General features: G+C 71.6%; 51 protein-coding genes and 7 tRNA genes (1 of these 58 only partly in view). 16 read left to right on the top strand and 42 right to left on the bottom strand.

What is annotated here, in order from left to right:
• The 6 genes from ACZ6WH_RS07245 to ACZ6WH_RS07220 form a co-directional block, all read right to left on the bottom strand.
• A protein-coding gene (locus ACZ6WH_RS07245; protein WP_469726656.1) for a shikimate dehydrogenase crosses the window boundary here: on the bottom strand, nt 1–745 show its 5' portion. It extends 89 nt beyond the left edge of the window; only the first 745 of its 834 coding nucleotides appear in the window; the start codon lies at nt 743–745; the stop codon falls past the left edge of the window.
• 56 nt (nt 746–801) lie between these two features.
• A complete protein-coding gene (gene mltG, locus ACZ6WH_RS07240) occupies nt 802–2,514 on the bottom strand; it encodes an endolytic transglycosylase MltG (RefSeq protein WP_469726655.1) in 1,713 nt (570 codons plus the stop codon).
• Nucleotides 2,515–2,639: 125 nt separating this feature from the next.
• A complete protein-coding gene (ruvX, locus tag ACZ6WH_RS07235; protein ID WP_432851809.1) occupies nt 2,640–3,104 on the bottom strand; it encodes a Holliday junction resolvase RuvX in 465 nt (154 codons plus the stop codon).
• A gap of 14 nt (nt 3,105–3,118) precedes the next feature.
• A complete protein-coding gene (gene alaS, locus ACZ6WH_RS07230; RefSeq protein WP_469726653.1) occupies nt 3,119–5,803 on the bottom strand; it encodes an alanine--tRNA ligase in 2,685 nt (894 codons plus the stop codon).
• A complete protein-coding gene (locus ACZ6WH_RS07225; protein WP_432851813.1) occupies nt 5,803–6,141 on the bottom strand; it encodes a DUF6167 family protein in 339 nt (112 codons plus the stop codon). Before ACZ6WH_RS07225 ends, alaS begins: the two co-directional genes overlap by 1 nt.
• An 8-nt stretch (nt 6,142–6,149) precedes the next feature.
• Nucleotides 6,150–6,584 carry a DUF948 domain-containing protein gene (locus ACZ6WH_RS07220; protein WP_432851815.1) on the bottom strand — a complete coding sequence of 145 codons (435 nt, stop codon included), beginning with the start codon at nt 6,582–6,584 and terminating at the stop codon, nt 6,150–6,152.
• 209 nt (nt 6,585–6,793) lie between these two features.
• Here ACZ6WH_RS07220 and ACZ6WH_RS07215 point away from each other — a divergent pair, with 209 nt between their 5' ends.
• Nucleotides 6,794–8,977 carry an ATP-binding protein gene (locus ACZ6WH_RS07215; RefSeq protein WP_469726651.1) on the top strand — a complete coding sequence of 728 codons (2,184 nt, stop codon included), beginning with the start codon at nt 6,794–6,796 and terminating at the stop codon, nt 8,975–8,977.
• 80 nt (nt 8,978–9,057) lie between these two features.
• On the opposite strand, the gene rpsD is transcribed toward ACZ6WH_RS07215, so the two are convergent.
• A complete protein-coding gene (rpsD, locus tag ACZ6WH_RS07210; RefSeq protein ID WP_052868130.1) occupies nt 9,058–9,669 on the bottom strand; it encodes a 30S ribosomal protein S4 in 612 nt (203 codons plus the stop codon).
• 188 nt (nt 9,670–9,857) lie between these two features.
• Between rpsD and ACZ6WH_RS07205 the strand changes: the two genes are divergently transcribed.
• Nucleotides 9,858–10,610: a DUF2470 domain-containing protein gene (locus ACZ6WH_RS07205; protein ID WP_432851819.1), complete on the top strand. Its 753-nt coding sequence runs from the start codon at nt 9,858–9,860 to the stop codon at nt 10,608–10,610.
• Nucleotides 10,611–10,742: 132 nt separating this feature from the next.
• Here the strand turns inward: ACZ6WH_RS07205 and ACZ6WH_RS07200 are convergent, their stop codons facing one another.
• The 5 genes from ACZ6WH_RS07200 to ACZ6WH_RS07180 form a co-directional block, all read right to left on the bottom strand.
• A complete protein-coding gene (locus ACZ6WH_RS07200; protein WP_432851821.1) occupies nt 10,743–12,965 on the bottom strand; it encodes an NADP-dependent isocitrate dehydrogenase in 2,223 nt (740 codons plus the stop codon).
• Nucleotides 12,966–13,079: 114 nt separating this feature from the next.
• Nucleotides 13,080–14,447, bottom strand: coding sequence for a replication-associated recombination protein A (locus tag ACZ6WH_RS07195; protein ID WP_432851822.1), 1,368 nt, complete (start codon nt 14,445–14,447; stop codon nt 13,080–13,082).
• A gap of 41 nt (nt 14,448–14,488) precedes the next feature.
• Nucleotides 14,489–15,136, bottom strand: coding sequence for a vitamin K epoxide reductase family protein (locus tag ACZ6WH_RS07190; RefSeq protein ID WP_432851824.1), 648 nt, complete (start codon nt 15,134–15,136; stop codon nt 14,489–14,491).
• Between the two features lie 181 nt (nt 15,137–15,317).
• Entirely contained in the window at nt 15,318–16,583 is a 1,266-nt protein-coding gene (gene hisS / locus ACZ6WH_RS07185; protein ID WP_469726648.1) for a histidine--tRNA ligase, read from the bottom strand.
• A gap of 11 nt (nt 16,584–16,594) precedes the next feature.
• Nucleotides 16,595–17,311, bottom strand: a complete 717-nt coding sequence (locus ACZ6WH_RS07180) for an MBL fold metallo-hydrolase (RefSeq protein WP_432851828.1) — start codon at nt 17,309–17,311, stop codon at nt 16,595–16,597.
• A 181-nt stretch (nt 17,312–17,492) separates the two neighbouring features.
• Here ACZ6WH_RS07180 and ACZ6WH_RS07175 point away from each other — a divergent pair, with 181 nt between their 5' ends.
• Nucleotides 17,493–18,314: a peptidylprolyl isomerase gene (locus ACZ6WH_RS07175; RefSeq protein WP_469726646.1), complete on the top strand. Its 822-nt coding sequence runs from the start codon at nt 17,493–17,495 to the stop codon at nt 18,312–18,314.
• Nucleotides 18,315–18,545: 231 nt separating this feature from the next.
• Nucleotides 18,546–19,775 (top strand): DUF349 domain-containing protein, encoded by a 1,230-nt coding sequence (locus tag ACZ6WH_RS07170; RefSeq protein ID WP_361562201.1) that lies wholly within the window; start codon nt 18,546–18,548, stop codon nt 19,773–19,775.
• Nucleotides 19,776–19,848: 73 nt separating this feature from the next.
• On the opposite strand, the gene ACZ6WH_RS07165 is transcribed toward ACZ6WH_RS07170, so the two are convergent.
• From ACZ6WH_RS07165 to pgsA, 15 genes are all read right to left on the bottom strand, one after another.
• Nucleotides 19,849–22,380, bottom strand: a complete 2,532-nt coding sequence (locus ACZ6WH_RS07165; protein ID WP_361562200.1) for a RelA/SpoT family protein — start codon at nt 22,378–22,380, stop codon at nt 19,849–19,851.
• A 257-nt stretch (nt 22,381–22,637) separates the two neighbouring features.
• The gene (locus ACZ6WH_RS07160) at nt 22,638–23,186 is read right to left on the bottom strand and encodes an adenine phosphoribosyltransferase (protein ID WP_432851833.1); all 549 of its coding nucleotides are present in this window, start codon (nt 23,184–23,186) and stop codon (nt 22,638–22,640) included.
• Nucleotides 23,183–24,331, bottom strand: coding sequence for a protein translocase subunit SecF (secF, locus tag ACZ6WH_RS07155; protein WP_469726643.1), 1,149 nt, complete (start codon nt 24,329–24,331; stop codon nt 23,183–23,185). Before secF ends, ACZ6WH_RS07160 begins: the two co-directional genes overlap by 4 nt.
• A 1-nt stretch (nt 24,332) precedes the next feature.
• Nucleotides 24,333–26,090, bottom strand: a complete 1,758-nt coding sequence (secD, locus tag ACZ6WH_RS07150; RefSeq protein WP_432851837.1) for a protein translocase subunit SecD — start codon at nt 26,088–26,090, stop codon at nt 24,333–24,335.
• Between the two features lie 151 nt (nt 26,091–26,241).
• On the bottom strand, nt 26,242–26,799 hold the full coding sequence (gene yajC, locus ACZ6WH_RS07145) for a preprotein translocase subunit YajC (protein WP_469726641.1): 558 nt from the start codon (nt 26,797–26,799) through the stop codon (nt 26,242–26,244).
• Nucleotides 26,800–26,962: 163 nt separating this feature from the next.
• Nucleotides 26,963–28,063, bottom strand: a complete 1,101-nt coding sequence (gene ruvB / locus ACZ6WH_RS07140) for a Holliday junction branch migration DNA helicase RuvB (RefSeq protein WP_432851840.1) — start codon at nt 28,061–28,063, stop codon at nt 26,963–26,965.
• Between the two features lie 67 nt (nt 28,064–28,130).
• A complete protein-coding gene (gene ruvA / locus ACZ6WH_RS07135) occupies nt 28,131–28,751 on the bottom strand; it encodes a Holliday junction branch migration protein RuvA (protein WP_432851842.1) in 621 nt (206 codons plus the stop codon).
• Nucleotides 28,748–29,413: a crossover junction endodeoxyribonuclease RuvC gene (gene ruvC, locus ACZ6WH_RS07130; RefSeq protein WP_469726639.1), complete on the bottom strand. Its 666-nt coding sequence runs from the start codon at nt 29,411–29,413 to the stop codon at nt 28,748–28,750. Before ruvC ends, ruvA begins: the two co-directional genes overlap by 4 nt.
• A 194-nt stretch (nt 29,414–29,607) precedes the next feature.
• A complete protein-coding gene (locus ACZ6WH_RS07125) occupies nt 29,608–30,366 on the bottom strand; it encodes a YebC/PmpR family DNA-binding transcriptional regulator (protein WP_432851844.1) in 759 nt (252 codons plus the stop codon).
• 64 nt (nt 30,367–30,430) lie between these two features.
• The gene (pdxT, locus tag ACZ6WH_RS07120) at nt 30,431–31,027 is read right to left on the bottom strand and encodes a pyridoxal 5'-phosphate synthase glutaminase subunit PdxT (RefSeq protein WP_432851846.1); all 597 of its coding nucleotides are present in this window, start codon (nt 31,025–31,027) and stop codon (nt 30,431–30,433) included.
• A gap of 49 nt (nt 31,028–31,076) precedes the next feature.
• Nucleotides 31,077–31,988 carry a pyridoxal 5'-phosphate synthase lyase subunit PdxS gene (pdxS, locus tag ACZ6WH_RS07115; RefSeq protein WP_030251686.1) on the bottom strand — a complete coding sequence of 304 codons (912 nt, stop codon included), beginning with the start codon at nt 31,986–31,988 and terminating at the stop codon, nt 31,077–31,079.
• A gap of 155 nt (nt 31,989–32,143) precedes the next feature.
• Nucleotides 32,144–32,686: a hypothetical protein gene (locus tag ACZ6WH_RS07110; protein WP_362213393.1), complete on the bottom strand. Its 543-nt coding sequence runs from the start codon at nt 32,684–32,686 to the stop codon at nt 32,144–32,146.
• A gap of 257 nt (nt 32,687–32,943) precedes the next feature.
• Nucleotides 32,944–34,104, bottom strand: coding sequence for a glycosyltransferase family 4 protein (locus tag ACZ6WH_RS07105; protein WP_469726638.1), 1,161 nt, complete (start codon nt 34,102–34,104; stop codon nt 32,944–32,946).
• Nucleotides 34,101–35,066: a phosphatidylinositol mannoside acyltransferase gene (locus ACZ6WH_RS07100; RefSeq protein WP_469726636.1), complete on the bottom strand. Its 966-nt coding sequence runs from the start codon at nt 35,064–35,066 to the stop codon at nt 34,101–34,103. The genes ACZ6WH_RS07105 and ACZ6WH_RS07100 overlap by 4 nt, the downstream gene beginning before the upstream one ends.
• The gene (pgsA, locus tag ACZ6WH_RS07095) at nt 35,063–35,713 is read right to left on the bottom strand and encodes a phosphatidylinositol phosphate synthase (protein WP_361565203.1); all 651 of its coding nucleotides are present in this window, start codon (nt 35,711–35,713) and stop codon (nt 35,063–35,065) included. Before pgsA ends, ACZ6WH_RS07100 begins: the two co-directional genes overlap by 4 nt.
• 364 nt (nt 35,714–36,077) lie before the next feature.
• Here pgsA and ACZ6WH_RS07090 point away from each other — a divergent pair, with 364 nt between their 5' ends.
• Both ACZ6WH_RS07090 and ACZ6WH_RS07085 read left to right on the top strand, forming a co-directional pair.
• Nucleotides 36,078–38,285 carry an elongation factor G-like protein EF-G2 gene (locus ACZ6WH_RS07090; protein WP_469726634.1) on the top strand — a complete coding sequence of 736 codons (2,208 nt, stop codon included), beginning with the start codon at nt 36,078–36,080 and terminating at the stop codon, nt 38,283–38,285.
• 205 nt (nt 38,286–38,490) lie between these two features.
• Nucleotides 38,491–40,143: a hypothetical protein gene (locus tag ACZ6WH_RS07085; protein WP_469727204.1), complete on the top strand. Its 1,653-nt coding sequence runs from the start codon at nt 38,491–38,493 to the stop codon at nt 40,141–40,143.
• Nucleotides 40,144–40,220: 77 nt separating this feature from the next.
• On the opposite strand, the gene ACZ6WH_RS07080 is transcribed toward ACZ6WH_RS07085, so the two are convergent.
• Nucleotides 40,221–40,781, bottom strand: coding sequence for an HIT family protein (locus ACZ6WH_RS07080; RefSeq protein ID WP_432851857.1), 561 nt, complete (start codon nt 40,779–40,781; stop codon nt 40,221–40,223).
• 169 nt (nt 40,782–40,950) lie between these two features.
• On the bottom strand, nt 40,951–42,930 hold the full coding sequence (thrS, locus tag ACZ6WH_RS07075) for a threonine--tRNA ligase (protein ID WP_469726632.1): 1,980 nt from the start codon (nt 42,928–42,930) through the stop codon (nt 40,951–40,953).
• A 159-nt stretch (nt 42,931–43,089) separates the two neighbouring features.
• Here thrS and ACZ6WH_RS07070 point away from each other — a divergent pair, with 159 nt between their 5' ends.
• Nucleotides 43,090–43,644 carry a DinB family protein gene (locus ACZ6WH_RS07070; RefSeq protein ID WP_469726630.1) on the top strand — a complete coding sequence of 185 codons (555 nt, stop codon included), beginning with the start codon at nt 43,090–43,092 and terminating at the stop codon, nt 43,642–43,644.
• Between the two features lie 59 nt (nt 43,645–43,703).
• Here ACZ6WH_RS07070 and ACZ6WH_RS07065 read toward each other — a convergent pair whose 3' ends face one another.
• Complete coding sequence (locus tag ACZ6WH_RS07065) at nt 43,704–44,879, bottom strand: hypothetical protein (protein WP_469726628.1); 1,176 nt, start codon at nt 44,877–44,879, stop codon at nt 43,704–43,706.
• Nucleotides 44,879–45,472, bottom strand: a complete 594-nt coding sequence (locus tag ACZ6WH_RS07060) for a DUF4365 domain-containing protein (protein WP_361565186.1) — start codon at nt 45,470–45,472, stop codon at nt 44,879–44,881. The genes ACZ6WH_RS07065 and ACZ6WH_RS07060 overlap by 1 nt, the downstream gene beginning before the upstream one ends.
• A gap of 233 nt (nt 45,473–45,705) precedes the next feature.
• Between ACZ6WH_RS07060 and ACZ6WH_RS07055 the strand changes: the two genes are divergently transcribed.
• A complete protein-coding gene (locus ACZ6WH_RS07055) occupies nt 45,706–46,431 on the top strand; it encodes an exonuclease domain-containing protein (RefSeq protein ID WP_469726627.1) in 726 nt (241 codons plus the stop codon).
• 172 nt (nt 46,432–46,603) lie between these two features.
• Here the strand turns inward: ACZ6WH_RS07055 and ACZ6WH_RS07050 are convergent.
• From ACZ6WH_RS07050 to ACZ6WH_RS07035, 4 genes are all read right to left on the bottom strand, one after another.
• Nucleotides 46,604–46,675, bottom strand: a tRNA-Val gene (locus tag ACZ6WH_RS07050).
• Between the two features lie 60 nt (nt 46,676–46,735).
• Entirely contained in the window at nt 46,736–47,206 is a 471-nt protein-coding gene (locus tag ACZ6WH_RS07045; RefSeq protein ID WP_432851866.1) for an SRPBCC family protein, read from the bottom strand.
• Between the two features lie 76 nt (nt 47,207–47,282).
• Nucleotides 47,283–47,354: transfer RNA gene (locus tag ACZ6WH_RS07040), tRNA-Val, on the bottom strand.
• Between the two features lie 70 nt (nt 47,355–47,424).
• A complete protein-coding gene (locus ACZ6WH_RS07035) occupies nt 47,425–47,856 on the bottom strand; it encodes a TIGR02611 family protein (protein WP_432851868.1) in 432 nt (143 codons plus the stop codon).
• Nucleotides 47,857–48,042: 186 nt separating this feature from the next.
• On the opposite strand from ACZ6WH_RS07035, the gene ACZ6WH_RS07030 reads away from it, so the two are divergent.
• The gene (locus ACZ6WH_RS07030; protein ID WP_003959770.1) at nt 48,043–48,456 is read left to right on the top strand and encodes an SsgA family sporulation/cell division regulator; all 414 of its coding nucleotides are present in this window, start codon (nt 48,043–48,045) and stop codon (nt 48,454–48,456) included.
• Between the two features lie 336 nt (nt 48,457–48,792).
• On the top strand, nt 48,793–49,359 hold the full coding sequence (locus tag ACZ6WH_RS07025) for a CGNR zinc finger domain-containing protein (protein ID WP_469726625.1): 567 nt from the start codon (nt 48,793–48,795) through the stop codon (nt 49,357–49,359).
• 51 nt (nt 49,360–49,410) lie between these two features.
• Here ACZ6WH_RS07025 and ACZ6WH_RS07020 read toward each other — a convergent pair whose 3' ends face one another.
• Together ACZ6WH_RS07020 and ACZ6WH_RS07015 are read right to left on the bottom strand one after the other, a co-directional pair.
• The gene (locus ACZ6WH_RS07020) at nt 49,411–49,581 is read right to left on the bottom strand and encodes a hypothetical protein (protein WP_361565174.1); all 171 of its coding nucleotides are present in this window, start codon (nt 49,579–49,581) and stop codon (nt 49,411–49,413) included.
• 69 nt (nt 49,582–49,650) lie between these two features.
• The gene (locus tag ACZ6WH_RS07015; RefSeq protein ID WP_432851873.1) at nt 49,651–50,100 is read right to left on the bottom strand and encodes a hypothetical protein; all 450 of its coding nucleotides are present in this window, start codon (nt 50,098–50,100) and stop codon (nt 49,651–49,653) included.
• Nucleotides 50,101–50,276: 176 nt separating this feature from the next.
• Between ACZ6WH_RS07015 and ACZ6WH_RS07010 the strand changes: the two genes are divergently transcribed.
• A complete protein-coding gene (locus tag ACZ6WH_RS07010) occupies nt 50,277–50,804 on the top strand; it encodes a DsbA family protein (RefSeq protein WP_469726623.1) in 528 nt (175 codons plus the stop codon).
• A 24-nt stretch (nt 50,805–50,828) separates the two neighbouring features.
• Here ACZ6WH_RS07010 and ACZ6WH_RS07005 read toward each other — a convergent pair whose 3' ends face one another.
• From ACZ6WH_RS07005 to ACZ6WH_RS06995, 3 genes are read right to left on the bottom strand one after another with little or no spacing between them, the layout of a single operon-like run.
• The gene (locus tag ACZ6WH_RS07005) at nt 50,829–51,659 is read right to left on the bottom strand and encodes a GNAT family N-acetyltransferase (RefSeq protein WP_469726621.1); all 831 of its coding nucleotides are present in this window, start codon (nt 51,657–51,659) and stop codon (nt 50,829–50,831) included.
• A gap of 56 nt (nt 51,660–51,715) precedes the next feature.
• Nucleotides 51,716–52,540: an aminotransferase class IV gene (locus tag ACZ6WH_RS07000; protein ID WP_469726619.1), complete on the bottom strand. Its 825-nt coding sequence runs from the start codon at nt 52,538–52,540 to the stop codon at nt 51,716–51,718.
• Nucleotides 52,537–53,592, bottom strand: a complete 1,056-nt coding sequence (locus ACZ6WH_RS06995; RefSeq protein ID WP_469726617.1) for a chorismate-binding protein — start codon at nt 53,590–53,592, stop codon at nt 52,537–52,539. Before ACZ6WH_RS06995 ends, ACZ6WH_RS07000 begins: the two co-directional genes overlap by 4 nt.
• A gap of 189 nt (nt 53,593–53,781) precedes the next feature.
• Here ACZ6WH_RS06995 and ACZ6WH_RS06990 point away from each other — a divergent pair.
• The 5 genes from ACZ6WH_RS06990 to ACZ6WH_RS06970 all read left to right on the top strand — a co-directional run bounded on the left by ACZ6WH_RS06990 (nt 53,782) and on the right by ACZ6WH_RS06970 (nt 54,244).
• A tRNA-Gly gene (locus ACZ6WH_RS06990) sits at nt 53,782–53,854 on the top strand.
• Nucleotides 53,855–53,889: 35 nt separating this feature from the next.
• Nucleotides 53,890–53,963: transfer RNA gene (locus ACZ6WH_RS06985), tRNA-Cys, on the top strand.
• Between the two features lies 1 nt (nt 53,964).
• Nucleotides 53,965–54,036, top strand: a tRNA-Val gene (locus tag ACZ6WH_RS06980).
• Nucleotides 54,037–54,057: 21 nt separating this feature from the next.
• A tRNA-Val gene (locus ACZ6WH_RS06975) sits at nt 54,058–54,129 on the top strand.
• Nucleotides 54,130–54,172: 43 nt separating this feature from the next.
• Nucleotides 54,173–54,244, top strand: a tRNA-Val gene (locus tag ACZ6WH_RS06970).
• Between the two features lie 102 nt (nt 54,245–54,346).
• Here ACZ6WH_RS06970 and ACZ6WH_RS06965 read toward each other — a convergent pair.
• Both ACZ6WH_RS06965 and ACZ6WH_RS06960 read right to left on the bottom strand, forming a co-directional pair.
• Nucleotides 54,347–54,640: a TFIIB-type zinc ribbon-containing protein gene (locus tag ACZ6WH_RS06965; RefSeq protein WP_399705727.1), complete on the bottom strand. Its 294-nt coding sequence runs from the start codon at nt 54,638–54,640 to the stop codon at nt 54,347–54,349.
• Nucleotides 54,641–54,754: 114 nt separating this feature from the next.
• A complete protein-coding gene (locus ACZ6WH_RS06960; protein WP_469727202.1) occupies nt 54,755–55,720 on the bottom strand; it encodes a phosphotransferase family protein in 966 nt (321 codons plus the stop codon).
• Nucleotides 55,721–56,005 lie beyond the last annotated feature (285 nt).

Raw genomic sequence — 56,005 nt, 5'->3', positions numbered from 1 at the left:
CGGCCTGGTGGACCAGGAGGTCCAGGCCGCCGACGACCGGGCCGCCGCGCTCGGACCAGGCCGCGGCCAGCGCGGTGGGCCACGGCTCGTACAGCACGTCGAAGAGGGTGCCGGGCCGCGCGGGCACGGCGGCGGCCAGCGCGTCGGTGGTCCCGGCCGGGGTCGTGGCGATCACCAGGGGCGCCTCGAAGGCGGCCGCCGCGTCGTCCCAGGGGGCGGTGCGGACGGCGACACCGAGCCGCTCGCCCCAGCCGCGCATCTCGTCGGCGCGCGCCTGGCTGCGGACGTACACGGTCACCTCGCCGGTGCAGATGCGGGCGAGCGCGGCGAGCGCCGAGGAGGCGGTGGCGCCGGCGCCGAGGATCGCGGCGCCGTCGACGCTCGTCACGCCGCGCTCGCGCAGCGCCTCCTGGATGCCGGGGATGTCGGTGTTGTCGCCGGTGCGCCGGCCGTCCTCGGTGAAGATCACGGTGTTGACGGCCTCGACGGAGGCGGCGGTCTCGCTGACCCCGTCGAGCAGCGGGATGACCGCGCGCTTCAGCGGCATGGTCAGCGACAGGCCCGCCCACTCGGCGTCGTCCAGCCCCGCCAGGAAGCCCGGCAGCGCCGCCTCGTCGATCTCGAAGCGGCCGTACTCCCGGCCGGTCAGCCCCAGTTCGTCGTACGCGGCGCGGTGCAGCACCGGGGACAGCGAATGGGCGATGGGCGATCCGAGGACCGCCGCCTTGTGGTGGGTTCCTGACACGGGTACTGCCCTCAGCCGTTCTCTCACGGGCCCTGCGCCGGCGGGGCGCCAGGGGCCTAACGGGTCTTGTTGAATTCCGCGACGAGCTTCTCGTGCTCGGCGTAGGTCTTGGCGAACTTCGACTTCCCGTTGATGGCGACGAAGTAGTACCAGCCGTCGTCGGTCGGGTTGACCGCCGCCTTCAGCGCGTCATCGCCCGGATTGCCGATCGGCCCCGGCGGCAGCCCCTTGTAGTAATACGTGTTGTAGGGGTTGTCGTAGTTCTTGATGGCGCTGATCGGAATGTCGAGTTCGCTCTGGTTCTTGATGTAGTTGTACGTCGAGTCGAATTCGAGCCGGCCCCAGGTCTCGGGATTGCTCCGGTCCAGGCGGTTGTAGACGACCTCGGCCATCTTGCGGAAGTCGTCGTGGCTGGTGCCCTCGGCCTGGGTGAGGCTGGCCACCGTGACGAGCTGCATCGGCGATTTCAGCCCGAATTTCTTCGCGTTCGCCACCAGGTCGTAGCGGGCGTAATTCTGCTTGGCCCGCGCGACCATCTGCTTGAGGACGTCCGCCGGTTTCGCCTTGGGGCTCACCGCGTACGTCGAGGGGTAGAGGAAGCCCTCCAGCGGGTCCTTTATGTCGGGGTCGTCGTCCGCCCAGGAGGGCAGGCCGAGGTTCTTCGCCTCGCTCGCGGCGACGCCCTTGGTCGTGCCGGCCTTCAGGTCGAGCTTCTTGTCGATCCGCTCGTAGACCGAGACCGCCCGCATGCCCTCCGGGATCGTCATGCCGTTGCGGCTCTCCGGGCTGAGCATCAGCTCCACCGCCGACGCCGCCGACATGCCCTTGCGCAGCGTGTACGCGCCGGGCTGGAGGCCGCTCTCGGCCTTGGGGTTCTCGGTGACCGCCGCGGTGAACGCGTCGGCGCTCTTGACCACGCCCTCCTTCTTGAGGAGCAGCCCCATCTGCAGCACGGGCGAGCCGTCCGGGATCTCCACCTGGACGCTGCCGCTGCCCTCGCCGTCGAAGTCCGGCGGCGGGGCGAAGCGGTCGTAGGCGAGGTAACCGCCGCCGCCGATCACCGCGAGGGCGACGACCGCGGCGACCGCGCGGCCGCGGCGCTTCGGGCGCTGGTCCCGGTCGCGGCGGTCCCGTGCCGACCGGCGCTTCTCGCGCGGCGCCGGGTCCTCCTCGGGGCCGTCGTCCGCGTGGCCGCCGGAGAAGAAGGCGTGGTCCGGCTCCGGTTCGGGCCGGGCCGGCTCGTCCTGCCAGGGCGTGTCCTGCCCCGCCGCCTGCCAGTCGTCGCCCGGCGGGCCGCCGGGGACGACGGGCATGGCTGCCGTCTGGTCGTGCCCGGCCGGCTGGACCTGATGCGGCGCCGGGTAGCCGTCGGGCGTGCCGTAGTGGTCCGGCGCCGCGCCGCCGTACGGGTCGGGCTGCTGACCGTAGGGATCGCCCTGGCCGTACGGATCGGGCTGCCGGCCGTAGTGGGTGGGCTGGCCATAGGGGTCGGACTGGTGGCCGTACGGGTCGTACGGCACGCCGCCGGTCTGCCCGGCCTGGCCGTACGGGTCGTACTGCTGCTGGCCGTACTGGTGCTGCTGGTGGCCGGGAGCGCCGTACCAGCCCTGCTGCCCCTGTCCCGCGTAGGCGTCCTGACCCGCATAGGGGTCCTGGCTCCCGTAGGAAGCCTGGCCGCCGTAGGCGCCCTGGTCACCGTAGGACTCTCCGTAGAGAGGGTCCTCGGGATGCCAGGGTTCGGAGCCGTAGCCCCGGCCGTACTCAGTCATCGATCCCCTAGAGCCGCGAGGCGGTGCGCTCCGTGGTCGCAGCGCGGCTTGTGTACTGACCGCCTCTTCTTGCGCCCGCCACTGTTCGAACGCGGCCGGTCGCGCGGAACGTTACCGTACCGCGATCAGGCGTCCGCCTCGACGCTCTCACCAGGGACCTGACCGGACGTGCGTTCGGTTTCCAGGGCGCTCTGCAGGATGACCACGGCCGCCGCCTGATCGATGGCGGAACGTCCCTTCTTGGCCTTCACGCCGGAGGCGCGCATCCCCTGCGCCGCCGTGACGGTCGACATCCGCTCGTCCACCAGCCGTACCGGCACCGGCGCGATGTTCTTCGCCATCTCCCGCGCGAACGCCCGCACCTTGGCCGCGGCCGGCCCCTCTCCCCCGTTCAGGGAGCGGGGCAGGCCGACGACGACCTCCAGCGGTTCGTACTCCTCGATGATCGCCTTCAGCCGCCGGTGGGCGGCCGGGACGTCACGTCCCGGCACGGTCTCCACCGGGGTCGCGAGGACCCCGTCGGGGTCGCACGAGGCGACCCCGATGCGGGCGTCCCCGACGTCGACGGCGATCCGCCTGCCGCGTCGCATACCGCTCACGTGCCTCAGCCGGCCTGGGCGACGAGCCGCTCGACGGCCTCGATGGCCTCGGGCACGGCGGCGGCGTTCTGGCCACCGCCCTGGGCGACGTCCGGCTTGCCGCCGCCACCGCCGCCGAGCGTCTTGGCGGCCGCACGGACCAGCTCGCCGGCCTTGATGCCGCGCTCGCGGGCGGCCTCGTTGGTGGCGATCACGGTCACCGGGCGGCCATTGGCCACCGAGAAGAGGGCGACGACGGCCGGGCGGTCGGACGCCCCCGACATCTGATCCAGCCGGCCGCGCACGTCCAGGACGAGCTTGCGCAGGTCGTCGGCGGAGGTGCCGTCGGGCACCTGGCCGGAGGCCAGCGCGACGCCGCCCACGTTCTTGGCGCCGGCGGCGAGCCCGGCGGCGGCCTGCAGGACCTTCTCCGCGCGGAACTGCTCGATCTGCTTCTCGGCCTCCTTGAGCTTGGCGAGCACGCCGGAGACCTTCTCCGGCAGCTCCTCGGGCCGGCCCTTGACCAGCTCGGTGAGCTGCGAGACGACCGTGTGCTCACGGGCCAGGAAGTTGTACGCGTCCACGCCCACCAGGGCCTCCACGCGGCGCACGCCGGAGCCGATGGAGGACTCGCCGAGCAGCTTCACCAGGCCCAGCTGGGCGGTGTTGTGGACGTGCGTACCGCCGCACAGCTCCTTGGAGAAGTCGCCGATGGTGACCACGCGGACCCGGTCGCCGTACTTCTCGCCGAACTCGGCGATGGCGCCCTGCTTCTTCGCGTCGTCCATGCTCATCACCTCGGCGGTGACGTCCAGTTCGCGCGAGAGCACCTCGTTGATCTTCTGCTCGACGTCGGTGAGGACCGTGCCGGGCACGGCGGCCGGCGAGCCGAAGTCGAACCGGAAGCGGCCCGGGGAGTTCTCCGAACCGGCCTGGGCGGCGGTGGGCCCGAGGGCGTCCCGCAGCGCCTGGTGGGTGAGGTGGGTGGCGCTGTGGGCGCGGGCGATGGCCCGGCGGCGCTTGATGTCGATGGTGGCGTACGCGGGCGAGCCCACGGTGATCTCGCCGACCTGGACCGATCCCTTGTGGACGGTGACACCCGGGACCGGCTGCTGGACGTCGCGGACCTCGATCACGGCGCCGGTGTCGGTCTTGATGCGGCCGGTGTCGGCGAGCTGGCCGCCGCCCTCGGCGTAGAACGGGGTGCGGTCCAGCACGACCTCGACCTCGTCGCCCTCGTGGGCCGCGGGAGCCGAGGCACCGTTGACGACCAGGCCGACGACCGTGGACTCGCCGTCGGTGTCGGTGTAGCCGGTGAAGACGGTGGAGCCGGACTTGTCGGCGACCTCGCGGTAGGCCGACATGTCGGCGTGGCCGTGCTTCTTGGCCTGGGCGTCGGCCTTGGCGCGCTCCCGCTGCTCCTTCATCAGGCGGCGGAAGCCGTCCTCGTCCACCGACAGGCCCTGCTCCGCGGCCATTTCGAGGGTGAGGTCGATCGGGAAGCCCCAGGTGTCGTGGAGCAGGAACGCCTTGTCGCCGGCGAGGACCTTGCCGCCGGCGGCCTTGGTCTCGGTCACGGCGGTGTCGAGGATGTTCGTGCCGGCCTTCAGCGTCTTGAGGAAGGCGGCCTCCTCGGCGAGGGCGACGGTCTCGATGCGCTTGCGGTCCTGGAGGAGCTCCGGGTACTGCCGGCCCATCGTCTTGATGACCACGTCGACGAGGTCGGCGACGACCGGGTCGGTGGCGCCGAGGATGCGCATGTTGCGGATGGCGCGGCGCATGATGCGGCGCAGCACGTAGCCGCGGCCCTCGTTGCCGGGCGTGACGCCGTCACCGATGAGCATGACGGAGGTGCGCATGTGGTCGGCGACGACGCGCAGCGAGACGTCGGTGTCCTGGCCGGCACCGTAGGCGACGCCGGTGAGGTCCGTGGCCTTGTCGATGACGACGCGCAGGGTGTCGGTCTCGTACATGTTCTGCACGCCCTGCAGGATCATCGCGAGGCGTTCGAGGCCGAGGCCGGTGTCGATGTTCTTGCTGGGCAGCTCGCCGAGGATCTCGAAGTCCTCCTTCGAGGTCCCGGCGCCGCGCTCGTACTGCATGAAGACCAGGTTCCAGATCTCCACGTACCGCTCGTCGTTGACGGCCGGGCCGCCCTCGACCCCGAACTCCGGGCCGCGGTCGTAGTTGATCTCGGAGCACGGGCCGCAGGGGCCGGGAACGCCCATGGACCAGTAGTTCTCCGACTTGCCCAGGCGCTGGATGCGCTCCTTGGGCACGCCGACGACCTCGTGCCAGATGCGCTCGGCCTCGTCGTCGTCCAGGTACACGGTCACCCAGAGCTTCTCGGGCTCCAGGCCGTAGCCGCCCTCCGCCACGGGAGTCGTCAGCAACTCCCAGGCGTACTTGATGGCGCCTTCCTTGAAGTAGTCGCCGAAGGAGAAGTTGCCGCACATCTGGAAGAACGTGCCGTGCCGGGTGGTCTTGCCGACCTCTTCGATGTCCGGCGTGCGCACGCACTTCTGGACGCTGGTGGCGCGCGGCGCCGGCGGCTTGACCTCACCGAGGAAGTACGGCTTGAAGGGGACCATGCCCGCGGGGACCAGCAGCAGCGTCGGGTCGTCCGCGATGAGCGACGCCGAGGGCACGACGGTGTGCCCGCGCTCCTCGAAGAAGCTCAGCCAGCGGCGGCGGATTTCAGCCGACTCCATCAGTGGTCCTCGTTTCGGTTCGGTCCGGTTGTCCGGGTGATACGTGTCGGGGGGTGGTGCGGGGCGAGGGCGTCGGTCCGGCGGGCGGGCGGCAGTTCGCGCGCCGCTCCGGTCTCCGTCAGACCGAGCGCTTCGTGCAACTGCTCTTCACGGTCCGCCATTCCGTCGCGTACGTCCAATGCAAATCGGCGCAGCCGGTGTCCGGTCGCCACCGCCTTGTCCGCTGCCTGCGCCGCGAGACTGTCGGGCTGGAGCTTGCGCAGCTTGCTGTGGACCTTGTTGGTGGCCCACACCCCGGCGGCTGCGCCGGTGGTGAACCAGAATGCGCGGCGGAACATCGCGGTGATCAGTCCTTGGTACGGCGGTTGCGGCGCCCGCTGCGGCGGGCGGCTGGCAGGGTGCGGCCGACGACGACGGGGGGCTCGGGCGCGGGCGCGCCTTTCCGGCCGATCGCACGGCGGACGCCGTAGCCGAACGCCGCGACCTTGACCAGCGGCCCGCCGAAGGCGGAGGAGACGGTCGAGGAGAGCGCGGAGGCGTTGGCCGTGACCTCTTGCACGTCGGAGGTGATCGCGTCGACGCGGGCGAGCTGGGTGTGCGCGGAGCGGACGGTCTCGGACGCGTCGGCGAGCAGCGGCACGGCCTTCTCGGACACCTCGGAGACCATCTTCGTCGTCGCCCTCAGCGTCTGCGCGAGCCTCACCAGCACGAGGGCGAGGAACGACACGAGGATCGCCCAGAAGACGGCCACGAGGATCCCGGCCACCTCTCCACCGGACACGCTCACACCACTTTCCGACTGGTTCTCTGCTTGTCTCGTCCTGCTCGATCGGCAGGTGTCGACCCTATCGCGCCGGGGCTCCCCGTCCGCACCGTGTTCCCGTGTGCCACGGCCGGTTCCGGGGGCAGCGGCGCCGCGGCGGACCGCGCGCCGGGGCCGACGCGGCGCGATTGTACGGTCCGCACACCGCCGAGTACGCTCCGTGTGCCATGCGACGCTCCCGGGGACCGGATCCCGCCTTCCGAGACCACCGCGTCCGTCTGCCGGGCCCGGGCAATCTGCCCGCGGAACTGAACCGGTTCGTCGGACGGGTGGACGAACTGGCCGCACTGACCGGAATGGTGACCGACGCGCGGCTGGTGGCGCTCACGGGGATGGGCGGGGTCGGCAAGACACGGCTCGCCACGCAGGCGGGCCGGGCGCTCGGGGACCGCTTCCGCGACGGGGTGTGGCTGATCGAACTGTCCGACGTGCGGGAGCCGCACCTCCTGGACCACGCCGTCGCCGAGGCGCTGGAGCTGGCCGACCACAGCGGCCGTCCGACCCGGGACGCGCTCTGCGACGACCTCGCCGGCCGCGAGCTGCTGCTGGTCCTGGACGGCTACGAGCACCTGGTGGACGCGTGCGCGCCGCTGGTGGCGCGGCTGCTGCGCCGGGCCCCGGACCTCCGGGTGCTGGCCGCGGGGCGGCGCCCGCTGGGCCTGCCGGGCGAGCGGAACCTTCCGCTGCTGCCGCTGCCCGACGCGGACGCCGGGGAGCTGTTCGCCGACCGGGCGGGCTGCGTCGTCGCCGGGTTCACCGTCGACGGGTCGAACAGTGCAGCGGTGGCCGAGCTGTGCCACCGGCTCGACGGCATCCCGCTGGCCCTGGAGCTGGCCGCCGGCCGGCTGCGGGTGCTCTCCGTCCAGCAGGTGGTGCACCGCCTGGACGACCGCTTCCGGCTGCTGACCGGGACCGACCCCGTGGCCCTCCCCCGCCACCAGACCCTGCGCACGGCCATCGGCTGGAGCCACGAGCTGTGCTCGCCCGAGGAGCGGCTGCTGTGGGCGCGGCTGTCGGTGTTCGGCGGGCAGTTCGACCTGGAGGCGGCCGAGTACGTGTGCTCGGGGCGCGACCTGCCCGCCGAGGACCTGATGGACGTGCTGTCCGAGCTGGTCGCGCAGTCGGTGGTGGTCCGCGAGGAGACCCGGGCCGGGGTGCGGTACCGGATGCTGGACACCGTACGGGCCTACGGCGCCGACTGGCTGGCGGCGCTGGACGACACCGAGCGGCTGCGGCGCCGGCACCGCGACTGGTACGTGGGCCTGGCCACCTGGTGCGAGCTGGACTGGTTCGGGCCGCGCCAGGACGAGGTGGCCGCCCGGATCGACGTGGAGCTGCCCAACGTACGGCTGGCGCTGGAGCACAGCCTGGAGGTGCCGGAGGAGGCGTACCTGGGGCAGTTCCTGGCCGGGACGCTGTGGTTCTTCTGGGTCGGCTGCGGCCGGCTCTCGGAGGGGCGGCACTGGCTGGAGCGGTCCCTGGCCATGCCCGCCGACCATCACGACGCGCGGCTGAAGGCGCTCTGGGTGACCGGTTACGTCGCGGTCCTCCAGGGCGATCCGGCCGGCGCCCGGCGCGCGCTGGAGCAGTGCCGGGCGGAGGCGCGGTACGCGGGCAACGCACGGGCCGCCGCGTACGCGCAGCACCGGCTGGGCTGCCTGGCGCTGACCGGGGACGACGTGCCGCGCGCCGAGACGCTGCTGCGGGCGGCGCTGACCGCCTACCGGGAGGCCGGCGAGCTGAACAGCAACGTGCTGATGGCGCAGGTCGAGCTGGCGATGGCGGTGGCCTTCGGCGGCGACCTGGCGACGGCGGAGGAGCTGTGCGTCGAGGTGCGCGAGGTCTGCGCGGACCACGGCGAGCGCTGGGCCCGGGCGTACGCGCTGTACGTGCTGGCCTACGCGGCCTGGACGCGGCGGGACCTGGCGGGCGCCCGGCAGCTGCTGACCGAGTGCCTGGTGATCGACCACGCCTTCCACGACCTGCTGGGCGCGGTGCTGGCGGTGGAGCTGCTGGCGCTGGTCACGGTGGACGAGGGGGACGCGGCGGAGGCGGCGGTGCTGCAGGGCGTCGCGGCGGGGATCTGGCCCGCGGTCGGACCGCAGCTGTTCGGTTCCCGGAGCTTCAACCGGCCGCACGAGCTGTGCGCGCGGCTGGCCCGTGAGCAGCTGGGGGACGCGGGGTACGAGGCGGCCGTGCGGCGGGGCGGGGCGCTGGACCTGGACGCGGCCGTCACGCGGGTGCTGGGCGGCCTTCCGCGGCCGCGCGGATCCGCGGGCGGCGGCACGGCCCCGGGAACGGGCGAGCCCGCCGTCTCACCGGCCGTGAACGGCGGGGAGACGGCGGGCTGAGGGGCGGCACGCCGCAGTGCGGCGCGCTGCCCGTGCACTGCCGGGCGGGATCCGCCCGGCGCGCGGAGTACGGGGCTCGCTCAGCGGGCGTAGTACTCGACGACCAGCTGCTCGTCGCAGATGACCGGGATCTCCTTGCGGTTGGGGTCCCGGTCCAGGCGGAACGCCAGGGCCTGGAGGTTGACCTCCAGGTAGCGGGGGGTCTCGCCCTCGCCGGCGTAGCCACCCTCACGGGCAACCTGGAAGGGGTGCTTCTCGCGGCTGCGCTCGCGGACCATCACCACGTCGCCGGGGCGGACGCGGAAGGACGGCTTGTCGACCTTGCGGTCGTTCACCGAGATGTGGCCGTGGACCACCATCTGGCGGGCCTGGTAGATCGTCCGGGCGAGACCCGAACGCAGGACGAGCGCGTCCAGACGGCGCTCAAGCTCGATGATCAGCGCTTCGCCTGTCTTGCTGTCGACCTTCCGAGCGCGGTCGTAGGCGCGCACCATCTGGCGCTCGCTGATGTCGTACTGCGCACGCAGACGCTGCTTCTCCAGCAGGCGGACCTTGTAGTCACTGTTCTGCTTGCGGCCACGGCCGTGCTCGCCGGGCGGGTAGGGACGGGCCTCGAAGTACTTGACGGCCTTCGGCGTCAGGGCGATGCCGAGCGCGCGGGACTTCTTGACCTTGGGACGCGACTGGTTCACGTGGAACGGACCTCCATGTAAGTTAGGTGAGGCTTACCTTAGCAGCGCGAGGAGACCGCATGTTTCGACCTGGGAACCCCCTGCCCAGTGCAGACCAGAGCACAGAGGCGGGTCAGCCGCGTCCCACGGAAGACGCCCAGCAGCCAACCGCCGCCGAGCGTGTGCGAACCCTCGTGGATTCCCATGCTATGGCGTCGCTGACCATTCCCGGAGTCCACGATCTCGACGAAGCCGGTTTCGCCGCGCCCACCTGCAGAACCGTCGACAGCTCAGGAGACGTGCTAATCCTGGTTCCTGGGGACTCGGCGGCCGCTCGCGCCGCCGCGCACGCCCAGGACGACGACGTCACCGCAGTGATGGAACTCACGGATGTCGCACCCGTTTCGGTGCCCCATCGCATCCGCGGACGGGCCTGGGTGGCCGGCTGGCTCACCCCGGTACGCGGCGAGGACCGGGCCCGGGCCGCCCGGCTGCTCGCCGAGCGGCACCCCGTCGGGGAGCTGCTGGGCATCGGCGAGGCACTGCGCCCCGACCCGGTCCCCGGCGCCGTCCAGCGCGCCCCGTGGATGATGCTCCGCCTGGAGGTCGGCGAGGCCACTGTGGACGATCTGTGGGGCGCCGACTCCGTCGAGCCCGAGGAGTTCGCACAGGCCGCTCCGGACCCCGTGGCGGGCCACGAGGCCGAGCTCCTGCAGCACCTGCACACCGCCCACGGCGAGCAGGTACGCGACCTGTGCGGGCTGCTGGGCGATCGGGCCGAGCAGATCTGCGCGGCGCGCGGCTCCGTCGTCCCCGTGGCGCTGGACCGCTTCGGCCTGCGGGTCCGCTTCTCCGACCCCGAGACGCAGACCTTTGACGCCCGCTTCGACTTCCCCACGCCCGTACGGGACCTGATGGAGCTCCGGCGGGCTATGCACCACCTCTTCGACGCCGCGGCGTGAGTGCCCGCGACGGCAACGGCGCCGTCCCGGTCACCGCGTCCGCGCGGCGCCGCGCCCCGCAGAAAGAACCGCCCCTCCCGGCACGAAGCCGGGAGGGGCGGTGCGCTTACGGCGGCGGGCCGCCGGGGCGCGTCAGGCGCTGAGCGCGGCGAGGGCCTTGTTCAGCGTGCCGGACGGGCGCATGACGGCCGCGGCCTTCGCCGAGTCGGGCTGGTAGTAGCCGCCGATGTCGGCCGGCTTGCCCTGGACGGCGATCAGCTCGTCGACGATCGTCTGCTCCTGCTCGGCCAGCGTCGCGGCCAGGGCCGCGAATGCCTCCGCGAGCGGCGCGTCGTCGGTCTGCTTGGCCAGCTCCTGGGCCCAGTACAGGGCCAGGTAGAAGTGGCTGCCGCGGTTGTCGATACCGCCCAGCTTGCGGCTGGGCGACTTGTTCTCGGCCAGGAACGTGCCGGTGGCGCGGTCCAGGGTGTCCGCGAGGATCTGGGCGCGCGCGTTGTCCGTCTTCTGCGCCAGGTGCTCGAAGCTCACCGCGAGCGCGAGGAACTCACCCAGGCTGTCCCAGCGCAGGTAGTTCTCCTTGACCAGCTGCTGGACGTGCTTGGGCGCGGAGCCGCCGGCACCGGTCTCGAAGAGACCGCCGCCGTTGATGAGCGGCACGACCGAGAGCATCTTGGCGCTCGTGCCGAGCTCCAGGATCGGGAACAGGTCGGTGAGGTAGTCACGCAGCACGTTGCCGGTCACCGAGATGGTGTTCTCGCCGCGGCGGATGCGCTCCACCGAGAACTTCGTGGCCTCGACCGGGGACATGATCTCGATCTGCAGGCCCTCGGTGTCGTGCTCCGGGAGGTACTGCTTGACCTTGGCGATGAGGTTCGCGTCGTGCGCACGGCCCTCGTCCAGCCAGAACACGGCCGGGTCGCCGGTCGCGCGGGCGCGGGTGACGGCCAGCTTGACCCAGTCGCGGATCGGCACGTCCTTGGTCTGGCAGGCGCGGAAGATGTCGCCGGCGCTGACCGTCTGCTCCAGCAGCGCGGTGCCGTTGCCGTCGACGACCCGCACGGTGCCGGTGGCGGGCACCTCGAAGGTCTTGTCGTGGCTGCCGTACTCCTCGGCCTTCTGCGCCATCAGGCCGACGTTCGGCACCGAGCCCATGGTCGAGGGGTCGTACGCGCCGTTCGCCCGGCAGTCGTCGATGACGGCCTGGTAGATGCCGGCGTACGAGCTGTCCGGGATGACCGCGAGGGCGTCCTGCTCCTGGTCGTCCTTGTTCCACATGTGGCCGGAGGTGCGGATCATGGCCGGCATGGAGGCGTCGACGATGACGTCGCTGGGGACGTGCAGGTTGGTGATGCCGCGGTGGGAGTCGACCATCGCCAGGTCCGGGCCCTCGGCGAGCTCGGCGTCGAAGGAGGCCTTGATCTCCTCGCCCTGGGGCAGCGCCTCCAGGCCCTTCCAGATGCCGCCGAGACCGTCGTTCGGCGTCAGGCCCGCACCGGCGAGCACGTCCGCGTACTTCGCGAAGGTCTTCGGGAAGAAGGCGCGCACCACGTGGCCGAAGATGATCGGGTCCGAGACCTTCATCATCGTGGCCTTGAGGTGCACCGAGAACAGCACGCCCTCGGCCTTGGCGCGGGCGACCTGCTCCTTGAGGAACTCGCGCAGCGCGCCGACGCGCATGACGGAGGCGTCCACGACCTCGCCCGCCAGGACCGGCACCGACTCGCGCAGCACGGTGGTGGAGCCGTCGTCGCCGACCAGCTCGATCTTCAGCGCGCCGTCCTCGGCGATGACGACGGACTTCTCGGTGGAGCGGAAGTCGTCGCCGGTCATGTGCGCGACGTTCGTCTTGGAGTCGGCGGTCCAGGCGCCCATGCGGTGCGGGTTGGCCTTGGCGTAGTTCTTGACCGACGCGGGGGCGCGGCGGTCGGAGTTGCCCTCGCGCAGGACCGGGTTGACGGCCGAGCCCTTGACCTTGTCGTAGCGGGCGCGGATGTCGCGCTCCTCGTCGGTCTTCGGGTCGTCCGGGTAGTCCGGCAGCGCGTAACCCTGCTCCTGCAGCTCGGCGACGGCCGCCTTGAGCTGCGGGATCGAGGCCGAGATGTTCGGCAGCTTGATGATGTTCGCCTCGGGCGTCTTCGCCAGCTCGCCGAGCTCGGCCAGCGCGTCGTCGATGCGCTGGTCCTCCCGAAGACGCTCGGGGAAGCTGGCGATGATCCGGCCCGCCAGCGAGATGTCACGGCTCTCCACGGCGACACCGGCAGTCGAGGCGTAGGCCTCGATCACCGGCATGAAGGAATACGTCGCCAGGGCCGGGGCCTCGTCGGTGTGCGTATAGATGATGGTCGAGTCAGTCACCGGTGCTCCGCTCCACGTCTGCAACATTGCTCGACATCAAGATATCTCGTGACGGGCCCCCTCTCGACAGGGCCCTGCCCGTGCGGCGACGGAAGGCGCCCTTCCGCACCTGCCTCACTCCCCCGCCGGCCCCGCCTCCCCCGCCAGCCTGCCGCGCACCCGCTCCACCACGTCGTAGTACCGCGCCTCGGAGCCGTACCGCGTGGGGGTGTAGTACCGCTTGCCGTGCACCTCGTCCGGCGCGTACTGCTGGGCCGCGATGCCGCCGGGGAGGTCGTGCGGGTACTGGTATCCCTTGCCGTGGCCGAGCTTCTTCGCGCCCTGGTAGTGGCTGTCGCGCAGATGCGGCGGCACCGGCCCCGCGAGCCCGGCGCGCACGTCCGCCAGCGCCGCGTCGATGGCCAGGTAAGCCGCGTTGGACTTGGGCGCGAGCGCCAGCGCGATGGTCGCCTGGCCCAGCGTGATCCGGGCCTCGGGAAAGCCGATCATCGCGACGGCCTGCGCGGCGGCCACCGCCGTCTGCAGCGCCGAGGGGTCGGCCAGCCCGATGTCCTCGCTCGCGGAGATCATCAGCCGCCGGGCGATGAACCGCGGGTCCTCGCCCGCCTCGATCATCCGGGCCAGATAGTGCAGCGCCGCGTCCACGTCCGAGCCGCGGATGGACTTGATCAGCGCGCTGGCCACGTCGTAGTGCTGGTCACCGGCCCGGTCGTACTTCACGGCCGCCCGGTCGACGGACTCCTCCAGCGTCTGGAGGGAGATCTCCTTCTCCCCCTTGGAGATCGCCGAGCCGGCGCCGGCCTCCAGGGCCGTCAGCGCCCGGCGCGCGTCCCCGCCCGCGATCCGCAGCAGATGCGCCTCGGTGTCCTCGGGCAGCGTCACCGCGCCCGCCAGCCCCCGCGCGTCCGTCAGCGCGCGCTTCAGCAGACCGCGCAGGTCGTCGTCGGTCAGCGGCTCCAGCGTGAGGAGCAGCGAGCGGGAGAGCAGCGGGGAGATCACCGAGAAGTACGGGTTCTCGGTGGTCGCGGCGATGAGCGTGACCCAGCGGTTCTCCACCGCCGGGAGCAGCGAGTCCTGCTGGGCCTTGCTGAAGCGGTGGATCTCGTCCAGGAAGAGGACGGTCTCCTTGCCGTACCCGCCGGAGGCGCGGCGGGCGCCGTCGATGACGGACCGCACCTCCTTCACCCCCGCGGTGATCGCGGAGAGCTCCACGAAGCGCTTGTTGGTCGCCTGGCTGACGACGTACGCGAGGGTGGTCTTGCCGATGCCGGGCGGGCCCCACAGGAACACCGAGGACGGCCCCGCCGGGCCGCCCTCCCCCTCGCCCACCAGCCGCCGCAGCGGCGATCCGGGCTTCAGCAGATGCTGCTGGCCGACCACCTCGTCCAGGGTGCGCGGACGCATCCGTACGGCGAGCGGGGACCCCGCGGGGTCCTTCTCCTGGCGGTCTTCGGCAGCGGCGGTGAACAGGTCGGGCTCCACGCTTCGACCTTAATTCACCGTACTGACAACGCGGCCGCCGCCTAGAGCAGCGTGCTCCAGTACTGCGTCCACCAGCGCGTGAGGACGAGCAGCGCGATCACGCCGTACCAGAGCACCGGGACGACCCAGTGGAACTCCAGGACCGCGTTGCGCAGGCCCGCGGGCGCCTTGATGATGCCGTGCTTGATGTTGTGCACGGTCGTGTACCAGAACATCAGGATCGTCACGAGCCAGGTGAGCGTGCACCACAGGCACAGCGAGTTGATGACGTACAGCGACTGGCTCATCAGCCACATGCAGAAGACCGTGCCGAGCAGCGTGCCGATGTTCAGGCCGATCCAGTACCAGGCCTTGAAGCGGGCACCGGCGAGCACGGCCATGCCGATCGCCATGACGACGCCGAAGCCGACGAGCCCCGCCATCGGGTTCGGGAAGCCGAAGACCCCGGCCTGCGCGCTCTTCATGATGTTGCCGCAGGAGATGATCGGGTTGATGCTGCAGGCCGGCTTGAAGGTCGGGTCCTCCAGCAGCTTGAACTTGTCGAGGGTGATGACCCAGGCGGCAAGGAGACCGAGCGCGCTGGTGATCACCAGGAGCAGCGCGAAGGGGCGACCCGCTCCGATGGTGCCGTCGCCGTCCGTACGGCCGTGGTCGGTGGTGGACACGTCATCAAGCGTAGTCGTCGTCATATCGCCGTTCCGTCGGTCCCTTGGTGAATCCGCCCGTTCGAGCCTCACATTGTGCCCCAACCGGTGCACCGGGCACCGTTCGCTGCGCATAAAACCGAACGCCGGCGAACGCCCTTCCGGCCCATGACGAAGGGCCCGGCGACCATTCGGTCCCGGGCCCTTCGCACAGAAAAACGAGGGGTCAGCTGTCCAGCTTCCGCCGGACCTCCTCGACCACCGCGTCCAGCGCGACCGGGGCCTGCTCGCCGCTCTCCAGGTCCTTGAGCTGGACCACGCCCTCGGCCAGATCCCGCTCGCCGGCCACGATCGCCAGCCGCGCGCCCGAACGGTTGGCGGACTTCATGGCGTTCTTCAGGCCCTTGCCGCCGTACGCGAAGTCGGTCGCGAGACCGGCCCGGCGCAGCTCGGTGACCGTGCCGAAGAGCACCCGGCGGGCCTCCTCGCCCAGCGGCACGGCGAAGACGGCGGTGCTGGCCGGGATCTCCAGCTCCACGCCCTCGGCCTCCAGCGCCAGGACCGTACGGTCCACGCCGAGCGCCCAGCCGACGGACGGCAGCGCGGGGCCGCCGATCATCTCCGACAGGCCGTCGTACCGGCCGCCGCCGCCCACAGCGGACTGCGAGCCCAGCCCGTCGTGGACGAACTCGAAGGTGGTACGGGTGTAGTAGTCCAGGCCGCGCACCAGCTTGGGGTCGTCCTCGTAGGCCACGCCCGCCGCGGTCAGCAGCTCGCGCACCTGCTCGTGGTACGCCTTGCAGTTCTCGCAGAGGTGGTCGCGCAGCAGGGGCGCGCCGGTCAGCTGCTTCTGCACGTCCGGGCGCTTGTCGTCCAGGACCCGCAGCGGGTTGATCTCGATCCGGCGGCGGGTTTCCTCGTCCAGGTCCAGGGCGCGCAGGAAGTCCTGCAGCGCGGCCCGGTAGGCGGGGCGGCACTCCTGGTCGCCGAGGCTGTTCAGCAGGATGCGGAAGTTCCGCAGGCCCAGCGAGCGGTACGCGTCGTTCGCCAGGATGATCAGCTCGGCGTCCAGCGCCGGGTCCTCGGCGCCGATGGCCTCCGCGCCGACCTGCGAGAAGTGCCGGTAGCGGCCCTTCTGCGGGCGCTCGTAGCGGTAGTACGAACCGCTGTACCAGAGCTTGACGGGAAGGTTGCCGGACTTGTGGAGGTTGGCCTCCAGCGCGGCGCGCAGCACGGAGGCGGTGCCCTCGGGGCGCAGCGCGAGCTTGTCGCCGCCCTTGGTCTCGAAGGCGTACATCTCCTTGGTGACGATGTCGGTGGACTCGCCGACGCCGCGCGCGAACAGCTCGACGTTCTCGAAGCCGGGCGTCTCGATGTAGCCGTAGCCGGACCGCTTGAGGGGCCCGGAGATCGCGTCACGGACCGCCAGGTAGGTCGCGGACTGCGGCGGGATCAGGTCGTAGGTGCCCTTGGGGGCCTTGAAGGTGCTCACGGAAGCTTTCGTCACATTCCTCGTCGCGGAGCCGGGCTCTGGGGGCCCGTTCCGAGGCCGGCGGCCACTTCCCGCAGGAAGGGGTTGGTGGCGCGTTCCTGGCCGATGGTGGTCTGGGGGCCGTGTCCTGACAGCACCACGGTCGAGTCGTCCAGCGGGAGGCATACGCGCTCCAGCGACCGGAGGATCTCGGCGTGGGAGCCGCCGGGCATGTCGGTACGTCCGATGGAGCCGGCGAAAAGCAGGTCGCCCGAGAAGAAGACCGGCGGGATGTCGGCCTGCTCGGGCATCCTGAAGGTCACCGACCCCTTGGTATGGCCCGGCGCGTGCGCGACGGAGAACTCCATCCCGGCGAGCGACAGCGTGCCCCCGTCGGCCAGCTCCTTGACGTCGTCCGGCTCACCGATGGTCAGCTCGCCCATCAGCTGCTGCCCGATGGAGCGGCCCAGCGCCTTCTCCGGGTCGCTCATCATGTAGCGGTCCTCGGGGTGGATCCAGGCGGGGACGTCGTGCGCGCCGCAGACCGGGACCACCGAGGCGACGTGGTCGATGTGGCCGTGGGTGAGGACGACGGCGACGGGCTTGAGGCGATGCTTCCTGACCGCCTCCTCGACGCCTTCCGTGGCCTGGTGGCCCGGATCGATGATCACGCACTCCTCACCCGCGGCGGGGGCGACCAAGTAGCAATTGGTGCCCCAGGCCCCGGCGGGGAACCCGGCAATCAGCACGTTCGTCCTTCTATCGTCCGGCGGACAGATCCTGGCGGGCCCCGGCATGCGGCCCTGGCGGATCTCACAGAAACATGCTGCAAGATCTCTGCTGTTCAGAGCCTACCGGCGGGACTCCCGCAGGAGCGAACCCGTATACGGTACGGCCACGGCAGAGCACACAGACCAAGGAGACGGCCTGGTGGTCAAGGGGGATCAGCGGCGCAAGCAGCTCGCGCGCCAGAAGTACGAGCGTCAGGCCCGCAGGCGGGTCGAGAACCGGCGGAAGACCAAGCGCCGCAACGTCGTCGTCGCGTCGGCACTCGCGGTGGTGCTGGCCGCCGGCGCGACGGTGTACGCCACGGCGGGCCTGGTCGGCGCGGACAACGGGAACGACGCGAACGCGGCGGCCGACCGGCCGAAGGACCCGTGCGCCGCGCCCGCCAAGGGCGAGCCGTCCGAGAAGCAGTGGAAGAAGGAGCCGAAGCTGACGGTGGACACCGCCGCTTCGTACACCGCGAAGCTCGCCACCACCTGCGGCGACATCACCCTGAAGCTGGACGCGAAGAAGGCCCCGCACACGGTCAACTCGTTCGACTTCCTGGCGGGCGAGAAGTACTTCGACCACAGCAAGTGCCACCGCCTGGTCGACGACGGCCTCCACGTCCTCCAGTGCGGCGACCCCACCGGCACCGGCCAGGGCACCCCCGGCTACACCATCCCGGACGAGAACCTGAAGGACTCGCGGCTCAAGGGCAACGTCTACCCGGCCGGCACGGTCGCGATGGCCAACCGGTACGACGGGCAGAGCGAGAAGACCCGGGACACCGGCGGCAGCCAGTTCTTCCTGGTCTTCCAGGACAGCGAGCTGCCGCCCAATTACACGCCGTTCGGCACCATCACTCAGGGGATGGACGTCCTGAAGAAGATCGCGAAGGCCGGCTCCACCGCCGACCCGCAGACCCGCAACACCGCGCCGAACGCCACCGTCGTCATCGACCGCGCCCGCGTCACGAAGACCTGACGTACTCCGGCCATCCTTGCCTGGACCACGGAATTTCGGTCGTGCGGGATGCGGACAGCCGGGCCGCCGGTCGCCTAGATTGGCGTTGGGTAGGGTGCCTGCTCCGACGGCTGCCACCTTCACCCGCAAGAACAGTCCGTCGGACCGGCCGGGGCGCAGTCCCGCCGGACAGAAACTGTGGACGATGCCCGGGGCCTCCGCGTCCCGCCGGCATCATGTGGAGGAGGCGCTGTGAGCAGCGACCCATGGGGCCGCGTCGATGAGACGGGGACCGTGTACGTGCGTACCGCCGACGGCGAGCAGGTCGTCGGATCGTGGCAGGCGGGATCTCCCGAGGAGGCCCTCGCCTACTTCGAGCGCAAGTATGAGGGCCTGGTCGTCGAGATCGGCCTCCTCGAACGACGGGTCAAGACCACCGACCTGTCGGCCAAGGACGCCATGACCGCCATCGACCACCTGCGCCAGCAGGTGGACGAGCACCACGCGGTGGGTGACCTGGACGCCCTGCGCAAGCGCCTGGACGCGCTCGTGCAGACGGTCGAGGCCCGCCGCGAGGAGCGCAAGGTGGCCAAGGCCCGGCAGGCGGACGAGGCCAGGACGGCGAAGGAGAAGCTGGTCGCCGAGGCCGAGGAGCTGGCGGCGAGCGAGCAGTGGCGGGCGGCCGGCGAGCGGCTCCGTGCCCTGGTCGACACCTGGAAGGGGCTGCCGCGCCTGGACCGCAAGTCCGACGACGAGCTGTGGCACCGCTTCTCGCACGCCCGGTCGGCGTTCTCCAAGCGGCGCAAGGCGCATTTCGCGTCGCTGGACGCCCAGCGCGAGCAGGCCCGGCAGACCAAGGAGAAGCTGGTCGCGGACGCCGAGGCGCTGTCGAACTCCACGGACTGGGGCCCCACCGCCGCCCGGTACCGCGAGCTGATGCAGGAGTGGAAGGCCGCGGGCCGCGCCCAGCGCGAGCACGAGGACGACCTGTGGAACCGCTTCCGCGGCGCCCAGGACGTCTTCTTCCAGGCCCGCAGCGAGGTCTTCGCGGAGCGGGACGCCGAGCAGCGGGAGAACCTCACCCGCAAGGAGGAGCTGGCCGTCGAGGCCGAGAAGCTGCTCCCGGTCTCGGACCTCAAGGCCGCGCGGGCCGCGTTCCGTTCGATCAACGAGCGGTGGGAGGCCGTCGGCCACGTGCCGCGGGACGCCCGCCCGAAGATCGAGGGCCGGATGCACGCCGTCGAGCGCGCCATCCAGGAGGCCGAGGAGGCCGAGTGGCGGCGGACCAACCCCGAGGCGCGGGCGCGTGCCGCGGGGCTGACCGGCCAGCTCCAGGACGCCGTCGACAAGCTCCAGAAGCAGATCGACACGGCCCGTGCGGCGGGCAACGACGCCAAGGCCGACAAGCTCGCCCGTGAGCTGGAGGGCCGCCAGGCCCTGCTGGACCAGGCCCAGAAGGGCCTCCAGGAGTTCGGCGGCTGACGCCGGGCGGAACGCACGCACGGAGGGCCCCGGTACGAGACCGTACCGGGGCCCTCCGTGCGTCGTACGGCGGCTAGTTGGGCCGGCGGGCCGAGGTGACGCGGTAGACGTCGTAGACGCCCTCCACGCCCCGTACCGCCTTCAGGACGTGCCCGAGGTGCTTGGGGTCGCCCATCTCGAAGGTGAAGCGGGAGGTGGCCACCCGGTCACGGGAGGTCTGCACGGCCGCCGACAGGATGTTGACGTGCTGGTCGGACAGGACCCGCGTGACGTCCGAGAGAAGCCGGGAACGGTCCAGCGCCTCCACCTGGATGGCGACCAGGAAGACCGAGGACTGGGTCGGCGCCCACTCGACCTCCAGGATCCGCTCCGGCTGTTTGGACAGCGAGTCGACGTTGACGCAGTCGGCGCGGTGCACCGAGACGCCGGAGCCGCGGGTGACGAAGCCGATGATCGGGTCGCCCGGCACCGGCGTACAGCAGCGCGCGAGCTTGACCCAGACGTCCTCGACGCCCTTGACGACCACACCCGGGTCCGCGCTGGAGCGCCGCTTGGAGCGGCGGATCGGCGTGGACTCGGCGATGTCCTCGGTGGCCTCGTCCTGGCCGCCGAGCGCCTGCACCAGCTTCTGCACGACGGACTGCGCGGTGACATGCCCCTCGCCGATCGCGGCGTACAGCGACGAGATGTCCGGATACCGCATCTCGTGCGCGAGCGTGACCAGGGAGTCGCCGGTCAGGATGCGCTGGATCGGCAGGTTCTGCTTGCGCATGGCCCGTGCGATGGCGTCCTTGCCCTGCTCGATCGCCTCGTCGCGGCGCTCCTTGGAGAACCACGCGCGGATCTTGTTACGGGCCCGCGGCGACTTGACGAAGCCGAGCCAGTCCCGGGAGGGGCCGGCGCCCGGCGCCTTGGAGGTGAAGACCTCCACCAGGTCGCCGTTGTCGAGGGTCGATTCCAGCGGTACCAGGCGCCCGTTGACGCGGGCGCCTATCGTGCGGTGGCCGACCTCGGTGTGCACGGCGTACGCGAAGTCCACCGGGGTGGCACCGGCCGGCAGCGCTATGACGTCGCCCTTGGGGGTGAAGACGAAGACCTCGTTGCGGGAGAGGTCGAAGCGCAGCGACTCCAGGAACTCGCCGGGGTCCTCGGTCTCCTTCTGCCAGTCCAGCAGCTGCCGCAGCCACGCCATGTCGTTGACCGCGTCGTCCTTGCCGGCCTTGCCCTTGGGCACGTCGGTGCGGACCTTGGAGGCACCGGCCACGGCCTCCTGCTTGTACTTCCAGTGCGCGGCGATGCCGTACTCGGCGCGGCGGTGCATGTCGAAGGTGCGGATCTGCAGCTCGACGGGCTTGCCGTTGGGCCCGATGACCGTCGTGTGCAGCGACTGGTACATGTTGAACTTGGGCATCGCGATGTAGTCCTTGAACCGGCCGGGGACCGGATTCCACCGCGCGTGGACCGTGCCGAGCGCGGCATAGCAGTCCCGGACGGTGTCGACGAGGACACGGATGCCGACCAGGTCGTAGATCTCCGCGAAGTCCCGGCCGCGGACGATCATCTTCTGGTAGACGCTGTAGTAGTGCTTGGGCCGTCCCGTGACGGTGGCCTTGATGCGCGCCGAGCGGAGATCCGCCTGGACCTCGTCGGTGACTATGGCCAGGTACTCGTCGCGCTTGGGCGCCCGCTCGGCGACCAGCCGCACGATCTCGTCGTACATCTTGGGGTAGAGGATCGCGAAAGCGAGGTCCTCCAGCTCCCACTTGATGGTGTTCATGCCCAGCCGGTGCGCCAGCGGGGCGTAGATCTCCAGCGTCTCGCGGGCCTTCTTCTCCTGCTTCTCCCGCTTGAGATAGCGCATGGTGCGCATGTTGTGCAGCCGGTCGGCGAGCTTGATCACCAGGACCCGGGGGTCCTTGGCCATCGCCACGACCATCTTGCGCACCGTCTCGGCCTGCGCGGCCTCGCCGAACTTGACCTTGTCCAGCTTGGTGACGCCGTCCACCAGCAGCGCGACCTGGTCGCCGAAGTCCCGGCGGAGGGTGTCCAGGCCGTACTCGGTGTCCTCGACCGTGTCGTGCAGCAGGCCCGCCATCAGCGTGGCCGGGTCCATGCCCAGCTCCGCGAGGATGGTCGTGACCGCGAGCGGGTGGGTGATGTACGGGTCGCCGCTCTTGCGCTTCTGGCCGCGGTGCCAGCGCTCGGCGACCTGGTAGGCCCGCTCGACCTGGCGCAGCGTGGCCGTCTCGATCTTGGGGTCGTTGCTGCGCACGATGCGCAGCAGCGGCTCCAGTACCGGGTTGTACGGGCTCTGGCGCTGCACTCCGAGCCGGGCCAGGCGGGCCCTCACCCGGTTGGACGAACCGGACCGGCTGCCGGACTGGCCGGTGTACCCCGGCGGCAGCGGCTTGGGGGCCGAGGGCGGCGGGGTGGGCTTGGGCGCCGGGTCGGCGGGCCGGGCAGCCGTCGGGCCGGGCCCTGCCGGTGCTTCCTTCCCGCCGTTCTTCGACGCGTCCGCGGTGCCGCCCGCGGGCCGGTCGTCCGGATGCGCGGCGGCGCCGCCCCCCGGCGTGCGGGGGGAGAGCGGCTGGGCCTCGTCTGGCAAGAGCAACTCCTCGCTGGGACCTTTTCCACCGGCGAACGGGCGGAAAAGAGCGGTGCCGGACCACCGGTCCACGGAGTGGCCGGGCTGCCATGGTATCCATGCCGGCAGCCGCGGCTCCTCCGCGGGCCGGTGCTCCTGTGGACACAGCAAAAGGGCATCCGCATTTATGCCGGATGCCCTTTTACCTGCACTTTGCTTGGCTTTCGAGTGTCGGACGCGGCCCGCGGCCACGTCCCCGGGGCCGCGCGGCCCCCGCCTCAGACCGTGATCAGCGCCTCCAGCGGGGCGCCGTCCAGGCCGGTCGCCAGCCTCTCGCGGCCGTCCAGGAAGCCCAGCTCCAGCAGGACCGCCACGCCCGCGACCTCGGCGCCGGACCGGCGGATCAGGGTCAGCGAGGCATCGGCCGTACCGCCCGTGGCCAGCACGTCGTCGATCACCAGCACCCGGTCACCCGGGCCCAGCGCATCGGCCTGGATCTCGATCGTGGCGTGGCCGTACTCCAGCGCGTAGCTCTGGCCGAGGGTCGCCCCGGGGAGCTTGCCGGCCTTGCGTACGGGCACGAAGCCGACGCCCGCCTTCACCGCGACCGGCGCCGCGAGGATGAACCCGCGGGCCTCCAGCGCCACGATCTTCGTCGCGCCGAACTCGTCGCAGACCCCGGCCAGCGCGTCGGTCAGCTTCCCGAAGGCGGCCGGATCGGCCAGCAGCGGGGTGATGTCCTTGAAGACCACGCCCGCCTGCGGGTAGTCCGGCACGTCGGCGATCCTGCTGAGCAGCAGCTCGCGCAGCTCCGTGGGGGCGGTCATCGGCGCTTCCCCGACGGACGGCCACGGCCGCCCCGGTTGCCGCGGGAGTCGGGCCGGCTGCGCGGACCGGCCGCCGAGCTGCCGGCCGCGGCCGGGTCACCGGCGCCGTCCTGCGGCTCCTCGCCGGCCTCTGCCGCGCCCTCGGCCGCCCCCTCCTGGGAGTCGGCCTTGGCCGCCGCCGCGGAACGCTTGCTGCGGACCCGGCGGGCCAGCGCCTGCATCTGCGGCTCGCGGCCCTTGAGGTCGGCGACCAGCGGGGTGGCGATGAAGATCGAGCTGTACGCACCGGCCGCCAGACCCACGAACAGGGCGAGCGAAATGTCGTTCAGCATGCCCGCGCCCAGGAAGCCACCGCCCACGAAGAGCAGACCGGCCACCGGGAGCAGCGCCACGACCGTGGTGTTGATCGACCGGACCAGCGTGGAGTTGATCGAGCGGTTGGCGACCTCGCCATAGGTGTACCGGGACTGCTTCGTGATGCCCCGCGACGCCTCCTTGAGGCTGTCGAAGACCACCACCGTGTCGTACAGCGAGTAACCGAGGATGGTCAGCAGACCGATGACCGTACCCGGTGTGACCTCGAAGCCGACCAGTGCGTACACACCGACCGTGATCGTGAGGTCGTGGATCAGCGCGATCAGGGCCGCCAGCGCCATCCGCCACTCGAAGGCGATGGCCAGGTAGATGACCACGAGGACCATGAAGATCCCCAGGCCCAGCCAGGCCTTGTTCGCGATCTCCTCGCCCCAGCTCGGGCCGACCAGCTGGGTGTTGACGTCCTTGACCGGGACGTTCAGGTCCTTGGCCAGCTCCTCCTGGACCGGCACGGCCTCCTTGGTGTCCAGCTCGCTGATCTGGATCCGCAGGCCGCCGTTGCCGAGCTTCTGGACCACGGCCTGGTGGCCGTTGGAGGCGGACTCGGCGTGGTGCTGGGCCTGGCTCGCCGAGACGGTGGTCTTCGGGGTGGTGAAGACCGCGCCGCCGGAGAACTCGATGCCCATGTTCAGGCCGCGCACCGCGAGGCCCACGATCGCCACGATGGTGATCAGGATCGAGACGGAGTACCAGATCTTGCGCTTGCCGATGAAGTCGTAGCCGACCTCGCCGCGGTACAGCCGGGCGCCGATGTTGCCGAGCTTGGACATCTCACGCCTCCTTCGTCTCGATGGGGGCGGAGGTGCGCCGGCCGCGGCGCAGCGGCGGCTTCGCGCCGAGGCGCGTGGGATCCAGACCCGACCACGGGTGCCCGGAGGAGAAGAACTTCCGCCGGGCCAGCAGCGTCATCAGCGGCTTGGTGAAGAAGAAGACCACCACGACGTCCAGCAGGGTCGTCAGGCCGAGGGTGAACGCGAAGCCCTGGACCTTGCCGACCGTGACGATGAAGAGCACGGCAGCGGCCAGGAACGACACGAAGTCCGAGACCAGGATCGTGCGCCGGGCACGCGGCCAGGCCCGCTCGACGGACGGCCGCAGCGTACGGCCCTCCCGGATCTCGTCCCGGATGCGTTCGAAGTACACGATGAAGGAGTCGGCGGTGATACCGATCGCCACGATCGCACCGCAGACCGCCGGTAGGTTCAGCGCGAACCCGATGGCGGGACCGAGCAGGGTCATCAGCGTGTACGTCAGCACCGCCGAGACCACGAGGCTGGCCAGCGCCACCAGGGACAGGCCGCGGTAGTAGGCGATGAGGTAGATGATGACCAGCGCGAGGCCGATGGCGCCCGCGATCAGGCCGGCGTTCAGCTGCTCGCCACCGAGCGCCGCGGTCACGGTGGTCTCGTCCGCGATCTTGAAGGAGAGCGGCAGCGCACCGTAGGACAGCATGTTCCCCAGGTCCTCGGCGGACTGCTGGGTGAAGCCGCCGGTGATCTGGGCGTTGCCGCCCGCGATCGCGCTGCTCACCTGCGGGGCCGAGACGACCTCGCCGTCCAGGGTGATCGCGAACTGGTTCTGCGGCGGGGTCTTGGTGGCGATGTCACCGGTCACGTCGGCGAACTTCTTGCCGCCGGCGGAGGTGAAGTTCATCTGGACGAGCCAGCCCTGGCCGCCCTGCTGGTCGAAGGTGGCCTTCGCGTCGTCCACGTCCGTGCCCTCGACCTTGACCGGCCCGAGCACGTACTTGGTCTTGCCGTCGTCCTCACAGGCCACGATCGAGTCGCTGGGCTTGGCCCGCGCGGCCTGCTCGGCGGCCTCCGAACGGCTCGCCTTCGTGGAACAGTCCAGCGCCGCGAGCTTCTTCTGCAGCGCCGCGGGGATGTCCGCACCCTGGGGCTGCTGCTGGGCCGGCGGCGCGCTGGGCGTCTTGGTGGCGGACGGCGTGGCCGAACCCGAGGGGGCGTCGTCCTTCTTGAGCGCGTCACTGACGGCCCGGCCCTGGGTGGTGGGCTTGCCGGAGGGGGTGCCCGAAGCGGAGCTGCCGCTGTCGCCCTTCTCCTTCTCACCGCTGCCGGCCTTGGGGCTCTCGGAGGCGCCCGGCGTGGGCGTCTTCGTCCCGGCCGCGGCCGTCAGCACCGTACGGAAGCCGAGCTGGGCGGTGGTGCCCACCTGCTGGCGGGCCTGCTTCGCGTCCGTCCCCTTGGGGATGTTCACGATGATGTGGTTGGTGCCCTGCGTCTGGACCTCGGCCTCGGAGACACCGAGACCGTTGACCCGGCGCTCGATGATCCCCGACGCGGTCTTCATGTTGGTCTCGTTGATCGCGTTGGGCTTGCCCGGCATGTTCTGGGCTTCCAGCGTGAAGCTCGTACCACCCGCGAGGTCGATGCCCAGCCTCGGCGTCATCGTGCCGGAGTAGAACATCCCCCCGACCAGCGCCGCGATGACGACCAGGATCAGGATCAGGGCGCGCCCCGGCCTGCCCTGGGTCGCAGGCGACCTTCGGCCCTTGTTCGGTGCTGCCACCTTCTCGTATCTCCCTGTCCAACCGCCCGAGTCAGGTCAGTGCCGGACGGCCACGAAGTCTTGTGGGGACGTGCCCCCGCCGGAGCCTAGACGGTCCAGGAACCGCGGTGCACCGCACTCGGCGCGCACCGCGGTTCCCTGAGAGGCGGGCCTACTTCGCGTCGGCGCCGCCGTCCTTCTTGGCGTCCTTGGCCTCGGCCTTGGCGTCCTTGGCCTCGGCGGCCTTGGCGTCGGCGTCCTCGGCCGGGGCCGCGTCGGCCTTCGGCTCGTCGGCGTCGGCCTCGGCGGTCTTCTCCGCGGGAGCTTCCTTGCCCAGGTCGATCTTCTCGCCGGCGTCACCCTTCTCGGTGGTGTCGTCGTCGGCGGCGTTGACGGCGGAGGCGCCGGTCAGGGAAGAAACGTCGTCCGGGACGACGGTGCCCTTCTCGGCACCGTCGATGATGCGGTTGTACTCGTCGTCGGGCAGCACGGCGCCGACGGCGTTCTTCGCGTACAGCGCGTGTACGCCGGGCGCGATCTCCAGGAGGACCGAGTCGTCGTGGATCTCCTTGACGGTGGCGTACATGCCCCCGATCGTGCGGACGCCGGTGCCGGGCTGCATTTCATTCCGCATCTGCGCTGCCGCCTGCTGCTTCTTCTTGGCGGAGCGCGTCATCAGGAACATGGCCCCGATGAGCACGATGAACGGGAGGAGAGTCATGATATTCACGGGACGGACATTCCTTCGCACGACCGCGGAGGCGCGGCCTGGTATACGGGGGTTGGTATGCCGGACCGTACGGACGGCATCGGCGGAGTCTAAGCGAGTCCGCACCAGTGGAACAACGCCCAGCATCCCACCGCAGTTCCTGACCCGGCGAGTCCCCGCGCCGTCACGCCCCGAACAGCCCCTGCTGTCCGTTTCCGCCCGTCATCTGCTGCGGCGGCACCAGCCCCATGTGCGCCCATGCGGCGGGGGTGGCGATGCGGCCACGGGGGGTACGCGCGAGCAGGCCCTCACGTACGAGGAACGGCTCCGCGACCTCCTCGACCGTCTCACGCTCCTCCCCCACGGCCACCGCCAGGGTCGACAGGCCCACCGGACCGCCGCTGAACAGCTTGAGCAGCGCCGTGAGCACCGCACGGTCCAGCCGGTCCAGGCCACGCTGGTCGACCTCGTACACGTCCAGGGCCTGCGCCGCGATCTCCCGGGTGATCAGGCCGTCCGCCTTGACCTGGGCGTAGTCCCGTACGCGGCGCAGCAGACGGTTGGCGATACGGGGCGTACCGCGGGAGCGCCCGGCGATCTCGGCGGCGCCCTCGGCCTCTATGTCGACATCGAGCAGACCCGCCGAACGGTGGATGACGCGCTCCAGCTCGACCGGGGCGTAGAACTCCATGTGCCCGGTGAACCCGAAGCGGTCGCGCAGCGGCGGCGGCAGCAGGCCGGCCCGCGTCGTGGCCCCGACCAGCGTGAACGGCGGCAACTCCAGCGGAATGGCGGTCGCGCCCGGCCCCTTCCCGACGATCACGTCGACCCGGAAGTCCTCCATCGCCATGTACAGCATCTCCTCGGCGGGCCGCGACATCCGGTGGATCTCGTCGAGGAAGAGCACCTCGCCCTCCTGGAGCGAGGAGAGGATGGCGGCGAGGTCGCCGGCGTGCTGGATGGCGGGGCCCGAGGTGATCCGGATGGGGGCGCCCATCTCCGCCGCGATGATCATCGACAGGGTGGTCTTGCCGAGCCCCGGCGCGCCGGAGAGCAGCACGTGGTCGGCGGTGGCGCCGCGCGCCCGGGCCGCCCGCAGCACCAGGTCCAGCTGCTCGCGCACCCGTTCCTGGCCGACGAACTCCTCCAGGTCCTTCGGGCGCAGCGCGGCCTCGACGGCGGTGTCCTCGCCGTCGGCGTCCGCGCCCACCAGCCGGTCGGCGCCGCCCGGCGGCAGGCCGGGGTCCTGTCCGTCCGCGGTGTCGGTGCTGTCGTCCCAGTTCACTGCGTACTGCCTCGCGTCGTCGGTGGGTGGAGTGCCGGATCGTAGGGGTACCCGGTCGGGCGCCCGGTCAGCGGGCCCGGTTCAGGGACTGCAGCGCCGCCTTCAGGAGCTGCGAGACCTGCGGCTTCGCGCCTTCCGCCACGGCCGCCTCGGCCTGCGGGGCGACCGCGCCGACCGCCTCGTCGGCCTCGCGGGTGGCGTACCCGAGGCCGATCAGCGCGGCGTGCAGCTGGTCGCGCCAGCCGGCCGTGACCGGGCTGCCGATCGCGGGCCCGGCGCTGCCGAGCGGCTCGCCGAGCCGGTCCTTCAGCTCCAGCAGCAGCTTCTGCGCGCCCTTCTTGCCGATACCGGGCACGGCGGTGAGCGCCTTCTCGTCGCCCGTGGAGACCGCGCGGCGCAGCGCGTCCGGGGAGTGCACCGCGAGCATGGCCTGGGCCAGCCGCGGCCCGACGCCGCTCGCCGTCTGCAGCAGCTCGAAGGTCTGCCGCTCGTCGTCGTCCGCGAAGCCGTAGAGCGTGAGGCTGTCCTCCCGTACGACGAGGGAGGTGGCGAGCCGGGTCGGCTCTCCCATGCGCAGCCCCGACAGGGTGCCGGGGGTGCACTGGACGGCCATGCCGATGCCGCCGACCTCGATGACGGCGGCGTCGGGGGCGAGGGCCGCGACCGGGCCGGAGACGAAGGCGATCATGACGTGCCCTTCGGGATACGGGTGGTGCTGCGTACGGGGGCGGGGGTGCGGGAGGCCCTGGCGGGGCGCTCGGGAGCGGCGGCGCGGTCCTGGGCCGCGGCGCGGCCCGTACCGGCGGAGCGCGCGGGGGGCGGGGTGCGCCGGGGCGCGGTCCGGGCCTGCGCCTGGGCCTGCTGAAGCCGGTTGACGGCGGGGGCGCGCCAGATGTGGCAGATGGCCAGCGCCAGCGCGTCCGCCGCGTCGGCCGGCTTCGGGGGCGCCGACAACCGCAACAGCCGGGTCACCATGGCGCCGACCTGGGCCTTGTCGGCGCGGCCCGAGCCGGTGACGGCGGCCTTGACCTCGCTGGGGGTGTGCAGCGCGACGGGCAGGCCGCGCCGGGCCGCGCAGAGCATGGCGACCGCGCTGGCCTGGGCCGTGCCCATGACCGTACGGACGTTGTGCTGGCTGAAGACGCGCTCCACGGCGACGTACTCGGGGCGGTGCTCGTCGAGCCACTCGTCGATGCCGCGCTCGATGAGGACGAGGCGGTGCGCGATGTCGGCGTCGGCGGGGGTACGGACCACCCCGACGCCCACCATCGTCAGCGGCCGTCCGGCCACGCCGTCGACCACACCCACACCGCAGCGCGTCAGCCCCGGGTCCACGCCCAGCACCTTCACAAGTGATCCCCTCCCCTCATGCCGCGCTGTCGCCACCGCCGCCGTACCGTTTCGGCCCTCCACCCCCACCACGGGGGAGCGGAGATCCCCTGCTCAGCACAGTATCGGGTGGCACTGACAACGCGTGACGGGCCGGCAGGGCGTGTTCCCTGCCGGCCCGTCACGTCAGCCGATACCGCGGCCGCGCCCGGTGCTTACGCGTCCGCGTCCACCTTGGCCATGACCTCGTCCGAGACGTCGAAGTTGGCGAAGACGTTCTGGACGTCGTCGCTGTCCTCCAGCGCGTCGATCAGCTTGAAGATCTTCTTCGCGCCTTCCTCGTCCAGCTCGACCTGCATGGTCGGGACGAAGTTGGTGTCGGCCGAGTCGTAGTCGATGCCGGCCTCCTGCAGCGCCGTACGCACGGCGACCACGTCGGTGGCCTCGCTGAGCACCTCGAAGGACTCACCGAGGTCGTTGACCTCCTCGGCACCCGCGTCCAGCACCGCGCCCAGGACGTCGTCCTCGGAGAGCTCGCCCTTGGGGACGATGACGACGCCCTTGCGGTTGAACAGGTACGACACCGAGCCCGGGTCGGCCATGGAGCCGCCGTTGCGGGTCATGGCGACGCGCACGTCCGAGGCGGCACGGTTGCGGTTGTCGGTGAGGCACTCGACGAGCACCGCGACACCGTTCGGGCCGTAACCCTCGTACATGATCGTCTCGTAGTCGGCGCCGCCGGCCTCAAGACCGCCGCCGCGCTTGACCGCGGAGTCGATGTTCTTGTTCGGGACCGACTGCTTCTTCGCCTTCTGGATGGCGTCGTAGAGGGTCGGGTTGCCCTCGATGTCGACGCCGCCCATGCGCGCCGCGACCTCGATGTTCTTGATCAGCTTCGCGAAGAGCTTGCCGCGCTTGGCATCGATCACGGCCTTCTTGTGCTTCGTCGTAGCCCATTTAGAGTGGCCGGACATCCGCCTGTCTCCTTCGCGTAACCAACTTCTGAAAACGAACGCCCCAGATCCTACCCAGACGCCGTCACGCCGCCCGACGCACCATGTCCACGAAGAACGCGTGCACCCGGTGGTCGCCGGTGAGCTCCGGATGGAAGGACGTGGCGAGGACGTTACCGTGCCGGACGGCCACCATGTGACCGCCGTGCTCGGCCAGTACCTCGACCTCGGCGCCGACCGACTCGACCCAGGGCGCGCGGATGAAGACGCCCTCGACCGGTCCGCCGTCGATCCCGGCGACGTCGACGGCCGCCTCGAAGGACTCGTTCTGCCGCCCGAAGGCGTTACGGCGCACGATCATGTCGACGCCGCCGAACGTCTCCTGGTCGTCCCGGCCGTCCAGGATCTTCTCCGCGACCATGATCATGCCCGCGCAGGTGCCGTAGACCGGCTTCCCCGAGCGGACGAACGCCCGGAGCGGCTCCAGCATGCCGAAGATGCCCGCCAGCTTGGAGATGGTCGTGGACTCGCCGCCGGGGATGACCAGGCCGTCGATGCCGTCCAGTTCCTCGGCGCGGCGCACCGGGCGCGCCAGGGCGTCGGCGGTCGCGAGCGCCGTGAGGTGCTCGCGAACGTCGCCCTGGAGCGCCAGCACGCCGATGATGGGGGTGCGGTCACTCATGCACCGGCCTCGCTTCGCTCGCTCGTGTACGTACTCACCGGCTCCTTGCTCACCAGCCGCGGTTGGCGTACCGCTCCGCCTCGGGGAGGGTGTCGCAGTTGATGCCGACCATGGCCTCGCCCAGGTCGCGGGAGGCGTCCGCGATGACCTTCGGGTCGTCGTAGAAGGTGGTGGCCTTCACGATCGCGGCGGCGCGCTTGGCGGGGTCGCCGGACTTGAAGATGCCGGAGCCGACGAAGACGCCCTCGGCGCCGAGCTGGCGCATCAGCGCGGCGTCGGCGGGGGTGGCGACGCCACCGGCGGAGAAGAGGACGACGGGCAGCTTGCCCAGCTCCGCGACCTCCTTGACCAGCTCGTACGGGGCGCGCAGCTCCTTGGCGGCGGCGAACAGCTCGTTGTTGTCGCAGCCGCGCAGCTTGGCGATCTCGCCCTTGATCTGGCGGAGGTGGCGGACGGCCTCGACGACGTTGCCGGTGCCGGCCTCGCCCTTGGAGCGGATCATGGCCGCGCCCTCGGCGATGCGGCGCAGGGCCTCACCGAGGTTGGTGGCACCGCAGACGAAGGGGGTGGTGAAGGCCCACTTGTCGGAGTGGTTGACCTCGTCGGCGGGGGTGAGGACCTCGGACTCGTCGATGTAGTCCACGCCGAGGGACTGCAGGACCTGGGCCTCGACGAAGTGGCCGATGCGGGACTTGGCCATGACGGGGATGGAGACGGCGTTGATGATGCCGTCGATCATGTCCGGGTCGGACATCCGCGCCACGCCGCCGTCCTTGCGGATGTCCGCGGGGACGCGCTCCAGGGCCATGACCGCGACGGCGCCGGCGTCCTCGGCGATCTTCGCCTCTTCCGGCGTGACGACGTCCATGATCACGCCGCCCTTGAGCTGCTCGGCCATGCCGCGCTTGACGCGGGCGGTACCGGTCTCCGGGGACTGGGGCGTGGTGGGCGTGGTGGACACGATTGACCTCACTAAGTGCGGGTGGTTGTGCTGCTGCACCTAGAGAACCGTTTGTGTACGGCAGGTGAAAAGGGCCAATTGCAGGGCGGTGGCTCTTGGCGGTCCCACCAGGGGTTCCGTACGGACCCGCGTCGGCGCCCCCACCGGTACGGCGCTCAGGCCGCCGCGCGTTCCCCCAGTGCCGCCGGGGCCTCGTCGTCCATCTCGAACGCCATCGGGAACGGGGCGTGGCCCGCGAGGCGGAACCAGCGTACGACGCGGTGCCGGCGGACGGCGCGGGCCGCGCGTACGGCGTCGTTGTGGAAGCGGCGGGCCATCGGGACGCGCCGCACCGCCGCGTTCAGTTCCGTCAGCGTCTGCTCGCCGCCGGGGGCCTCCCGTACGGCGTCGGCCTGTTCGGCCTCGTCGAAGACCGCGCGCAGCGCCTGGCTGAGCGCGCTCTCGGCGACCTCCCGCTGGTCCTCCTCGGCCTGCCTCGCCTCGTGCGCGGCCTGGTACAGCACGATCGAGGCGGCCGGGTCGAGGACGCCTGACGTCCCGAGCTCCTGCGCGACGGAGGCACGCCGGAGCAGCTGCGCGTCCAGCGCGGCGCGCGCGGCGTCGATACGCGCGTGCAGCCGGTCCAGCCTGCCGGCTGTCCAGCTGAGGTACACGCCGATGACGACGAGGGCCACGACGACCCAGATGAGTGTGGTCACGGGCCGTCACGTTACCGGTCCTCGCGGGGGCGCCTTTGCTGCGTCCTCGCGGGGGCGCCGATGATGCCGGGTGCCCCGCCGTTTCGCCTGCGGCGGGCGGTGACCGCTGCGCGGGGCTTGACGCTACGGTGCCGGGCCTCCGCGGGTGGGGTACCGGACTGCTTCGCTTTACGTCCGGTACCCCACCCGCTCCGGCCCGTCCCCTCCCGTCGGTGGTGGGGGGAAAAAACGGGGTGCGTGGGGGTGGAGCTCCCGTTTCAGTCGCGCGCCAACCCCCACCGGGCCCGCAGCCCCACCCGTTCGTCCGTGTCCACGGCCGCCGCGCCGTCCGTCACCGTCTCGTACACCGCCAGGATGTCCGCGCCGACCGTCGACCAGTCGAAGCGGCGTACGTGCCGGCTCCCGCGTTCGCGGAGCTCCGCGAGCCGCGCCGGGTCGCGCAGCAGTCGTACGGCCGAAGCGGCGAGCGCCGACGCGTCCTCGTTGGTGAAGAGTTCGCCCGCCTCGCCCTGGTCGAGGACCTGGGCGAAGGCGTCGAGGTCGCTGGCGAGGACGGGGGCCGCTGCCGACATCGCCTCGACGAGGATGATGCCGAAGGACTCGCCGCCGGTGTTGGGGGCGACGTACAGGTCGACGCTGCGGAGCAGGCGGGCCTTGTCCTCGTCGGTGACCATGCCGAGGAATTCGACGCGGTCGCGGAGCTCCGCTGGAAGGTCCGCGACGGCTTCCTTTTCGTCGCCGCGGCCGGCGACGAGGAGGCGCGCGTCGGGGACCTCGGCGAGGATTTCGGGGAGCGCCTTCATGAGGACGGGGAGGCCCTTGCGGGGTTCGTCGATGCGGCCTATGAAGCCGATGGTCCGGCCCTGCCACTCCTCCTTCGGCTCGGCCCGGGCGAAGAAGTCGACGTCGACGCCGTTGGGGATGACGACCGCGTCGCCGCCGAGGTGTTCGACGAGGGTGCGGCGGGCGTATTCGCTCACCGCGATCCGGGCGCTGATCTTCTCCAGGGCCGGCTGGAGGATCGGGTACGCGGCGATCATGGCCCGGGATCGCGGGTTGGAGGTGTGGAAGGTCGCCACGATGGGGCCCTGCGCCGCCCAGCAGGCCAGGAGGCCGAGCGAGGGGGAGGCCGGTTCGTGGATGTGGATGACCTCGAACGCGCCGTCGTGGAGCCAGCGCCGTACCCGGGCGGCGGAGAGGAAGCCGAAGTTGAGCCGGGCGACCGAACCGTTGTACGGGACGGGGACGGCACGTCCGGCGGAGACGACGTACGGCGGGAGCGGGGTCTCGTCGTCGGCCGGGGCGAGTACGGAGACCTCGTGGCCGAGCCGGATGAGGTGCTCGGCGAGGTCGCGGATGTGGAACTGGACGCCGCCGGGGACGTCCCACGAGTAGGGGCAGACGATGCCGATCCTCACGAGGTCTCCGTCCCGCGGTCGCCGGCACGGCGCGGCTCCAGGTCGTCGAGCCACAGGCGCTGCAGCATGTGCCAGTCCTCCGGGTGCTCGGCGATGCCCGAGGCGAAGGCGTCGGCCAACTCCTGGGTCATCGCGGCGGCCTTCTCGGTGCGCGTACCGGTCTCGGGTACCTCGATACCGGGGTGCACACGGGCCCGCATGACGGGCGTACCGTCGTACCACAGGGTGACCGGCAGCAGTACCGCGCCTGTTTGGAGCGCGAGCATGGCCGGTCCGGCGGGCATCTTGGCGGACTCGCCAAAGAACTTCACCTCGACGCCGGAGGCGGACAGGTCGCGGTCGGCGACCAGGCAGATCAGACCGCCGGCCCGCAGCCGCCGGGCGAGTATCCCGAAGGCCGCGCCGCCCGTGTGCGGCAGGACCTCCATGCCCAGGCTCTCGCGGTAGGCGACGAACCGGTCGTAGAGGGATTCGGGCTTCAGGCGCTCGGCGACGGTGGTGAAGGGCACGCCGAGGGCGCGGGTGACCCAGACGCCGGCGAGGTCGTAGTTGCCCATGTGGGGCAGGGCGAGGATGACGCCGCGGTTGCTCTCCAGCGCTTCGGTGAGGCGGTGGACGTCGCCGACGTCGACGCCGTCGCGGACCCTGTCCAGGCTCCAGGCCGGGAGGCGGAAGGACTCCATCCAGTACCGCATGTACGAGCGCATGCCGGTCCGGGAGAGCCGTGCGAGGGCCTGCGGCGAGGCGTCGGGGACGACCCGTGCGAGGTTGGCCTCCAGGCGCTGCACGCCCTTGCCGCGTCGCTTCCAGACGGTGTCGGCGATGCGTTCGCCGAGCCGTACGGCGACCGGTTCGGGGAGCTTCTTGACCGTGGCCCAGCCCAGTCCGTACAGGGCGTCGGTGAGCCGTTCCCTGTTGAGCGGCCCGCCGGGGCCGGTCAGTGCGCCGATGTCGGGCTTCACGCGCTCTCTCCCCCCACGGTGTCCGCCTCGGCGGACTCCCGGCGTACGGTGACCACCCGCTGCCCGAGGGTGACCGCGCTGCCGACGGCCACGATCCACAGGGCGATCGGGAGCAGGTTCTGGATCCAGGGCACGCCGAACTTGTGCAGGCCGGAGAAGCCGCAGGCCACCAGGGAGATGACCAGGCGTTCGGCGCGTTCGATGAGGCCGTTGACGTTCACCGGGAGGCCGATGCTCTCGCCGCGGGCCTTGGTGTACGAAACCACCTGGCCGGAGGCGAGGCAGAAGATCGTCACGGCGCAGAGCAGCAGGTCGTCGCCGCGGCCCGCGTACCAGAGGGCGAGCCCGCCGAAGATCGCCGCGTCGGCGACCCGGTCCAGGGTGGAGTCCAGGAAGGCGCCCCAGCGGCTGGACCGGCCCAGCTGCCGTGCCATGTTGCCGTCGACCAGGTCCGAGAAGACGAACAGGGTGATGACGACGGTGCCCCAGAAGAACTCGCCGAGCGGGTAGAAGACCAGGGCTCCGGCGACCACCCCGGCGGTGCCGAGGACGGTGACCACGTCGGGGCTGATGCCGAGACGGATGAGCAGGGCGGCGAACGGCGTGAGAACACGCGTGAAGAACGCACGCGCGTACTTGTTCAGCATGGCCTTCCCGGAGGTTGTGTGCGGGCCGCGCGGTCAATGGGGCCACCGGCTGGCCCATCGTAGCCAGGGGTCCTCGGCGCTTTGCGAACGCACCACGGCTCGCGGACGACCCGCGCACCCGCCGGGGTCTCCCCCGCCACCCGCCCGGCGCAGTCGCCCGGGACCGCCCTGAGGGCCATGAGCGCAGCCGGCGGCGGCAGTTGGCGGCCGCACACACCTGCCCGGACCACCCGTTCGGGCTTGTCCGGCATGATCCCCGGACACCCCCAAGATCCCTTATCGTCCCTTGTGCGATGTATGGACGCACCATGACCTCGGTGGAAAGCTCGGAGCACCGCAGAGTGTCGACCTGGAGGCGAGACACATGGGCGACAAGACGAGCACACATCCAGGAGCCGCCGGCAGGGCAGCGGCGGTCGACCACCCCTCCTCCGTACGGAACGTGGTGCTGGTCGGCCACAGCGGATCGGGGAAGACGACCCTGGTCGAAGCCCTCGCGCTGGCGTCGGGCGCCGTCAACAGGGCGGGCCGGGTGGAGGACGGCGGCTGCCTCTCCGACTACGACGAGATCGAGCACCGCCAGCAACGCTCGGTACAGCTCTCCCTGGTCCCTGTCGAATGGGACGGCATCAAAATCAATCTGTTGGACACCCCCGGATACGCCGACTTCGTCGGGGAGCTGAGGGCCGGTCTGCGGGCAGCGGACGCGGCCCTCTTCGTTGTCTCGGCGGCGGACGGCGTGGACGGCGCCACCCGCATGGTCTGGGACGAGTGCGCGGCGGTCGGCATGCCCCGCGCCATAGTGATCACCCACCTCGAAGCGGCCCGCGCCGACTTCGACAGCATGACCGGGACCTGCGGCACGTCCTTCGGCGGCGACGATCCCGACGCCGTACTGCCGCTGTACCTCCCGCTGTACGGCGAGGCCGGTGCCGACGGCCACGCTCCCGTGCACGGCCTGATCGGGCTGCTCACGCAGCGCGTCTACGACTACTCCACCGGCACCCGGAAGGAGCGCGACCCCGAGCCCGGGGAGCTGCCCCTCATCGAGGAGGCCAGGAACCGCCTCATCGAGGGGATCATCGCCGAGAGCGAGGACGAGTCCCTGATGGACCGCTACCTCGGCGGGGAGGACATCGACGTCAAGACGCTCATCGGCGATCTGGAGACCGCCGTGGCACGCGGCAGCTTCCATCCGGTGCTCGCCGCCGCGCCCGCCGTCGAGGGCAGCAAGGAGGGGCTGGGCACCGTCGAGCTGCTGGAGCTGATCACCCGGGGGTTCCCCACCCCCGCCGAGCGGGAGGCCCCCGCCGTCACCACCCCCGAGGGCGCGCCCCGGCCCGCCCTCACCTGCGACCCGGAGGGCCCGCTGGTCGCCGAGGTCGTCAAGACCTCGTCCGACCCGTACGTCGGCCGGCTGTCGCTCGTACGGGTCTTCTCCGGCACCCTCCACCCGGACCGGACCGTGCACGTCTCCGGCCACGGGCTCGCCGACCGCGGGCACGAGGACCACGACGTCGACGAACGGGTCGGCGCGCTGTCCGCGCCCTTCGGCAAGCAGCAGCGCTCGCTCACCAAGGCCGTCGCCGGCGACCTGGCCTGCGTCGCCAAGCTCTCCCGCGCCGAGACCGGCGACACCCTCTCCGCCAAGGAGGCGCCGCTGCTCATGGCGCCCTGGGACATGCCCGACCCGCTGCTGCCGGTCGCCATCCAGGCGCACAGCAAGGCCGACGAGGACAAGCTCTCCCAGGGCCTGGCACGGCTCGTCGCCGAGGACCCCACGATGCGCCTGGAACAGAACCAGGACACCCACCAGGTCGTCCTGTGGTGCCTGGGCGAGGCCCACGTGGACGTGGCGCTGGAGCGGCTGCGCTCCCGGTACGGGGTGCAGGTCGACGCCGTACCGCACAAGGTCTCGCTGCGGGAGACGTTCGGCGCCAAGGCCACCGGACGCGGCCGGCACGTCAAGCAGTCGGGCGGCCACGGCCAGTACGCGATCTGCGAGATCGAGGTGGAGCCGCTGCCCGGCGGCAGCGGCATCGAGTTCGTGGACAAGGTCGTGGGCGGCGCGGTGCCGCGCCAGTTCATCCCGTCCGTGGAGAAGGGCGTACGGGCCCAGGCGACGCGCGGCGTCGCGGCCGGGTACCCGCTCGTCGACGTACGGGTGACGCTGCTGGACGGCAAGGCGCACTCCGTCGACTCCTCCGACGCCGCGTTCCAGACCGCCGGCGCCCTCGCGCTGCGCGAGGCCGCCGCCGAAGCCCGCATCCACCTCCTGGAGCCGGTCGCCGAGCTCACCGTCCTGGTCGCCGACGACTACGTGGGCCCGGTGATGAGCGACCTGTCGGGGCGGCGCGGCCGCGTCGTGGGCACCGAACAGTCCGGCGCGGGCCGCACCGTGGTGCGCGCCGAGGTCCCGGAGTACGAAATCGGCCGCTACGCCGTCGATCTCCGGTCACTCTCGCACGGCACCGGCCGCTTCCAGCGCCGCTACGCCCGGCACGAACCGATGCCGCCGCAGCTCGCGGCCAGGATCCGGGAGGAGCGCGAAAAGCAGGAGAACGGCGGCTAGTTCGCACGTCCGAGACCGGCGGCACGGCCGGCGTCCTGCCCGGGGGCGTACGCTCAACTCCCTTGGGCAGCACGCCGGCTGTACGCTGAGGTCCAGCTCAGCAGGTGTGCCGGGGGCGGCCGGCGGGAAGGGCGTCCAGGGGCGTCCTCCGGGAAGCGCGCCCACGGCAGGGGCAGACGGCGGCGAGGGGGCCCAGGTGACGACGATGGACGGCTTCGATTTCAGTCCGGGGGCACAGGTACCGATCGCCGGCGGCGCGGGCCAGACCGCCGCGACCCAGGCGCTGGCCTCGGCCGCCTACCGGGACAGTCCGCTCTCGGACATCTCCAAGGCCGACTCCGACACCGCCACGTCCGACATCAAGAAGCCCAAACTCTCGCTCTTCGAGCCGAACCTCGGCGAGGCGTTCTCCCGCGCCGTCCAGGTCCGCATGCTCGGCGGCGGCCGCAAGGCACTGATCCAGTCCTTCGGCATAGAGCCGCAGACCGTCGTCGAGCACTGCCTCGCCGCCAGCCGCATCCGCAAGGAGCGGGACACCAAGCTGACCATCCTCATGGTCGTCTTCGGGCTGCTCTTCCTGCCCGGCGTCCTCCTCTGGCTCGGCCTCTTCCAGCTCAAGCGCATCCTGGACAAGTCCACCCACAAGGGCAAGAGCGCGCTCGGCACGGTGCTGCTCGTCGCGCTCGGCGGCATCATCCTGATCTTCCTGATCAAGCTGCCCTTCGACAGCTTCTGGATGATCTACGTCCGGCTGATGCTCGTCGCCCCCGTCATAGGCTGGTGGTGGGCCAAGCGGATCTGCGAGCGCACCGCCGTCGACCTCCGCGAAGCCTGGAGCGGCATCCTGGGCGGCGGCGGCATCGGCGCGAAGATCCCCGAGGCGGTCCCCCAGGACCCCACCCAGACCGCCGCCGAACAGCTCCGCCAGAACCTCGCCAAGCTCAGCGCCGAGCAGAACAGCAACGTCGTCTTCTACGCCGGCCCCAAGGGCATACTCGGCATGGGCACCCGCTGGGGCAGCTGGCAGCTCGCCGAGGAACTGCGGCCCGCCGACCCCGACAGCGAGATCCACCCCTTCCGCAGCTGGGACGTCATCCGCGTCATCCACGACCGGCTCAAGCTCCTGGAGCGCAGCCCGCTGCACACCGGCGGCTTCGGCCAGGCCCCCTCCGTACGCCACTGGGTCGTCGTCCCCGTCGCCGAGGGCGCCGACGCGGTCGCCCGCCCCGAGGGCACCGACACCGACGCGTACCAGATCCGTCCGCACGAGATAGAGCGGATCTGCAACGAGCAGCAGTTCGGCGCCGGCAACCGCCACTACCTCGGCGTGCAGTTCGTCCTCTGGGACGGCCAGCTCGTGCTGACCCTGCTGATCACCGTCACCGTGCTGCACGAGACGCTGCGCATCGAGGTCACCGGCCACGCCCTCGGCCCGGTCAACGGCCTCTTCCTCGGCAAGCCCAGCCCCAAGACCGTCACGGTCAACAAGACGGTGAAGTTCTGGGAGACCAGGACCTCCACGCTGCCGCTCATCGACACGAGCGAGGTGGTCCGCCTCGCCGCCCGCGCCCCGCTGACCTGGTTCCCCCCGGTCCTGGACTTCCTCGGCGGCAAGCTCGCCCTCCCCGAGCCGTTCGGGCTGCGCCACGTCTGGGCCGACAAGCCCTGGCGGCACCGCTTCATGGCGGACGACGCGCTGCGCGCCGCCACGCCCGTCCTGCGCGTGGTGCACTCCGCGGCGATGAGCGTCCTGCAGGAGAACGGCGTCGACATCACCCGCTTCGACAACCGTTCGCTGGTCCTCAGCGGTGCGGTGCAGGACCCGACGCCGCGGAAGGCGGACGCGTACGACGCGTGAGCGCGGCGGCACACACGGCATGAGGGTGGCCGGTACGGGAATCCGTACCGGCCACCCTCATGAGCGGTGGTGCGGCGTCAGGCCGTCGCCCAGGCGTCCGCCAGCATCGCGCGGGTGTCCGCCAGCAGCTGCGGCAGCACCTTGGTGTGCCCCACGACCGGCATGAAGTTGGTGTCGCCGCCCCAGCGCGGTACGACGTGCTGGTGCAGGTGCGCCGCGATGCCCGCGCCCGCGACGCCGCCCTGGTTCATCCCGATGTTGAAGCCGTGCGCGCCCGACGCCGCGCGCAGCGCCGCCATCGCCTGCTTCGTGAGCTTCGCCAGCTCCGCCGTCTCGGCGTCGTCCAGCTCGGTGTAGTCGGCGACGTGCCGGTAGGGCACGACCATCAGGTGGCCGCCGTTGTACGGGTAGAGGTTGAGCACCGCATAAACGCGCTCGCCGCGGGCGACGATCAGGCCGTCCTCGTCCGACTTCGCCGGGATCGTGCAGAACGGACAGCCGTCGTCGGCACCCGGGCCGGTCGGCTTGTTCTCACCCTGGATGTAGGCCATCCGGTGCGGCGTCCACAGGCGCTGGAAGGCGTCCTGGGTCCCGACTCCGATCTGCTGCTCCGGCTCAGTCGTCATGTTGAGCAGCATATGACTTCACCCGTCGACGTGACGTCGGCGGGTCCGGACAGCAGAAGGCCCCCGGAGGGCGCGGGGCGCGCTCTCCGGGGGCCAACCCCGCGTGTGCGGGGACGCACGGCACATTGGACTTGTGCGCATTCCGAATCTTCGGATCACCCCCGCTCATGCGGGGAGCAAGTCACACCTGAACGCGGCGCTCCACCGCATCAACGATCTCGGCGATCGCCTGGTCACGGGGGATCCCGTTCTTCTGCGAGCCGTCGCGGTACCGGAACGACACGGCGCCGGCCTCCATGTCCTCATCACCGACGATGATCATGAACGGCACCTTGCTGCGCTGCGCGTTGCGGATCTTCTTCTGCATCCGGTCCGAGGAGGAGTCGACCTCGACGCGCAGGCCCTTCTTCTTGGCCTCGGCCGCGAACTCCTCCAGGTACGGCACGTGCGCGTCGCCGATCGGGATGCCGGTCGCCTGGACCGGGGCCAGCCAGACCGGGAACGCCCCCGCGTAGTGCTCCAGCAGCACCGCGAAGAACCGCTCGATGGAGCCGAACAGCGCCCGGTGGATCATGACGGGACGCTGCTTGGAGCCGTCCGGCGCGGTGTACTCCAGGTCGAAGCGCTCCGGCAGGTTGAAGTCCAGCTGGACCGTCGACATCTGCCAGGTACGGCCGATGGCGTCCTTGGTCTGCACGGAGATCTTCGGGCCGTAGAACGCGGCGCCGCCCGGGTCCGGGACCAGCGGCAGGCCCTGCTTCTCGGCGACCTTGCGCAGCGTCTCGGTGGCCTCTTCCCAGACCTCGTCCGAGCCGACGAACTTCTCCGGGTCCTTGGTGGACAGCTCCAGGTAGAAGTCGGTCAGGCCGTAGTCGCGCAGCAGGTCCAGGACGAAGGTGAGCGTGGCGTCCAGCTCGTCCGCCATCTGCTCCTTGGTGCAGTAGATGTGCGCGTCGTCCTGGGTGAAGCCGCGGGCGCGGGTCAGGCCGTGCACCACGCCGGACTTCTCGTACCGGTACACCGTGCCGAACTCGAAGAGGCGCAGCGGCAGTTCGCGGTACGAGCGGCCGCGCGCGTCGAAGATCAGGTTGTGCATCGGGCAGTTCATGGGCTTGAGGTAGTAGTCAATGCCCTCGTCGAGCTGCATGGGCGGGTACATGCCGTCGGCGTACCAGTCCAGGTGGCCCGACTTCTCGAACAGCTTGCCCTTGGTGGCGTGCGGGCTGTAGACGAACTCGTAGTCCGCCTCCTCGTGGCGCCGCCGGGAGTAGTCCTCCATGACCCGGCGGATGATGCCGCCCTTGGGGTGGAAGACCGCCAGGCCCGAACCGATCTCCTCCGGGATGGAGAACAGGTCCAGCTCCGCGCCCAGCTTGCGGTGGTCGCGCTTCTCGGCCTCGGCGAGGAACTCCAGGTACGCCTTGAGCTCGTCCTTGGTCGGCCAGGCGGTGCCGTAGATCCGCTGGAGCTGCTTGTTCTTCTCGCTGCCGCGCCAGTAGGCGGCGGCGGAGCGCATCAGCTTGAACGCCGGGATGTTCCGGGTGGTGGGCAGGTGCGGACCTCGGCAGAGGTCCTTCCAGCACAGCTCGCCGGTCTTGGCGTCGAGGTTGTCGTAGATGGTCAGCTCGCCGGCGCCGACCTCGGCGTCCGCGCCCTCGGCGGCCTCGCCGGCGTTGCCCTTGAGGCCGATCAGCTCCAGCTTGTACGGCTCGGCCGCCAGCTCCTCGCGGGCGTCCTCATCGGTGGTGACCCGGCGCGAGAAGCGCTGGCCCCGCTTCTGGATCTCCTGCATCTTCTTCTCGATGCGCTTGAGGTCCTCGGGGGTGAACGGGGTCTCGACGTCGAAGTCGTAGTAGAAGCCGTCCTTGACCGGCGGGCCGATGCCGAGCTTGGCGTCCGGGAAGAGCTCCTGCACGGCCTGCGCCATCACGTGCGCGGTGGAGTGCCGCAGGATGTTCAGCCCGTCCTCGGAGGTGATCTCCACGGGCTCGACGGTCTCGCCGTCGGCGACCTCGTACGCGAGATCCTTGAGCTCTCCGGCCACCCGCGCCGCGACGATGCTGCGCTCGCCCTGGAAGAGGTCGGCGGCCGTAGTGCCCGTGGTCACCACGCGTTCTTCCCGCTCGGAATCGCGTTGGATGGTCACACGGACGTCTGACACCGGTCTCTCCTGACGTATGTCTGCTGGGCGGCAGCGATCGCTGCGCTCCCCGAATCGTACCGAGCCACCGGGCCGCCTCGCGAAACGGTATTCCGGCGGCGCCTCCCCCGCCCGGCGCGTTCCGCCACGGCCCGGGCGGGGCGCCCCTACCGTCGGGCCATGACGATCCACTGGAACGACAGGTTGACGGAGCAGCTCGACTGGCACTGGCGGCACCAGCTGCGCGGTCGCCTGGCGGGGCTGACCGACGAGGAGTACTTCTGGGAGCCGGTGGCGGACGCCTGGAACGTCCGGCCGCGCGGCACGGGCAGCGCGCCCGTCCAGGCGGGCGGCGGCGCGTTCACGGTCGACTTCGCCTTCCCCGAGCCGGTGCCCGCTCCGGTGACGACGATCGCCTGGCGGCTGGCCCACATCGTCGTCGGGGTCTTCGGGATGCGCGTCGCGAACCACTTCGGCGGGCCGAAGACGGACTACGAGAGCTTCGCGTACGCGGGCTCCGCGCAGGGCGCGCTGGAGCAGCTCGACGCGGCGTACGCGGCCTGGCAGGACGGCGTGCGCGGCCTGGGCGAGGAGGGGCTGGCGCGGCCCTGCGGCCCGGCGGAGGGCGAGTTCGCCGAGTCGCCGATGGCCGAGCTGGTGCTGCACATCAACCGGGAGACGATCCACCACGGCGCGGAGATCGCCCTGCTCCGCGACCTGTACGCGCACCGCTGACGGAGCCCGGCGCACGAAAGCGGGGCGCGCCGCGGCCGAGGGCGGCGCGCCCCGCCGGCTCACTCCCCGCCGCACGCCTCCTCGAAGTGGTCCAGGTTCTCCTGGAGCGACTTCAGCAGCCGGTCCCGCTCGGCCTCGTCGACCTGGACGGGTGTGACGTCGCGGGCGCCCGTTATCCGGCGGAAGCCGCCGCGGCTCTCCAGCCGGCCGGTCACGCGGACCGGCAGCCCGAGGAGGTGCGCATGGCCGGCGATCCGGTAGTCCTCCTCGCCGAGCGCGACCCTGACCTGCGCCACGTCCGCCCCCGCGAGGACCCGCAGCCGTACCGCGCCCGGGCCGTCGGGGCGATCGCGGCGCATCCGTACGACCGTGCCGGTCACCCGCACGGCCAGCGAGGGCTCGTCCCGTACGTACCGCTGGGCGGCCTGCTGCAGTGCGGGCAGGTCGCCGGGGGTGAACTCGACCGGTTCTGGCCGGGCCGGGCAGCCCGGCGGCGGGCCTTCGGCCGGTGACCAGGCGAGGGAGATGCGGACCCCTTCGGCGCCGCGCACCAGGGAGATCAGTGCCTCGGTCAGCTCGTGGCAGACGCCCAGCTCCACGGCTGCCTCGTAGGCCTCCATGCCGCCCGTCGCGCGCTGGTAGTCGGTGGCGTCGCGCGCCGCGTGCAGCGCCCGCTGGAGTCCGGCGACCGAGCCGCGGCCCGCGCGGACCGGTACGTACGCGGTGAGCCGGCGGCCCGCGGGGGCCGGGCCGACCAGCACCTGGTCGAGGAACGCCTCGGCCTGCCGCTTGTGCCGGGCGCCGTAGTACCCGGCCTTTCCGTAGGTGCCGAGCGCGCCGGCGACCAGCAGGGAGCGGGCCGCGGCGCGCAGCCGTTCCTGTGCGGTCCACAGGGTCGCGCCGGAGCCCTCGTCGGGGGTGTCGCGTTCCCAGCGCACCTCGTCGCTGGGCAGCGCGAGGCCGACGAGGATCTCGCGGGCCGAGGGCGCGGCACTGCGGGAGAGCGCGTCCAGCGCCTCGGCGAGGAGGTCGGCACCGTCCGGGTAGCCGGCGGCCCCTGGCACGAGGAGGCTGGTGCCGCCGGCGCCGCCGGGCGGGGTCCAGCGCGCGTACCGGCCCTGGGGGCCGCCCCGGCGCCGCCAGCCGTGCCGCGCCAGGAGGGCGGTGAGCACGCCCGGGTCGACCCGGGCGGGGTCGGGAACGGGGAAGGGGTGGTCTTCGGTCGGCCGGTACATCAGGGTCTCCCTCCCGCCCCGACCCGCGTCATGATCTCGCTGAGCGCGCGGTCGTCGAAGACCCGCGTGGTCGGGATCCGCACTGTGGTCTTGCGCCTGCCGGTGGCCTGCCGGCCCGCCAGGTTGATCCAGTAGCAGCAGTGCCGCAGTTCGAGCCGGTCGTGGCTCGCCAGCAGCCAGTCCTCGGGGCTGCGCGGTACGAGCATCACGACGAGGATCTTGTGCACCGCCACGGGTGTCCGGGCGAGCTTCACGAGGTGCTCGTTGTCCAGCGTGAAGCCGAAGCTCGCCCCAGGGGGGCGCGGCCGGACCTGGTAGGTGCACTTGAGCTGCACCTTGATGGTCACTTCGTCGTCGATGGTGTGGCCGGGCGCGCTGTGGCTGACGTGCCAGTCGATGCCGTTGTCCGGGAAGGGCTGGGCGAGCGAACAGCCCGCGGCAGCGGCCACGGCGTGGAGGTAGCCCACCTGGAGGGTCTCCATGGAGGCGGTGGTGGCGAGCTGGCCGCGCAGCGGTACCGGCCCCCCTTCGGGCCGGGGGTACCGCCCGCCTGCGGCTGACAGCCCACCCGGTTCGGGCTGCGCGAGCGTCATCGCTCCTGTGCCTTCCGGGCGTTGCGGTGGTGCGGGTCGGATGAGTGGAAGGGGAGTGGCCGGGCCGCACGGCGGTCCGGCGGACCGCGGCTGAGGCGGCGGTCCCCTCTGTGTTGTCTCCGTGTCAAGTGGTCCGCAAACAAGGGCGGTTCGACAACCGTGAGGGCCGGGTATCACCAGCTCGGGCGGCCCGGGGCAGGCCACCCGCCGCAGGAGCGCGAGGAGTTGGGACAATGCCGAGCTGGTTCGACGGGCCACTTGCCGCCTTCGACACGGAGACCACGGGGATCGACGTGGAGCAGGACCGCATCGTCTCCGCCGCCCTGGTCGTCCAGGAGACGCCCCGCTCGACTCCGCGGGTCACGCGCTGGCTGGTCAATCCCGGTGTGGACATCCCGGAGGCGGCGACGGCGGTGCACGGCCTGACGGCCGGGCATCTGGCGATGAACGGCCGGTGGCCTGCGCCGGTGATGGAGGAGATAGCGCGGGCCCTGGCGGAGCAGGCGATGGCGGGGCGGCCGCTGGTCGTGATGAACGCGCCGTTCGATCTGACGCTGCTGGACCGCGAGTTGCGGCGGCACCGCGCGTCGTCGCTGGCGGCGTATCTCGGTACGCAGTCGCTGTGCGTGCTGGATCCGCGGGTGCTGGACAAGCATCTGGACCGGTACCGCAAGGGCCGCCGGACGCTGACGGACCTGTGCGAGCAGTACGGCGTCGACTTGTCGGGGGCGCACGAGGCGGCGGCGGACGCGACGGCGGCGCTGCAGGTCGTACGGGCCGTGGGGCAGACGTTCGCGACGCGCCTCGAAGGGCTGAGCGTGGCGGAGCTGCACGCGCTGCAGGCGGTGTGGCACGCGGCGCAGGCCCGGGGCCTGCAGGCGTGGTTCGCCCGCAACGGCACGGAGGAGCCGGTCGACCCGCACTGGCCACTGCGCCCGGACCTGCCGGCGGCGGCCTGAGCGTGCTGAATGTGCGAATACACGCAGAAAGCCGGATCGTTGACGCCGGCCCTGCCTCATGTGCGGGGGGTGCGGGTGGCGAAGCCCCCGCCTCGCGTGGCGAAGCCACGTAAAACACGACGAGGGCGAAGCGGCTTGCGCTGTTGGCAAGCACGCTTCACCCTCGCACTTGTGGGCGATACTGGGTTCGAACCAGTGACCTCTTCGGTGTGAACGAAGCGCTCTCCCACTGAGCTAATCGCCCGGGGTTCTTGGGGTTTCCCCCGCGAACGAGCTGAACAATACAGGGCTCGGGGCCCTGGCTTCAAATTCCTTCGCGGCCGTCCAGCCAGGCCGCCAGCCCGCGCCGGCCGGCCCGCATCATCAGGGCGTGGTTGAGGCGGAAGAACGGGCGTCCGGGGTAGGCCAGCAGGCGCATGAACGGCCTGCGCACCTCGACCTCCTGCTCGTAGAGCGCGCGGGTGCCGGAGCCGTGCGGGCCGACCGTCCAGCGGGCCCAGCCGTCGATGTCGCCGTGCAGTTCGGTCTCCAGGACGCCGGCCGCCCGGTCCAGCCGGGCCTCGCGGGCGGCGATCCGCAGGCTGAACGGCAGCACGGAGCGGATGCGGGCGGTGCCGGACTGCTCGCCCGTCCGCTGCACCTCGGCGACCTGGGGCCACCAGCGCGGGTAGGTCTCGGGACGCTCCAGGGCGGCGAGGACGGCGTCGGGCGGCGCGTCCAGCAGCCAGACGCTGCGGAAGCGGTAGTGGTGCGGGCGGACCGGCCGGTCGGGCATGGGACCAGTGTGCCGCGCGGGACGCCGGAAACGCCGAGGACCCGGAGGTACGAGACCTCCGGGTCCTTGATCCGGGTGGGCGATACTGGGTTCGAACCAGTGACCTCTTCGGTGTGAACGAAGCGCTCTCCCACTGAGCTAATCGCCCGGGGCGCCGATGCCTCCCGGCCTGGCGCACCGCCAACATTACCGCATGTCAGCGGGGCTCATGACCACGGTCACCGACTGATCTTCCAGGGCATGACGAAGCCGAACTGCCACACGTACACCGCGAGGGCCGCGACCACGATCACGACGGCGATCGTGGTGAGGATGATGTTGCGGCGCCGGACCTTGGGATCGAGGGCCCGATGGGCGGCCTCGGTGACCTTGCGCTTGGTCCAGCGCAGGACGAGCTGGGCCCAGACGAACTCGGTCGCCCAGATCGCCATGCCGGCGAAGATCACCAGCCAGCCGGGACCCGGCAGCGGCAGCATGATGATGCCGCCGACGACCACCGCGAGCCCGACGATGAAGATCGCGACCTGCCAGCTCATGTGGAGGGTCCGGGAGCGCTTCACGAAATGCGGCGCCTTGGACCCGAGCTTCTGCGGTACTGCCGTCGCACCTCCGGTGCTCGCGCCACGGCCCCCGTCACTCTCCGCATTCATACTCGCAAACCTACCCGACGCTCCACTCCCCCGCATGAACGCTCGGGAGGATCCGGGACTCCGCCGTAAGAGGTACTCGAAGCCACCCAAAACAGTCAGAGGGGTTTACAACGCCACCGTAGGTGGCATGTCGATTTCGCCGACGTGCGAACCCCCGAGCGCACACTGAGCGAAAGGCCCTGGCGTATGAACACCACGGTCAGCTGCGAGCTGCACCTGCGCCTCGTTGTGTCGAGCGAGTCCTCACTGCCTGTACCTGCGGGCCTGCGGTATGACACGGCCGATCCTTATGCCGTGCACGCCACCTTCCACACCGGAGCCGAGGAGACGGTCGAATGGGTATTCGCCCGTGATCTCCTCGCCGAGGGCCTGCACCGGCCCACCGGCACCGGCGACGTCCGCGTCTGGCCGTCCCGGAGTCATGGTCAGGGCGTCGTCTGCATCGCCCTGAGCTCTCCGGAGGGCGAGGCACTGCTCGAAGCCCCGGCGCGGGCCCTGGAATCCTTCCTGAAGCGCACGGATGCCGCGGTTCCGCCGGGCACCGAGCACCGTCACTTCGATCTCGACACGGAGCTCTCCCACATCCTCGCGGAGAGCTGAGGAGACCCGCGGCCGCAAACCGCGTCAACCCGCTCACCACTCGCGCCGTCCGACTCGGGGAGACGGCGCAGGACGGACAAGTTCATACGGCAAGCACCGGCGCCGCCGCCGCGGAATCCACCGTGGCGGCGGCGCCGTCCGCGCTGACCGGCCCGGACGCCGCGCGCCGCACACCGCGCGTGCCTCCGCCGCCGTGTCCGCCCGGCCTTGTTGGAAGCGCTAGAGTCGGCGACCATTCGGCACAAGGGGGTGGCCGGCCGATCGCTGCAGATCGCCGGCCACCGCCCATTGATCCCGGGGGCGGCAGGGCCCGCCCCTCCCGGCCTGGGAGCAACCGTGATGATCACCCACGACAGCCGGTGCGCGCTGGAGGCGGTCGTCGACCTCCTGAACACCGCGCCCGAGGAAGGGGCCCCGGCGGCCCCCGACAGGCTCAGCGACGTGGCGGAGCTGAAGGAGTTCGTCGCGCGCAACAGCATCAGCGACGTGGGCACGCTCGGCGAACGGGACCTCGCTTCCCTGCGGTCCGTACGGGCGCGCTTCGCCGAGGTCTTCGCGGCCGACGACGACCGGTCGGCGGCGGAGCTGCTGAACGCGCTGGTCGCGGCGGCCGGGACCACCCCGCGGCTGACCGACCACGACGGGTACGACTGGCACGTGCACTACTTCGCGCCGGGCGCCTCGGTGGCCGACCACCTCGCGGCGGACGGCGGGATGGCACTGGCGTTCCTGGTCGTCGCCGGGGAGCGGGAGCGGCTGCGGCGCTGCGAGGCACCGGACTGCCGGCACGCCTTCGTCGACCTCTCGCGCAACCGCTCGCGCCGCTACTGCGACAGCCGGACCTGCGGAAACCGCCTGCACGTCGCCGCCTACCGGGCGCGCCGCCGGGAGGCCGCGGGCTGAGGCGGCGGGGCGGGGCCCGGCCGCTCGCAGCCCCCGCTCGTCACGGTCAGCTCACAGCCAGAAGAGGTCGTGCACGGCGCCGATCATGAGCAGGACACCGATGACGGTGAGGAAGAGCATCAGGGGCGGCTGGGACAGCGCGAACAGGCAGCCGCGGGACGGAGAAACTGGGTCGGTGGCCCGGGGAGTGTTCTCCCGGGGCAGGGCGCACTCGTCGTTCATCTCGCGGAGATCATGACGCAGCCGGTCTCCGCGGGCGGCGGACAGTTCCCCCGGGAGAGGGGGACTTCCTCAGATCCCGTGCTTTTTCAGGATGGCTTCGATATCGGAGAAGTCGTCCTCGCCGCCGCCCTGCCGGGCCGGCTCGGCGGCGGGCCGGCGGGCGGGCTCGCGTCCGGCACCCAGGGACGGCGCCGAGGCAGCCGGCGCCACCGCGCCGCCGGGCTGCGCCGCGGCGGTCGCCGCCCGGCGTTCCTTCCGTCGCCCGGAGCGGCGCTCGGCGAAGCGGCTCACGAGGAACAGCAGGACCGAGAGCGCCAGCAGGCCGAAGCCCGCCCACACGGTCGGCTTGAGCACCAGCCCCGTGATCCAGTCGATGATGCCGGTCATGACCAGCCCGGCGGGGATGAGCGCGAAGGCGGCGATGCGCGTCGCGGCCAGGAAGCGCCTGCGGAAGGCGGTGAGCGCGGCGATGCCCAGGCCGGCCACCGACAGCGCGGCGCAGACGGTCGAGGTCAGCATCGGATCCTCCTGCTGTGATGCGGTTTCCCCTCCATCGTGCCCCCTCGCACGCCGTACCGGCCATGGCCCGGGGCGCCCTCGGGGACATCTCGGGGTCCGGATCCTCCGCAGGTGCCGGTGGACCGCCGCCTCGGGGGCTGTGCGGCCGGGGCCGCGGAGACTGGAAGACTGGCCCCATGAACGACGCCCCCTCCCCCGCCGAGGCCGCCCTCCCCATCGTCCTGGACGTCTGGTGCGAGCTGCAGTGCCCGGACTGCCACACCGCCCTCGCCGACCTGCACGCGCTCCGTGCGCGCTACGGCGACCGGCTGGACATCCGGCTGCGCCACTTCCCGCTGGAGAAGCACAAGCACGCCTACGCCGCCGCGCAGGCCGCCGAGGAGGCCATCGAGCAGGGCCAGGGGTGGCCGTACGTGGAGGCCGTGCTCGGCCGCACCGCGGAGCTGGCGAAGCAGGGCGAGAAGCTGCTGGTGAAGGTGGCCGGGGAGCTGGGTCTGGACGCCGAGGAGCTGGACACCGCGCTGATCGACGGGCGGCACCTGCTGATCGTCGACGCGGACCAGGCCGAGGGCAAGGCGATCGGCGTGACGGGCACGCCCACGTACGTCATCGGCGGCGAGCGGCTGGACGGCAGCAAGAGCCAGGAGGGGCTGCGCGCCCGCATCGAGGAGCTCGCGGACCTGCTGCTGGCGGCGGCCGAGTAACACCGCCCCCGGCCGTCCGGCCGCTCACAGCAGCGGCTTCCACAGCAGGTGGTCCGTGGTCCGGTACCCCAGGGACTCGTACAGCCGGCGCGCCACCGCGTTGTCGGAGTACACGTTCAGCCCGAGCACGCGGTGCCCGGCGGCCAGGCACTCCCGCTCAGCGATGCCCATGAGGGTGCGCCCGTGGCCGTGGCCGCGGTGCTGCGGGGCGACCTGGACGTCGTACACGTAGCCGCCCGTCTCCCCCGGTACGGCGAGCGCGGTCCACAGCGTCCCCACGTCCGTCCCCTCGTGGCTCAGGACGCGCAGGCTCTGCCCCGGCGTGCGGACGCCCTCGGGCAGCAGCCGGCGGTGGCTGTCGGCCACCAGCTCCGCGACCCGGTCGGCCGGCTCACCCTGCGCGGCCATGACGCGTACGAACTCGGCCTGCGCCGCATCGCGCCAGCCCGGGTACTCCGCCTCGTCCAGCGGCCGGTCGGTGCTGCCGGGCGGCAGCGCGGGCGGCGTGGTGAGCGCCTTGCGCATCCGGCGGGCCCGCTCGGTGTAGCCGAGCGCGTTACTGAGCCGCAGCGCGGGCGTGGCGTCGGCGGGCACGAAGAACTCGATGCGCCGGCAGCCCCAGCCGCGCAGCACTTCCTCGGCGGCCAGGGCGGCGACGGTGGCGCGGCCCCGCCGCCGGTCGGGCTCGTCGATCCACAGGTCTGCGAGGCGGCCCGTGGGCAGCGCCGACCGCGGGTCGGTGGCGAGCCGGAGCCGGCCGACGGGGCGGCTGTTGACGCAGACGTCGAACGTACGGGCCCGGGCGCCGCCCTTCAGCTGCTCGTCCGGGCCGGTGGGGCGCAGCGTTGTGGTCACGGTGTTGTTCTGTCCCCGCGCGCGCCCGCTCAGACATCGGCCTGGTCAGGCGGGCCTCAGCGCGGGTCGAAGTCGGCCGCTGCGCGTTCGGCGAAGATCCGCATGGCCTTGGCGGTGACCGGTCCGGGGCCGTCCCCGAGCTGCCGGCCGTCGTTGCGGGTGACGGCCTGGACGTCGCGCAGGCTGGAGGTCAGGAAGATCTCCTCGGCCCGCTCCAGGGCGTCCAGCGGCAGGTCGGTCTCCTTGGCGCCGGTCCATTCCACGGTCAGCGCGCGGGTGATGCCGGCCAGGCAGCCGGACTCCACCGGCGGGGTGTGCAGTTCACCGTCGAGGACGACGAAGACGTTGGATCCGGTGCCCTCGCACAGCTGCCCCAGGGTGTTGGCGAACAGCGCCTCGCTGGCGCCCTGCCGGCGTGCGCGGGCCAGCGCGACGACGTTCTCGGCGTAGGAGGTGGTCTTCAGGCCGGTGAGCGCGCCGCGTTCGTTGCGGGTCCAGGGGACGGTGATCGTCGCCGTGGTGTCGGGCCGGCGCGTGGTCTCGCCGAGCGCGACGACGAGGGTGGGGTCCTCCTCGCCGCGGTCGGAGCCGAGCGGCGAGTGGCCGCCGGTGTAGGTGACGCGCAGCCGGCCGAGCGGCATGGGGTTGGCGGCCAGGACGGCGTCGCAGGCGCGGCGTACCTCGTCCTCGTCCGGGTCGGGCAGGCCGAGGCCGCGGGCCGAGGAGGTCAGCCGGTGGAGGTGCCGGGTGAGCGCGAAGGCGCGGCCGTCCTCGGCCTTCAGGGTCTCGAAGACACCGTCCCCGACCGTCAGTCCGTGGTCGAAAACGGAGACCCGGGCGCTGTCCGCGTCCCGCAGTTCCCCGTCGAGCCAGATCTTCATCGCGTCGTTCCTCCAGTCGTTTCGTACGTCTCCGACGCTACCGCCAGCAGCCGGGCCGCCTTCAGTTCGGTCTCCTCCCACTCGCGGCCGGGGTCGGATCCCCAGGTGATGCCGGCGCCGGTGCCGAAGCGCAGGACGGGACCGGCGGCGGCCTGCCGGTCGACCCAGAAGGTGCGGATGCCCACCGCCAGCTCGCCGGTGCGCCGGTCGGCGTCCACCCAGCCGACGCCTCCGCAGTACGGGCCGCGGGGCGCGGTCTCCAGGGACTCGATGATGTCCAGGGCGCTGCGCTTGGGCGCGCCGGTGACGGAGCCGGGCGGGAAGGTGCCGACGAGCAGCTCGGGCCAGCCCGCCCCTTCCGCCAGCTCACCGCGCACGGTGGACACGAGGTGCACGAGCCCTGGATGGGGCTCGACCGCGCACAGGGCCGGCACCGTCACGGAGCCGGTGGCGCACACCCGGCCCATGTCGTTGCGGACCAGGTCCACGATCATCACGTTCTCGGCGTGGTCCTTCTCCAGCAGGTCCTCCGCCGTGCGTCCGGTGCCCTTGATCGGGCCGGACTCGACCGTGCGGCCGGTGCGGCGCAGGTACAGCTCGGGTGAGGCGGTGGCGACCTCGACGCCGTGCGCGGGCAGGCGAACCGTTCCGGCATACGGTGCCGGGTTCCCCCGGGCCAGCAAAGCAGTCAGCGCGTCGACGTCGGCGCGCTCGGGGTCGGGCAGCGGCGCGGAGAGAATTCGGCACAGGTTCGCCTGATAGACCTCGCCCGCCGCGATGTGCTCGCGTATCCGGCGGACACCCGCGGTGTAGGCGGCCCGGTCCAGCGAGGAGGTCCAGGCCTCGCGCGCGGGCCCGCGCCACGCGCCGCGGGGACCGTTGCCGGGGTCCTCCCGTACGTCGCCGAAGCGCGCGCACACGAGGCGGCCCTCGAAGTCGGCGACCACGGCCCACCAGCCCGCGGAGTCCAGGGCGGCGGGGTCACTGGTGACGTCGCGCAGGTCAGAGGCGATGAGGCCGCCGAAGCGGGCCAGCGGAGGCAGGTCGGGCACGCCGTCGAGTCTAGGACGGCGCCCCCGGCGCCGCCCCGGTCGAACGAGCACCGCAGCACGCTGCACAAACGCGTTTTTGTACTGGCCCAGGAATCCGCTAGAGTTCAACACGTCGCCGGGACGCGGAAGCGAAAAGCGGAAGCCGACCGAAGACAGCAGCTCTCAGGCGTTAGTCTGAGGGAGGCACCTGCGGACATAGCTCAGTTGGTAGAGCGCAACCTTGCCAAGGTTGAGGTCGCGAGTTCGAGCCTCGTTGTCCGCTCTGAGTGGGGGATCTTCCCGAACCCCTACGCTCCTGGTGGAGTGGCCGAGAGGCGAGGCAACGGCCTGCAAAGCCGTCTACACGGGTTCAAATCCCGTCTCCACCTCCAAGGACGATTAGCTCAGCGGGAGAGCGCTTCCCTGACACGGAAGAGGTCACTGGTTCAATCCCAGTATCGTCCACTGGTCCGCAAGGACCGTCCCGCGCGATTAGCTCAGCGGGAGAGCGCTTCCCTGACACGGAAGAGGTCACTGGTTCAATCCCAGTATCGCGCACGCAGTGCCCATGACTCACTTCGCGGAGTGACCATGGTCCCCCGGACGATTAGCTCAGCGGGAGAGCGCTTCCCTGACACGGAAGAGGTCACTGGTTCAATCCCAGTATCGTCCACACGGCAGACGAAGGGCCGGAGCGAAAGCTCCGGCCCTTCGTCGTTGCCGTGGCGGCCGCGCCGGGCGCCCGGCCCTCCAGGGGCCGGGCGGGCACCGGCGATCAAGAGGAAAAGAGCATCCGGCCGAAGCTGCGGTGGCCGTGGTGACCATGGTGGCCGTGGTGACCGTGCTGTCCGTGGTGCGGGGCGCCCCAGGCCGGCGCCGCAGGGTAGGCCTGCGGGGCGGGCGCGGGCGGGGGCGGCGGGGCCTGCTGCGACCACTGGGACTCCAGCCGGGTCAGCGACTCCAGCTCGCCGTAGTCCAGGAAGATCCCGCGGCAGCCGGAGCACTGCTCGATCTGGACCCCGTTCCGGTTGTACGTATGCATCGGCGCATGGCACTTGGGACACTGCATGTCGGCTCAACTCCTGTGATCGCACGGCGGCGGCAACGAACCTCCGTCCACCGTTGGTGTGTTCACCCTACGACGCAAAACCGCACCTCAACTGCCCCGGTACGTAACAGCTTGTCACCAGATCATCCGTGCGCAGGACTCGACGAGAGCGCTCTCCACCTCGTCCAGCGGGCGGCCCTCCGGGGCGGCCTTGGCGATGGCCAGGGCCGCGGTCTGGACCGTCAGGGCGCGGGCGGGGACGTCCAGTTCCGGCCATGGATCCCCTTCGGGCCGTACGGCACGGCCGCCGGCGGCCCGGTACGCGCCGAGGAAGCGCGCCCAGACGTCCGGGGCGAGCAGCCCGCTCGCGAACCAGGCCGCGGGCCGGGCGAGATCCCACCCCGGCTCCCCCAGCCCGAGATCATCGACGTCGATGAGCAGCCAGCGGCCGTCGGGCACGGGGTGCCGTACGAGCTGGCCCAGGTGCAGGTCGCCGTGGCAGAGCAGCCCCGGCCCCGGCGCGGGCGCCTCGTCGCGCGCCCAGGCCGGCAGCGCGGCCCAGCCGGCCGCCACCACGCGGGCCGCGGCGGCCAGTGACGGCACGGCGTCGGTCGCCGCGGCCCGCATCCGGGCCAGCGCGCGGGCGGCCTTGGCGGGACCGCGCATCGGCGGCACCGGGCCGGGCAGCGTCTCCGGGTCCACGGCGTGCAGCCGGGCGAGGAGCCGGGCCGCGTCCTCCCAGGGCGCGCCGTCCGGGTCGTCCGGCGCGACCGGGAGGCCGTACGGCCAGCGGGTGAGGGGGCGGCCGTCGTCGTGCCGGACGAGGTAGCCGTCGGGGCCGGTGACCGGCAACGGGGGCAGCAGCGTGCCGTGCAGGCCCGGGTGGGCGGCGATGCGCAGCCGGACGGCGAGCGCCGCGGCGTCGCAGTCGGCCGCGTGCGCCTTGGCGACGGCCCGCCCGCCGCGCACTACGGTCCCGTCGGGACGGTCGGCGAGAACTATGGGGGCCGAGGGGGCGTCGGGGGGATGGGAGGTGTCGGGGGCGTCGGGGGTATGGGAAGCGGCGGGCGTCGTGGACGGGGCGGGCGCCTGAGAGGCCATGGACGCCGTGGACGCCTCGGGCGTCGTGGACGCCTCGGAGAGTGCCGCCAGGCGGCGTATCAGGGCGCGGGACATCGTTCCCCCTCGGTTCGTGCGGACCCGGCTCGCGCAGAGCGCACCGGCCGGCTCCGCCGCTCGGATCGTACGCACCGCCAGCGCGGCTCCCCGACCCGCCCCGGACGCGCGAAGGCCGGGCATCTCCCCAGATGCCCGGCCATTCGTGCCGTCCGCCGTACCCCCGTCCCCACGGGGTCAATCGGCCGGAGACTTGTCCCCGGAGCGCTG

Source organism: Streptomyces sp. NPDC050806, from assembly GCF_055586425.1.
The sequence above is the reverse complement of the archived record's forward strand: the minus strand, read 5'-3'. Positions and strand labels throughout refer to the sequence as shown.

Excerpts from the sequence above, each read along its gene's own strand:
- mltG (WP_469726655.1), bottom strand. The coding sequence starts at position 2,514 with ATGACTGAGTACGGCCGGGGCTACGGCTCCGAACCCTGGCATCCCGAG.
- ruvX (WP_432851809.1), bottom strand. The coding sequence starts at position 3,104 with ATGCGACGCGGCAGGCGGATCGCCGTCGACGTCGGGGACGCCCGCATC.
- alaS (WP_469726653.1), bottom strand. The coding sequence starts at position 5,803 with ATGGAGTCGGCTGAAATCCGCCGCCGCTGGCTGAGCTTCTTCGAGGAG.
- ACZ6WH_RS07225 (WP_432851813.1), bottom strand. The coding sequence starts at position 6,141 with ATGTTCCGCCGCGCATTCTGGTTCACCACCGGCGCAGCCGCCGGGGTG.
- ACZ6WH_RS07215 (WP_469726651.1), top strand. The coding sequence starts at position 6,794 with ATGCGACGCTCCCGGGGACCGGATCCCGCCTTCCGAGACCACCGCGTC.
- ACZ6WH_RS07205 (WP_432851819.1), top strand. The coding sequence starts at position 9,858 with ATGGCGTCGCTGACCATTCCCGGAGTCCACGATCTCGACGAAGCCGGT.
- ACZ6WH_RS07190 (WP_432851824.1), bottom strand. The coding sequence starts at position 15,136 with ATGACGACGACTACGCTTGATGACGTGTCCACCACCGACCACGGCCGT.
- ACZ6WH_RS07160 (WP_432851833.1), bottom strand. The coding sequence starts at position 23,186 with ATGACCGCCCCCACGGAGCTGCGCGAGCTGCTGCTCAGCAGGATCGCC.
- secF (WP_469726643.1), bottom strand. The coding sequence starts at position 24,331 with ATGTCCAAGCTCGGCAACATCGGCGCCCGGCTGTACCGCGGCGAGGTC.
- ruvA (WP_432851842.1), bottom strand. The coding sequence starts at position 28,751 with ATGATCGCCTTCGTCTCCGGCCCGGTCGCGGCCCTCGCCCCCGACGCC.
- ACZ6WH_RS07125 (WP_432851844.1), bottom strand. The coding sequence starts at position 30,366 with ATGTCCGGCCACTCTAAATGGGCTACGACGAAGCACAAGAAGGCCGTG.
- pdxT (WP_432851846.1), bottom strand. The coding sequence starts at position 31,027 with ATGAGTGACCGCACCCCCATCATCGGCGTGCTGGCGCTCCAGGGCGAC.
- pgsA (WP_361565203.1), bottom strand. The coding sequence starts at position 35,713 with ATGCTGAACAAGTACGCGCGTGCGTTCTTCACGCGTGTTCTCACGCCG.
- ACZ6WH_RS07090 (WP_469726634.1), top strand. The coding sequence starts at position 36,078 with ATGGGCGACAAGACGAGCACACATCCAGGAGCCGCCGGCAGGGCAGCG.
- ACZ6WH_RS07085 (WP_469727204.1), top strand. The coding sequence starts at position 38,491 with ATGGACGGCTTCGATTTCAGTCCGGGGGCACAGGTACCGATCGCCGGC.
- ACZ6WH_RS07080 (WP_432851857.1), bottom strand. The coding sequence starts at position 40,781 with ATGCTGCTCAACATGACGACTGAGCCGGAGCAGCAGATCGGAGTCGGG.
- ACZ6WH_RS07070 (WP_469726630.1), top strand. The coding sequence starts at position 43,090 with ATGACGATCCACTGGAACGACAGGTTGACGGAGCAGCTCGACTGGCAC.
- ACZ6WH_RS07065 (WP_469726628.1), bottom strand. The coding sequence starts at position 44,879 with ATGTACCGGCCGACCGAAGACCACCCCTTCCCCGTTCCCGACCCCGCC.
- ACZ6WH_RS07060 (WP_361565186.1), bottom strand. The coding sequence starts at position 45,472 with ATGACGCTCGCGCAGCCCGAACCGGGTGGGCTGTCAGCCGCAGGCGGG.
- ACZ6WH_RS07055 (WP_469726627.1), top strand. The coding sequence starts at position 45,706 with ATGCCGAGCTGGTTCGACGGGCCACTTGCCGCCTTCGACACGGAGACC.
- ACZ6WH_RS07045 (WP_432851866.1), bottom strand. The coding sequence starts at position 47,206 with ATGCCCGACCGGCCGGTCCGCCCGCACCACTACCGCTTCCGCAGCGTC.
- ACZ6WH_RS07035 (WP_432851868.1), bottom strand. The coding sequence starts at position 47,856 with ATGAATGCGGAGAGTGACGGGGGCCGTGGCGCGAGCACCGGAGGTGCG.
- ACZ6WH_RS07030 (WP_003959770.1), top strand. The coding sequence starts at position 48,043 with ATGAACACCACGGTCAGCTGCGAGCTGCACCTGCGCCTCGTTGTGTCG.
- ACZ6WH_RS07020 (WP_361565174.1), bottom strand. The coding sequence starts at position 49,581 with ATGAACGACGAGTGCGCCCTGCCCCGGGAGAACACTCCCCGGGCCACC.
- ACZ6WH_RS07015 (WP_432851873.1), bottom strand. The coding sequence starts at position 50,100 with ATGCTGACCTCGACCGTCTGCGCCGCGCTGTCGGTGGCCGGCCTGGGC.
- ACZ6WH_RS07010 (WP_469726623.1), top strand. The coding sequence starts at position 50,277 with ATGAACGACGCCCCCTCCCCCGCCGAGGCCGCCCTCCCCATCGTCCTG.
- ACZ6WH_RS07000 (WP_469726619.1), bottom strand. The coding sequence starts at position 52,540 with ATGAAGATCTGGCTCGACGGGGAACTGCGGGACGCGGACAGCGCCCGG.
- ACZ6WH_RS06965 (WP_399705727.1), bottom strand. The coding sequence starts at position 54,640 with ATGCAGTGTCCCAAGTGCCATGCGCCGATGCATACGTACAACCGGAAC.
- ACZ6WH_RS06960 (WP_469727202.1), bottom strand. The coding sequence starts at position 55,720 with ATGGCCTCTCAGGCGCCCGCCCCGTCCACGACGCCCGCCGCTTCCCAT.